Annotated in this window: 43 protein-coding genes, 3 tRNA genes and 3 pseudogenes (1 of these 49 running past the window's edge); 28 read left to right on the top strand and 21 right to left on the bottom strand. The window is 65.6% G+C overall.

Annotation, left to right across the window (positions count from 1 at the left end):
- From J7I92_RS07800 to J7I92_RS07785, 4 genes and pseudogenes are all read right to left on the bottom strand, one after another.
- A pseudogene (locus tag J7I92_RS07800) lies at positions 1-179 on the bottom strand (globin domain-containing protein); it reaches 983 nt to the left of the window's first position.
- A 341-nt stretch (positions 180-520) separates the two neighbouring features.
- Positions 521-982: an Rrf2 family transcriptional regulator gene (locus tag J7I92_RS07795; protein ID WP_214839179.1), complete on the bottom strand. Its 462-nt coding sequence runs from the start codon at positions 980-982 to the stop codon at positions 521-523.
- 20 nt (positions 983-1002) lie between these two features.
- Positions 1003-1473 (bottom strand): hypothetical protein, encoded by a 471-nt coding sequence (locus J7I92_RS07790; protein ID WP_214839177.1) that lies wholly within the window; start codon positions 1471-1473, stop codon positions 1003-1005.
- Positions 1474-1481: 8 nt separating this feature from the next.
- The gene (locus tag J7I92_RS07785; protein ID WP_214839175.1) at positions 1482-2900 is read right to left on the bottom strand and encodes a phosphomannomutase/phosphoglucomutase; all 1419 of its coding nucleotides are present in this window, start codon (positions 2898-2900) and stop codon (positions 1482-1484) included.
- A 159-nt stretch (positions 2901-3059) separates the two neighbouring features.
- Between J7I92_RS07785 and J7I92_RS07780 the strand changes: the two genes are divergently transcribed.
- The gene (locus tag J7I92_RS07780; protein ID WP_214839173.1) at positions 3060-5249 is read left to right on the top strand and encodes an ATP-dependent DNA helicase RecQ; all 2190 of its coding nucleotides are present in this window, start codon (positions 3060-3062) and stop codon (positions 5247-5249) included.
- Positions 5250-5331: 82 nt separating this feature from the next.
- Entirely contained in the window at positions 5332-6777 is a 1446-nt protein-coding gene (locus tag J7I92_RS07775) for an MFS transporter (RefSeq protein ID WP_214839171.1), read from the top strand.
- 125 nt (positions 6778-6902) lie between these two features.
- On the opposite strand, the gene J7I92_RS07770 is transcribed toward J7I92_RS07775, so the two are convergent.
- A tRNA-Ser gene (locus J7I92_RS07770) sits at positions 6903-6990 on the bottom strand.
- A gap of 103 nt (positions 6991-7093) precedes the next feature.
- Entirely contained in the window at positions 7094-9358 is a 2265-nt protein-coding gene (locus J7I92_RS07765) for a prolyl oligopeptidase family protein (RefSeq protein ID WP_214839169.1), read from the bottom strand.
- A 60-nt stretch (positions 9359-9418) separates the two neighbouring features.
- On the opposite strand from J7I92_RS07765, the gene J7I92_RS07760 reads away from it, so the two are divergent.
- A complete protein-coding gene (locus J7I92_RS07760; protein WP_214839168.1) occupies positions 9419-11446 on the top strand; it encodes an FAD/NAD(P)-binding domain-containing protein in 2028 nt (675 codons plus the stop codon).
- Between the two features lie 68 nt (positions 11447-11514).
- Here J7I92_RS07760 and J7I92_RS07755 read toward each other — a convergent pair whose 3' ends face one another.
- The 4 genes and pseudogenes from J7I92_RS07755 to J7I92_RS07740 form a co-directional block, all read right to left on the bottom strand.
- Positions 11515-11895, bottom strand: a complete 381-nt coding sequence (locus J7I92_RS07755; RefSeq protein WP_214839166.1) for an STAS/SEC14 domain-containing protein — start codon at positions 11893-11895, stop codon at positions 11515-11517.
- Positions 11896-12028: 133 nt separating this feature from the next.
- Positions 12029-16636, bottom strand: a pseudogene (locus tag J7I92_RS07750) (ExeM/NucH family extracellular endonuclease).
- Between the two features lie 298 nt (positions 16637-16934).
- Entirely contained in the window at positions 16935-17756 is an 822-nt protein-coding gene (locus J7I92_RS07745) for a VOC family protein (RefSeq protein ID WP_214839164.1), read from the bottom strand.
- A 170-nt stretch (positions 17757-17926) separates the two neighbouring features.
- A tRNA-Ser gene (locus J7I92_RS07740) sits at positions 17927-18014 on the bottom strand.
- 122 nt (positions 18015-18136) lie between these two features.
- Here J7I92_RS07740 and J7I92_RS07735 point away from each other — a divergent pair.
- The 7 genes from J7I92_RS07735 to J7I92_RS07705 all read left to right on the top strand — a co-directional run bounded on the left by J7I92_RS07735 (position 18137) and on the right by J7I92_RS07705 (position 24646).
- On the top strand, positions 18137-19120 hold the full coding sequence (locus tag J7I92_RS07735; protein WP_214839162.1) for an NAD(P)H-quinone oxidoreductase: 984 nt from the start codon (positions 18137-18139) through the stop codon (positions 19118-19120).
- Between the two features lie 132 nt (positions 19121-19252).
- The gene (locus J7I92_RS07730) at positions 19253-19789 is read left to right on the top strand and encodes a PadR family transcriptional regulator (RefSeq protein WP_214839160.1); all 537 of its coding nucleotides are present in this window, start codon (positions 19253-19255) and stop codon (positions 19787-19789) included.
- A gap of 134 nt (positions 19790-19923) precedes the next feature.
- The gene (locus J7I92_RS07725) at positions 19924-22224 is read left to right on the top strand and encodes a carbon starvation CstA family protein (RefSeq protein ID WP_214839157.1); all 2301 of its coding nucleotides are present in this window, start codon (positions 19924-19926) and stop codon (positions 22222-22224) included.
- Positions 22225-22236: 12 nt separating this feature from the next.
- Entirely contained in the window at positions 22237-22428 is a 192-nt protein-coding gene (locus J7I92_RS07720) for a YbdD/YjiX family protein (RefSeq protein ID WP_214839155.1), read from the top strand.
- Between the two features lie 171 nt (positions 22429-22599).
- The gene (locus tag J7I92_RS07715) at positions 22600-23226 is read left to right on the top strand and encodes a bacterial proteasome activator family protein (protein ID WP_214839153.1); all 627 of its coding nucleotides are present in this window, start codon (positions 22600-22602) and stop codon (positions 23224-23226) included.
- Between the two features lie 8 nt (positions 23227-23234).
- Positions 23235-23687 (top strand): hypothetical protein, encoded by a 453-nt coding sequence (locus J7I92_RS07710; protein ID WP_214839151.1) that lies wholly within the window; start codon positions 23235-23237, stop codon positions 23685-23687.
- A gap of 113 nt (positions 23688-23800) precedes the next feature.
- Positions 23801-24646 (top strand): aldo/keto reductase, encoded by an 846-nt coding sequence (locus J7I92_RS07705; protein WP_214839149.1) that lies wholly within the window; start codon positions 23801-23803, stop codon positions 24644-24646.
- 83 nt (positions 24647-24729) lie between these two features.
- On the opposite strand, the gene J7I92_RS07700 is transcribed toward J7I92_RS07705, so the two are convergent.
- On the bottom strand, positions 24730-24966 hold the full coding sequence (locus J7I92_RS07700; RefSeq protein ID WP_214839147.1) for a hypothetical protein: 237 nt from the start codon (positions 24964-24966) through the stop codon (positions 24730-24732).
- A gap of 39 nt (positions 24967-25005) precedes the next feature.
- Positions 25006-26127, bottom strand: coding sequence for a hypothetical protein (locus tag J7I92_RS07695; RefSeq protein ID WP_214839145.1), 1122 nt, complete (start codon positions 26125-26127; stop codon positions 25006-25008).
- Positions 26128-26245: 118 nt separating this feature from the next.
- Between J7I92_RS07695 and J7I92_RS07690 the strand changes: the two genes are divergently transcribed.
- Positions 26246-26677 (top strand): hypothetical protein, encoded by a 432-nt coding sequence (locus J7I92_RS07690; RefSeq protein ID WP_214839143.1) that lies wholly within the window; start codon positions 26246-26248, stop codon positions 26675-26677.
- A 109-nt stretch (positions 26678-26786) separates the two neighbouring features.
- Here J7I92_RS07690 and J7I92_RS07685 read toward each other — a convergent pair.
- Positions 26787-26859: transfer RNA gene (locus tag J7I92_RS07685), tRNA-Thr, on the bottom strand.
- A 237-nt stretch (positions 26860-27096) separates the two neighbouring features.
- Between J7I92_RS07685 and J7I92_RS07680 the strand changes: the two genes are divergently transcribed.
- Complete coding sequence (locus J7I92_RS07680; RefSeq protein WP_214839141.1) at positions 27097-27852, top strand: HAD family hydrolase; 756 nt, start codon at positions 27097-27099, stop codon at positions 27850-27852.
- Between the two features lie 41 nt (positions 27853-27893).
- Here J7I92_RS07680 and J7I92_RS07675 read toward each other — a convergent pair whose 3' ends face one another.
- From J7I92_RS07675 to tmk, 3 genes are all read right to left on the bottom strand, one after another.
- Positions 27894-29462 (bottom strand): alpha/beta hydrolase, encoded by a 1569-nt coding sequence (locus J7I92_RS07675; RefSeq protein WP_214839133.1) that lies wholly within the window; start codon positions 29460-29462, stop codon positions 27894-27896.
- Between the two features lie 76 nt (positions 29463-29538).
- Positions 29539-30681 carry a DNA polymerase III subunit delta' gene (locus tag J7I92_RS07670; RefSeq protein ID WP_214839131.1) on the bottom strand — a complete coding sequence of 381 codons (1143 nt, stop codon included), beginning with the start codon at positions 30679-30681 and terminating at the stop codon, positions 29539-29541.
- The gene (gene tmk / locus J7I92_RS07665; protein ID WP_214839129.1) at positions 30678-31358 is read right to left on the bottom strand and encodes a dTMP kinase; all 681 of its coding nucleotides are present in this window, start codon (positions 31356-31358) and stop codon (positions 30678-30680) included. Before tmk ends, J7I92_RS07670 begins: the two co-directional genes overlap by 4 nt.
- 89 nt (positions 31359-31447) lie before the next feature.
- Between tmk and J7I92_RS07660 the strand changes: the two genes are divergently transcribed.
- Positions 31448-32632, top strand: a complete 1185-nt coding sequence (locus J7I92_RS07660; RefSeq protein WP_214839127.1) for a PLP-dependent aspartate aminotransferase family protein — start codon at positions 31448-31450, stop codon at positions 32630-32632.
- Between the two features lie 9 nt (positions 32633-32641).
- Positions 32642-32998 carry a DUF2516 family protein gene (locus J7I92_RS07655; protein WP_214839125.1) on the top strand — a complete coding sequence of 119 codons (357 nt, stop codon included), beginning with the start codon at positions 32642-32644 and terminating at the stop codon, positions 32996-32998.
- A 13-nt stretch (positions 32999-33011) separates the two neighbouring features.
- Here the strand turns inward: J7I92_RS07655 and J7I92_RS07650 are convergent, their stop codons facing one another.
- Positions 33012-33827, bottom strand: coding sequence for a class I SAM-dependent methyltransferase (locus tag J7I92_RS07650; RefSeq protein WP_214839123.1), 816 nt, complete (start codon positions 33825-33827; stop codon positions 33012-33014).
- Positions 33828-33932: 105 nt separating this feature from the next.
- Here J7I92_RS07650 and J7I92_RS07645 point away from each other — a divergent pair, with 105 nt between their 5' ends.
- Entirely contained in the window at positions 33933-34679 is a 747-nt protein-coding gene (locus tag J7I92_RS07645; RefSeq protein WP_214839121.1) for a phosphoglyceromutase, read from the top strand.
- Between the two features lie 132 nt (positions 34680-34811).
- Here the strand turns inward: J7I92_RS07645 and phoU are convergent, their stop codons facing one another.
- Entirely contained in the window at positions 34812-35474 is a 663-nt protein-coding gene (phoU, locus tag J7I92_RS07640) for a phosphate signaling complex protein PhoU (RefSeq protein WP_214839119.1), read from the bottom strand.
- 204 nt (positions 35475-35678) lie between these two features.
- Between phoU and J7I92_RS07635 the strand changes: the two genes are divergently transcribed.
- Positions 35679-36926, top strand: a complete 1248-nt coding sequence (locus J7I92_RS07635) for a cell wall metabolism sensor histidine kinase WalK (RefSeq protein ID WP_214839288.1) — start codon at positions 35679-35681, stop codon at positions 36924-36926.
- Entirely contained in the window at positions 36923-37603 is a 681-nt protein-coding gene (locus J7I92_RS07630; protein WP_214839116.1) for a response regulator transcription factor, read from the top strand. The genes J7I92_RS07635 and J7I92_RS07630 overlap by 4 nt, the downstream gene beginning before the upstream one ends.
- 106 nt (positions 37604-37709) lie before the next feature.
- Here the strand turns inward: J7I92_RS07630 and J7I92_RS07625 are convergent, their stop codons facing one another.
- The gene (locus J7I92_RS07625; RefSeq protein WP_396020363.1) at positions 37710-38279 is read right to left on the bottom strand and encodes a hypothetical protein; all 570 of its coding nucleotides are present in this window, start codon (positions 38277-38279) and stop codon (positions 37710-37712) included.
- Between the two features lie 326 nt (positions 38280-38605).
- On the opposite strand from J7I92_RS07625, the gene J7I92_RS07620 reads away from it, so the two are divergent.
- From J7I92_RS07620 to rlmB, 6 genes are all read left to right on the top strand, one after another.
- Positions 38606-39088, top strand: a complete 483-nt coding sequence (locus J7I92_RS07620) for a CarD family transcriptional regulator (protein ID WP_011690592.1) — start codon at positions 38606-38608, stop codon at positions 39086-39088.
- Positions 39089-39200: 112 nt separating this feature from the next.
- Positions 39201-40022, top strand: coding sequence for a 2-C-methyl-D-erythritol 4-phosphate cytidylyltransferase (gene ispD, locus J7I92_RS07615; protein WP_214839115.1), 822 nt, complete (start codon positions 39201-39203; stop codon positions 40020-40022).
- A gap of 2 nt (positions 40023-40024) precedes the next feature.
- A complete protein-coding gene (ispF, locus tag J7I92_RS07610; protein ID WP_214839114.1) occupies positions 40025-40516 on the top strand; it encodes a 2-C-methyl-D-erythritol 2,4-cyclodiphosphate synthase in 492 nt (163 codons plus the stop codon).
- Positions 40517-40583: 67 nt separating this feature from the next.
- A complete protein-coding gene (locus J7I92_RS07605) occupies positions 40584-40910 on the top strand; it encodes a hypothetical protein (RefSeq protein ID WP_214839113.1) in 327 nt (108 codons plus the stop codon).
- 43 nt (positions 40911-40953) lie between these two features.
- A complete protein-coding gene (gene cysS / locus J7I92_RS07600) occupies positions 40954-42417 on the top strand; it encodes a cysteine--tRNA ligase (RefSeq protein ID WP_214839110.1) in 1464 nt (487 codons plus the stop codon).
- Between the two features lie 112 nt (positions 42418-42529).
- Positions 42530-43516, top strand: a complete 987-nt coding sequence (rlmB, locus tag J7I92_RS07595; protein ID WP_214839108.1) for a 23S rRNA (guanosine(2251)-2'-O)-methyltransferase RlmB — start codon at positions 42530-42532, stop codon at positions 43514-43516.
- 42 nt (positions 43517-43558) lie between these two features.
- Here the strand turns inward: rlmB and J7I92_RS07590 are convergent, their stop codons facing one another.
- The gene (locus tag J7I92_RS07590; protein ID WP_214839106.1) at positions 43559-44374 is read right to left on the bottom strand and encodes a carbon-nitrogen hydrolase family protein; all 816 of its coding nucleotides are present in this window, start codon (positions 44372-44374) and stop codon (positions 43559-43561) included.
- 116 nt (positions 44375-44490) lie between these two features.
- Here J7I92_RS07590 and glgX point away from each other — a divergent pair, with 116 nt between their 5' ends.
- Together glgX and J7I92_RS24535 are read left to right on the top strand one after the other, a co-directional pair.
- Positions 44491-46605, top strand: a complete 2115-nt coding sequence (gene glgX, locus J7I92_RS07585; protein ID WP_214839105.1) for a glycogen debranching protein GlgX — start codon at positions 44491-44493, stop codon at positions 46603-46605.
- 15 nt (positions 46606-46620) lie between these two features.
- A pseudogene (locus tag J7I92_RS24535) lies at positions 46621-46810 on the top strand (barstar family protein); the annotation flags it as partial.
- Positions 46811-46955: 145 nt separating this feature from the next.
- Here J7I92_RS24535 and glgP read toward each other — a convergent pair.
- Positions 46956-49574: an alpha-glucan family phosphorylase gene (glgP, locus tag J7I92_RS07575; protein ID WP_214839104.1), complete on the bottom strand. Its 2619-nt coding sequence runs from the start codon at positions 49572-49574 to the stop codon at positions 46956-46958.
- Between the two features lie 131 nt (positions 49575-49705).
- On the opposite strand from glgP, the gene J7I92_RS07570 reads away from it, so the two are divergent.
- The 3 genes from J7I92_RS07570 to J7I92_RS07560 are packed head-to-tail and all read left to right on the top strand — an operon-like array spanning position 49706 to position 57292.
- Positions 49706-51787 (top strand): alpha-1,4-glucan--maltose-1-phosphate maltosyltransferase, encoded by a 2082-nt coding sequence (locus J7I92_RS07570; protein WP_311380193.1) that lies wholly within the window; start codon positions 49706-49708, stop codon positions 51785-51787.
- Complete coding sequence (treS, locus tag J7I92_RS07565) at positions 51784-53580, top strand: maltose alpha-D-glucosyltransferase (RefSeq protein ID WP_214839103.1); 1797 nt, start codon at positions 51784-51786, stop codon at positions 53578-53580. Before J7I92_RS07570 ends, treS begins: the two co-directional genes overlap by 4 nt.
- 1 nt (position 53581) lies before the next feature.
- Positions 53582-57292 (top strand): 1,4-alpha-glucan branching enzyme, encoded by a 3711-nt coding sequence (locus tag J7I92_RS07560; RefSeq protein WP_214839102.1) that lies wholly within the window; start codon positions 53582-53584, stop codon positions 57290-57292.
- The last annotated feature ends 379 nt before the right edge of the window (positions 57293-57671 follow it).

Genomic DNA, 57671 nt, shown 5'->3' with positions numbered 1-57671 from the left:
CGGCCAGCGCCTGCTGCTGGGTGCCCGACTTCTGGTTGGAGCGGCTGAACAGCCCGTCCAGCAGTTCCGGGTGGGCACCAAAGAGGCGTGCGTAGAACTTTGGGGGTGATGTCGCCAATCCGGGATCCGACCAGCGGCAGGGTGGCCTCAATGACAGGGCGGGATTTGTCCGAGAGCATGTGTACTCCTGAGGTAAGGGCCCGGGGCCTTCGTCCGGACCGCGATACTGGTATCAGAAATACGAGTATTTGTACCTAAGTTCTACACCTCGTAGAAAACATTTCCAAATCGGAGCGGGAGGACACGGGGACTCCCCAAACGGGCAGGCCAAGCTAACCCCGTCCGTAGGAGTTTTTGTCCAGATAAAGGGCCCAAATGGCCCCGGAAGTCCCTCCATCTGGACAAAAACTCGAAGAGCGGGAGGGGACGGGCTCCGGGAACGGGCGCCGAAGAAGGGGCGCCGAAGAAGGGGCGCCGAAGAAGGGGGGGCGGGGGCGGGTTCTTAGGGGAACGGCCGGGCTTAGAGTCCGACCTGGAGGCCGGGGCGGAGGCCGATCGCCTGGAAGACCGGCGCCATCTGGCGGGAGCCCGGAAGCGTGGAGATCACGATGTCGTCCAGCTCGCGGTAAAAGGCCTCCCGTGCACGGGAGAGGGCGCCGCGCAGCCGGCACTCGTTGATCAGCGGGCATTCGCCGTTGAGGGAATGACAGTCGGCCGGATCAGTCCGCGTGTTCAGCAGCCGCAGCAGCTGGCCCACGGTTGCCCTGCGGCCTGCGTCGTTGATCCTTGATCCGCCGTTCCGGCCGCGTTCGACGTCGATCACGCCAAGTTCACGGAGTTTGGCCATGGCCTTGCTGACATGGTTGTACGGAGTGCCCACGGCATCGGCAATGCTCTGCGTAGTCAGCAGGATGCCGTCCGGTGCCGCCGCCAGCACCATCATGGCGCGCAGGCTCACATCCGCGAAGGCATTGATTTTCATGTCATCAACCTAGTGGAGGCCTAGTCCACCCAGATGGCGGGCTCGCTGGAATCCGCTGCAAGCTGCCCGAACTCCCATTCCCGTGATTCGTTGTTAGGTTCGTAGGGCATGACGGCGGCGAAAACTGAGCCGTCGCGGTGCTCGGCCGCGACGTGGATGGCGTCCGTGTTCTCTTCCAGCAGCGTGATGTCGCAGACGACGGCGGCGGCGCGGAAGTCGTCCCGGTTCTGCCGGAGAAGCTCTGTGAGGTCGCTGATCATCGCGTCGGCATCGAACTCGTCTTCGGAGCCGTCCTCGGCGTCCGCAGGCGTGACGGCGACGAGGCGCACCTCGCCGTCGTTCTCCACCACCAGCGCGAACGGCAGGAAACCGCCGTTGCGCCCCAGCTGCTCCTGCGCCGCGCCGACCCCGGTGCCCAGCAGGTTTTCCAGGTCGGTGGCCGTGGCTTCGGGCACGGAGTCCCGCCAGGATGTTCCGGGAAGTTCAGTCATACGGCGGCCTAACCGTTGACCAGGGCCAGCACACGGTCACGGATGCGCTCCATCGTGGCGCGGTCCGCCGCTTCGGCGTTGAGGCGCAGGAACGGTTCGGTGTTGGACGGACGCAGGTTGAACCACCAGCTGCCGTCCCGCGCGGTGAAGGTGCTGCCGTCCAGCATGTCGATGTCGACGTCCTCGCCCGCGAAATCCACGCGGACGCGCTCCACGGCCCCGGCTTTGTCTTCGATTTCGGAGTTGATTTCTCCGGAGGAGACGTAGGGCTCGTACTCGCGGCCGAGTTCAGAGAGCGGACGGTGCTGTTCGCCGAGCGCGGCCAGGACGTGCATGGCGGCCAGCATGCCCGTGTCCGCATTCCAGAAGTCGCGGAAGTAGAAGTGCGCTGAGTGCTCGCCGCCGAAAACAGCGCCTTCCTCGGCCATGACGGCCTTGATGAACGAGTGGCCCACGCGTGTGCGCACGGCGCGCCCGCCGTCGTGCTCCACGAGTTCGGCGACGGCCTTGGATGTCAGCAGGTTGTGGATGATGGTCGGGTTTTCCTCGCCCTGTGCCCTGGCGCGTGCGATCTCGCGGCGGGCCACCATTCCAGTGATGGCCGACGGCGACACGGGGTCGCCTTTCTCATCGATGACAAAGCAGCGGTCGGCATCGCCGTCGAAAGCCAGTCCGATGTCCGCACCGTGTTCGACGACGGCAGCCTGCAGGTCCAGCAGGTTTTCCGGATCGAGCGGGTTGGCCGGGTGGTTCGGGAAAGAACCGTCCAGCTCGAAGTAGAGGGGAATGATCTCGAACGGCAGCTTGGGCAGGAGGGCGTCGCCCAGCACCGCAGGCGTGGTCAGGCCTGCCATGCCGTTGCCGGCGTCCACTACCACCTTCAGCGGGCGGGACCCCGAGAGGTCAACGAGCTGGCGGAGGTATCGGGAGTAGTCCTCGAGGACATCGTGGACTCCGATGAGGCCGCGGGTTTCCGCCGCCGGGATGGATCCGGCGTGCAGGTAGTCCTCGGCACGGGCCTGGATTTCCTTCAGTCCGGATTCCGAGGAGATCGGCTGGGCGCCGGCCTTGGACATCTTGATGCCGTTGTATTCGGCGGGGTTGTGGCTGGCGGTGAAGGTAGCGCCGGCTGCGTTGAGCGCGCCGCAGGCGTAGTAGAGCTCGTCGGTGGAAATGAGATCCAGCAGCTGGACATTGGCCCCGCGGGTGGCGGCACCGTTGGCGAAGGCCTTGCTGAACTCGGGGGAGGAGGGGCGCATGTCGCCGCCCACCAGGACTGTCTGGCCCTCGAGTTCCAGGACGTCCACAAATGCGGCGCCTACGGCTTCGACGATTTCGGCGGTAATGGATTCGCCCACAATGCCGCGGACATCGTAGGCCTTGAACGATGCCGAAAGGTCAAAAGTCTTTGTCTGGTCGCTAGTCACGGCTCCCATCTTACGTGGAAGCGCCAAGCGGCTGTGGAGGAGTACTTGCGTTACGCCGGCGTGCCTCCGGGAGGTGCCGCGGCAGGCCTGAAGCGCGGCTGTCCACATGGCCGGCCGCCGGACTTTCCGGCTGTCAGAGGAGGCTGGGATACTGAATCAATGGCCAATAACCAGAATGCTGCTGTCCTTTCCTCGTCCGCCGACCTCCCCGCGGGTGAAACCGGTACCCGGGACCAGGCGCTGGAAGTCCTCCGCGGCCTGGTAGGGCACCCGGACGCCAGCTTCCATGACGGCCAGTTTGAGGCCATCCAGGCCCTGGTCGACGGCGGACGCCGCGCCCTGGTGGTCCAGCGCACCGGCTGGGGAAAATCGGCTGTCTATTTCGTTGCTTCGCTACTGCTCCGGCGCCGCGGTGCTGGCCCCACGCTCATCGTTTCGCCGCTGCTGGCGCTGATGCGGGACCAGGTGGCGGCGGCAGCCAGGGCAGGCGTCCGCGCCGTCGCCATCAACTCCGCAAACCAGCTCGAATGGGACACCGTCCGCGAGCAGCTGGCGGCGGACGAGGTGGACGTGCTGCTTGTTTCCCCCGAGCGCCTGACGAATCCTTCCTTCCGGGAGAACCAGCTCCCGGAGCTGATCCGCCGCACCGGGCTCCTGGTGGTTGACGAGGCACACTGCATCTCGGACTGGGGCCACGATTTCCGCCCCGACTACCGGCGCATCGCGGACCTCATCACTCAGCTCCCGGACACGGTGCCGGTGCTGGCCACCACAGCCACCGCCAACTCCCGCGTGGTCCATGACATCGAAGAGCAGCTCGGCGATGGCGTGCTGACCATCCGCGGCGCCCTGGGCCGCGAATCGCTCCGGCTCGGCGTCCTGAACCTGCCCAACTCCCGGGACCGGCTGGGCTGGCTGCTGACCCATCTGGCCGACCTGCCCGGCAGCGGCATCATCTACACACTCACGGTGTCCGCGGCCGAGGACACCGCGCGCCTGCTCGCCGAAGCCGGCCATGAGGTGCTTGCCTACACCGGCCGGACGGACCCCGCGGACCGTGAACGGGCCGAACAGCTCCTCAAGGACAACCAGGTCAAGGCGCTGGTGGCTACTTCCGCCCTCGGGATGGGCTTCGACAAGCCGGACCTGGGGTTCGTCGTGCACCTCGGCGCGCCCTCGTCGCCGGTGGCCTACTACCAGCAGGTCGGCCGTGCAGGTCGAGGCGCGGCGAATGCGGACGTCCTGCTGCTGCCCGGCTCCGAGGACCGCGACATCTGGCAGTATTTTGCCACCGCGTCCATGCCGTCGGCGGAAAAGGCCGCTGCGGTCCTGACTGCCCTGGCCGAGGCCGGCACTGCCGTCTCCACGGTTGCCCTGGAAGCCCGCGTGGACCTGCGGCGCACTCCGCTGGAACTGCTGCTCAAAGTCCTCTCCGTGGACGGGGCAGTGGAGCGGGTGGGCGGCGGCTGGCGCTCCACCGGCCAGCCCTGGACATACGACGCCGAACGCTACACCCGCATCGCCGAGGCCCGCGTGGATGAGCAGGATTCCATGGTGATCTACCAGGACACCGCCGGCTGCCGGATGGAGTACATCACCTCGGTGCTTGACGATGAGACAGCCCGCGCCTGCGGCCGCTGCGACAACTGCGCCGGGCGCTGGTTTCCTGCTGACATCGCATCATCGGCCACTGAAGCAGCCGGCCAGACCCTCAGCCGGGCCGGCGTTGCCCTGGAACCGCGCCTGCAGTGGCCCACGGGCATGGACCGTCTTGGCGTGACCGTCAAGGGCAAGATCAAGCCGGAGGAAAGCCTCGCTGAAGGCCGTGTGCTTGCCCGCCTGACCGACCTCGGCTGGGGCGGTGCCCTGCGGGAAATCTTCGCGTCCGGAGCCACGGACCGTGAAGTGGACCCCGCCATGCTGCAGGCCTGCGTCCAGGTCCTCCGCGAGTGGGGCGCCGGGACCGGCCGCGATCCCGGCTGGAGCGGCGCGGCGCGTCCCGCAGCCATCGTCAGCGTCCCTTCGCGCAGCAAGCCCGCCCTGGTGGAGTCACTGTCACGCGGCATTTCCGGAATTGGCCGCATACCCTACCTCGGGCAGCTGCAGCTCGAACACGGCGGCCCCACCGGCGGACGCGGGGGAAACAGCGCCTACCGGCTGGCCGGAGTCTGGGACCGGCTCGTCGTGGGCCCGGAACTGGAAGCGGCCCTGGCCGGCTTCCAGGGGCAGTCCGTCATGCTGGTGGACGACCTCACGGACAGCCGCTGGACGGTGACCGTTGCCGGCCGGGCGTTGCGGCGTGCCGGGGCAGGGGCCGTGCTTCCCCTGGTGCTGGGGCAGGCCGGATAGCCCGTCAGCCGGAAGGCGGACTTATTCTGGCGCCGCACCTGGCACGCCTATAGGATCGGCCAATGAGTCCAGGCCAGGAGCCATGAGCGAATCCCAGAGCAACGCCGCTTCGGCTGTCAGCCAGAAATGGCAGCCCCGGCTGGCCCTGCTGGTTGCCGCAACATTCTTTATGGAGTTCCTGGACGGCACCGTACTGACCACCGCCATCCCCAGCATCGCCGGAGATTTCGCCGTGGCCCCGGCTGATGTGAACATCACCATGACGGCCTACCTGATGACGGTGGCCATGGGCATTCCGGTCAGCGGGTGGCTGGCCGAACGGGTGGGCGCACGCAAGGTCTTTTGTGCCGCCATTGCCGTCTTCACCGTTGCCTCGCTGCTGTGCGCCCTGAGCCAGGACCTCACCATGCTCACCGCCGCCCGCGTCCTGCAGGGCGTCGGCGGCGCGATGATGGTGCCGGTGGGCACGCTCGTCGTTCTACGCCGGACCCCCAAGGAGGACCTCCTGCGGGCCACGGCCTATCTGGTGTGGCCGGGGCTGCTGGCGCCGGTCCTTGCGCCCCTTGTGGGCGGAGCGCTGACCACGTTCCTTTCCTGGCACTGGATCTTCCTGATCAACATTCCGCTGGGCCTCGCCGCGTTCATCGCCGCCATCCGGCTGGTTCCCCAGGGAGCGGGCGACCAGTCCCGCCGGCTTGACTGGGTGGGCCTGCTGCTGACGACGGCCGGGGTGGGCGCGCTCGTGGTGGGGCTTGAACTTGCCACGGCCCACCCCTCGGAGCCGTTCGGAGCGGCCAGCGTGGCCGCCGGCCTCGTCTCGGTCGTAGCAGCCGTCCTGTGGCTGAGGCGCACCAGCAATCCGCTCTTCCAGCTGAACGTGTTCGGCACAAGGACGTTCCGGGCAACATCCACCGGAGGGTTCATCTACCGCCTGACCATCAGCGCAGTTCCGTTCCTGCTGCCGCTGATGTTCCAGAACGGTTTTGGCTGGGACCCCCTGCACGCCGGCGTCATGGTGGCCGCGGTCTTTGTGGGCAATATCGGCATCAAACCGGCAACGACGCCGCTCATCCGCAGGTTCGGCTTCAAGCCGGTCCTGGTATTCGCCTCGCTCGCCTCGGCCGTCACCTTTGCCCTGTGCGCGCTGCTGGACTCCCGAACTCCGGAACCGCTGATCTTCGCCCTGCTGGTCTGCAGCGGTGCCTTCCGTTCCATCGGCTTCTCGGCCTACGCCTCCATCCAATACGCAGACATCGTCCCGGGCCAGCTGCCTTCCGCCAACGCTATTTCCGCCACCTTGGTCCAGCTGGCAGCCGGGGCCGGCATCGCCGTCGGCGCCCTGTTCCTCCGGCTCTTCACCGCCCCTGGCACGTTCGAAGCAGACCCGGTGGCACCCTACCGGGGCGCCTTCCTGGCCATCGCGGTCCTGATGCTGCTCAGCACCGCCGACAGCCTGGCGCTGCACCGGCAGGCCGGCGCCGACGTCAGCCGCGCGCGTTCCGGAGCGCCGAAGGCTGCGAACCCCTAAACCTGTGTCATCCGGGGCTGCAGCGGGTCGCAGGTGAGTCCGGGCACTGGCCTCCCAGCCGGAAGGCGGGACCCGAACCGACCACGGAACGCAAAAGGCCCCGGTCCGAGGACCGGGGCCAAACGCGGAGACGGGGGGATTTGAACCCCCGGTGGAGTTGTGCCCCACACTTCATTAGCAGTGAAGCCCATTCGGCCGCTCTGGCACGTCTCCAATTGCTATTCCTAGCCCACCAAGGATACGCAGAACGGGCCACGCAGTGCAAAACGGCACGGCACTTGCCATCTGGCACGCGCCTTGGAAGCCGCCAGTGACGCTACCCCTCCGACCGGCCCGCCAGGGAACGCCACAGGAAGTGCTGGCTCCGGCTCTGCAGCGCGGCCGCCTGGCGGTTGTCGGAGGCACCGGCGTGTCCGCCTTCCAGCGCCTCGTGGAACCAGACGTTGGGGATGCCCATGGCCTGCATCCGTGCGGCCATTTTGCGGGCCTGCACGGGACCCACCCGGTCATCCGAAGTGGCCGTCCAGATAAAGGTCTCCGGATACTCCACCCCGTCGCGCAGCAGGTGGTACGGCGAGAAGGTCCTGATGAACTCCCACTCCTCGGCCACATCCGGGTCCCCGTATTCGGCAATCCAGGAATAGCCGGCGGACAGCTTGGTGTAACGGCGCATGTCCAGCAGCGGCACTCCGCAGGACACGGCGCCGAACAGCTCCGGGTACCGGGTCAGCATGTTGCCCACCAACAGGCCGCCGTTGGAGCCGCCCACGCAGCCGAGACGTTCCCGCGAGGTGACCCCGCGTGAGACCAGGTCCCTGGCCACGGCTGCGAAGTCCTCGTACGCGCGGTGGCGCTTTTCCTGCAGCGCGGCACGGTGCCAGGACGGTCCATACTCGCCGCCGCCGCGGATGTTCGCCACCACGTACACGCCCCCGCGGGTGTGGGCGTCCGTTTCGTCGGTGGCCGCGTCCGTCCGGCGTTCCAGCCAGGCCCGGCCGATTGCGCCGCTGTACGACGGCGTCCGGGAGACTTCGAACCCGCCGTATCCGGACAGCTGGGTGGGGTTCTGGCCGTCGAGCACCAGGTCCTTGGAAGCCACCTGGAAGTACGGAACCCGGGTTCCGTCGTCGGACACGGCGAAGTGCTGCTGGACCTCATAGGCGGAGTCGTCAAAGTACGACGGCGACGTGCGGATCACCTCGTGCTCGCTCACCACGCCCTCGCCGCTGCGCCGCAGCGTCCCGCGGGTGAGGGTGCTGGGAGTCGTGAAGCCGGTGGCCACGAGCCAGAAGTCGTTCCCCGCGCCGGGGGCTTCGCCTTCCGGTACGGGCACGATCCCGCCGGTGCCGTCGTCCTCCGAGTCGCCGGCGTCGTCCTCGTCGTCGACCGCGTAGGCGTTGACGTCATGCAGCGGCGGGCAGGCGTCCAGCAGCGTGAAGGCCCAGGCCGAATCAGTCCCTGGCCGTTCCGGATCCAGCACGCGGATTTCCGAGGACACATCCTGCAGCAGGTTCAGCAGGAGGAAGTTCCGGGTCCAGCTCCAGGACTGCAGCGAGGTGCGGGCGTCCGGGGTGAACAGGACCGCGAGTTCGCTGCTGCCGGCCAGGTAGTCGTCGAACTTGGCCGCGAGCAGCGACCCGGCACCGTACGTGGTTCCGTTCACGTGCCAGTCGCCCTGGGGCCGGAACAGCAGCCACTCGCGGTGCACGCTGAGGTTCACGTCTGTCGGCGCATCGATGACAACCCAGGACCCGTCCTGCAGCACCGACGTGTTCTTGTTGAAGAAGCTGATCCAGTCCATGGCGAAGGTCCGTTCGTACCCCGGCGTGGAGTCGTGGGCAACCAGGGCCATCATGTGGTCCTCGGGAATCTCAAAGATCCGTTCGGCCTTGGACAGCGACCCGCCGCGGGGCAGCCGAACGGCGGTCCGCGCATAGGAGGAGGACGTCATGGGCAATTCTTCGGCGGTGGTGGCCACCAGCAGGGTGTCCCGGTCGAGCCAGGAGGCGTTTCCTTTGGCCGTCGGAAGGTCAAACCCTCCCGACGCGGGGTCCGCGAAGGTCCGGGTCTCGACGTCGAACTCCCTGTAGCGGTTGGCGTCGCCGCCGTCGGGGGAGAGGGCCAGCAACGCCAGCCGGTGGGCTTCACCGGGGGCGGGCCGGAGGAAGTTGGCGCCGTGGAACACCCACTCCTCACCTTCGGCGGCCGCGAGCGCATCCACGTCCAGCAGGACATCCCATTCGGGCGACCCGCTCCGATAGCTCTCCCAGGTGGTCCGGCGCCACAGCCCCTTCGGGTTCTTCCCGTCCCGCCAGAAGTTGTAGTACCAGTCGCCGTGCTTGCCCACCATCGCGATCTTGTCCGTGGAGTCCAGCACTTCCAGGATCCGGCTTTCCAGGGCGGCGTAGTCCGCGTCTTCGAGCAGGTCCTCGGTGCGGGCGTTCTGTTCGCGGACCCAGGCGAGCTGTTCTTCGCCGTAGATCTCCTCAAGCCAGATATTCTCGTCGGTCGGTTCGGGCGCCTTTCCGGAGGGGAAAGCGGCGCCGGACGCGGGCGGGTGAGCAGCTGCTGTGGTGGTCATGGCCCAACCAAACAACATCGGCGCGCAGCTAGCAAGTCACATGCGGATACTCTGGATGGTGTGGGCACATCGCAAAGCATCCGGACGGCAATCATAGGGGCCGGACCCCGCGGCACCAGTGTCCTGGAACGGCTCCTGGCCAACTGGCGGCTGATGCAACCCTCCGCCTCCGGGCCCGATACGGGAGCCCGTCTCCACGTCGACGTCGTTGATCCCTACCCCGCCGGTCCGGGCCATGTGTGGCAGCCCGGCCAGTCGCGGCTGTACCTGATGAACACGCAATCGTTCTATCCCACGGTCATCCCTCAAGACCCGGAACTGGCCCCGCCTGTCGCCGGCACCACGTTCGAGCAATGGCGGGCCGCGCAGCAGGACACTCCGCACCCTGCACTGACCGAGGACGAACGGGCCGAGCTCTCCGGCCTCGGACCGCAGGATTTCCCCAGCCGCGCCATTTACGGCCGCTACCTGCGCTCCACCCTGGACGAGCTGCTGGCCCACCTTCCGGAGGGCGTCACCGTGCAGTTCCACCGCACCACCGCCACCGCCGTTCGGTCCACAGGGGACGGACTGTTCGACGTCGAACTCGAGGGCGGCGCTCCGCTCACCGTCGGTTCGGTGGTGCTGGCCCTGGGCCACCTGGAATCCCGGCTCAACGCCGAACAGCGCGAACTCCAGGCCGGCGCCGGGCAGCTGGGCCTGCTATACCTGCCGCCGGCGGCCCCGGCCGACGTGGACTGGTCCGTTGTGCCGGCCGGGGAACCCGTGCTGGTCCGCGGCATGGGGCTGAACTTCTTCGACGTGATGGGCCAGCTCACCGAGGGCCGGGGCGGGAAGTTCGTCGAGGTTCGCTCCCGGGCCGCCACGACCCAGGGCCACGGCGCCGAACCCTCCGATGGCGCCGAGCAGTCCACCGAACTGGATAGCAGCACCGGACTGGAGTACATCCCGTCCGGTGACGAGCCGCTGATTATTGCCGCATCCCGGCGCGGAACCCCCTACCGGGCCAAAGCAAACCTCGCGGGCTATTACCCGTCCGGTGTAACGCTGCGGTACTGCACCGAGGCAGCGGCCGGGCGGTTCGCGGCGGCGGGAATCGTCCCCGGCTTCGATCACGACCTCTGGCCGCTCCTGCAGCGCGACGCGCTCTGGGCCTACTACTCCACGTTGGTCAGGACCCGTCCGGACGCGGTCACCGAGCCCGAAGCGTTCCTGGCCCTGCTCCAGGAAACGATGCGGCCGCACGCCCATAGCGTTTCCCGCTGGGAAGCCGAAGTCGACGCCCTGGTGGCCGGCCACGTGGCAGCGGACCAGCGCCTGAACCTCCCCGGCCTGGCAGCCCCCCTGGCCGGCCGGACCTTCACTTCCCAGGCGGAGCTGGACGCTGCCGTCGTCGAATATCTGGACGACGATGCGCGGCGCTCCGCGCTGGGGGAGGACGACCCCGTGAAGATGACCATCGGGGCGCTGCACCACGGCCGGGCGGTGCTGAAGTCCGTGGTGGCCGACGGCGGCATCACCGACGAGTCGTGGGTCGCGGGCCTGCGGGGCTGGTTTGAGTCGTTCGTCGAAGGCCTGGCCAGCGGTCCGCCGGCAGTCCGGGCCGAGCAGCTTGCGGCGCTCGCCCGGGCCGGAGTGGTGAGCTTTGTCGGCCCGGGCCCCAAGTTTTCGCTTGACCGCACGGCCGGCACTTTCAAGGCCGTCTCGCCGTGGGTCGGGAACCTGGCCGTCCGGGCCCGCACCATGATCGAGGCCCTCGCTCCCGCCAACAGGGTGGCGCTTAACGTGTCCCCGGTGATGGAGCAGCTCCTTGCCGACGGCCTGGTGCGGCCCCGCCTGATGATGACTGTGGAGGGGACGCCGGTGGAGACCTCAGGACTGGACGTCAGCCCGCACCCGTACCGGCCGGTCGGCGCCAACGGATCCGTCACCGAAGGGCTGTACGTCCTGGGCCTGCAGCTCTCCGCCGCGCAGTGGGGCACCGCCATCGCGGCAGAGTCCCTGCCGCAGAGCGGGCCCGTGTACCGCAGCGGCCAGCGCACCCTCCGGGACGCCGACGAAATCGCCCGCCACATCCTCGCCCGCTGACCCCCGCCCCACCGCACTAACCCGGATCAACAGGATGCCCTCCCGCCGGACTCGGAAGAGGTCCGGGGTCATTCCTCCCGCGCGGAACCGGGGTGCCGCGTCAGCCATTCCAGGGCTGATTCTGTGGAAGTAAAGTACACCTGGTCATAATTCCGATTCCGTTGAAGCGCTGATGCGACCACCCGGTCCACGGCGGTGCCACCAACAAGTGCCACCGCAACGACATTTCGGGTCCGTAGCAGGATTTGACGTGCCCCCGGCGTCACACTGATGTCCACCATTTCGACCATCAGGGGGCGCACTTCATTGCCGCTCAACCGGCGCACAGCGCAGGCTGCCTCCTCCGCGTCAACAGCTTCGAGGATTGAACCGGGTCTCCACTTCAGTTGAAGTATCCCGCTGGAATCCAGTGCAATCGTCGCTTTTCCGCCCGCTAGTTCAATTTTCATCAATCTGCCCCCCGAAGGAGCATACCCGACGCGGAAAACGTGCCCCGCCTCCGAGGCCGGGATCCTGGCGGGACTCCCGACCCCGGGACGGGGCACATTCAGTGATTTTCGAACCAAAGACCTGGCGGGCAATCTATCCGTTCAGGCACCTCTGGTACTGGAGCCAAGCCAGGGCGTACTTAATCCAGCCGGCCACGTCGTACCACTTGGTGGGCGGCACCGGGGCCGTGCAGACCGGCGTCACCGGGCCGCTGGCAGCGACCAGGACGTCAACCTTGACCACGGTTCCTGATTCAGCCGCGGTGAGCACCAGGGTCCCGGTGCCCGAGGCCGCACCGGCCGGAACCTTCACGTCCACCGTCGCCGCTCCGGCCGACACCGGGATGCTGCCCAGCTGGGTGGCCGTGCCGGCGGCATCCGTGAAGGCCGCCGTGAGCGAGGTGTTCACCGGGCTGCCCAGGGACGTGAGGTCCAGCTTTGACACCGCCAGCGAAACGGCGTCGCCGCCCTTGATTTCCGCGGCCGTGGTGTTCACAACAGCCACGGTGCGGCGGGCAAAGTCCGGCGACACCGGGTTGTGCTCCTGCAGGTACTTGATCCAGGCATCGCGGTCCACGAGGCCTGAGTCGTCGGTGCCGGCGCCCTCCTTGAAGACCCGGAAGTTGTCGCCGCCGGTTGCCAGGAAGCTGAACGTGCCAATGCGGTAGGCCTTCGCCGGATCGATGAGGGAGCCGTTGACCCGGATGGAGGTGATGCGGTCTCCGGCGGCGCGGCCGGCGTCGTACGTGTAATTGACGTTCTTGGACAGTCCCAGCTGCTGGTAGGCGCGGCTGGGGACCGTCCCGTCCGGGTTGGTCTGCCACTGTTGTTCCAGGAGCGTCTTGAACTGTGCACCGGTCAAGGACGTGGTCCAGAGGTTGTTCACGAACGGAAGCACGGCGTTCGCTTCCGCGTACGTGATGGTTCCGTCGGGCGCGAAGTACAGTTCGTTTCGCAGGCCGCCCGGGTTTACGACGCCGATTTCGGCGGCGCCGAGGTCCGGCGCCTTGAGCGCGTCCACAAGGGAGTCCGCCACCAGGTTGCCCAGCGTCGATTCGTTCGCCCGGTCGTCACGTGATGCCGGGCTGGTTGCCGTGGCGGGCGTGAAGGCCGTGGTGATATCAGCGGTCACCTTGCCGACTGGCTGGTTGCCGATCACCGCGGCGTCCGCCAGTGCCTTGTCCACGATCGCCTTGACTGCTGCCACTCGCGGGTACTTGGCCACCAGGTCCGCCGCGGTCTCAGTCTCGGTGGGCACGGTCCGCTTGACGTTGCCTGCTTTGTAGCCGGTCACCTGCATCGTCGTGGTGTCGACAGTCAGCTGGATCTGGCCGATGAACTCGCCGTAGCTGCCGGTCTGGACGACAGGACGCGTCCTGCCTGTCGGCTGGCCGTTCATGTCCAGTACCGGTGCATCCCAGGAGTACTGCTTGTGCGTGTGGCCGGTGAAGATGGCGTCAACCTCGGGAGAGGTTTTGGTGACCAGCTTTGCGAACGGACCCCCGGCTGCGACTTCCTGCTCCAAGGTAGAGCCGTCAGGGGTGCCCGATCCGGCACCGTCGTGGTTTTCCACCACGATGACGTCCGCGAGCTTTTCGCCGGTGATCTTCGCAGCCACTCGGTTGATCGCGTCAACGGGGTCGCCGAACTCAAGTTCGGTGACGCCGGCGGGCGTGACCAAGGACGGTACTTCCTGGGTGACTGTGCCGATCACCGCCACTTTCACGCCGTTCATCTCCAGCACCGTGTATTCCGGCAGCACCGGTTCCGTGGTGCCCTTTTGGTAAACGTTGGCGCCGAGGTAGGGGAACTTGGCGTTGGTTCCGCCGGCGGCGACGCGGTCGCGCAGGTCCGTCCAGCCGCCGTCGAACTCGTGGTTGCCGACGGCGGACGCGCGCAGCTCGAGGGCGTTGAGCACATCGATCGTGGGCTGGTCCTTGGCGACCGCCGAGGCGAACAGCGAGGCTCCGATGTTGTCTCCCGCGGACAGGAAGGCCGTGGCGCCCGGAGCCGCGGACTCGCGCAGCTTCTCCACGGTGGCGGCAAAGAGGAAGGTGTTGGCGTCGATGCGTCCGTGGAAGTCGTTGATGCCCAGGAGGTTCAGGTCCACGCTCGCCGGCGTGACCGGGGCGGCCGGCAAGTCCAGGCCCACCACCACGGGGTCGTGGTCGCTTGCCCTGAACTGGTCCGGCGCATAGTAGTTGGTCACATTGTTGTTATACCGGCTGTACTCCAGCGCCACGGACTCCACCGAGTTGATGTTCCAAATGTCGGCGCCGGTGACCACCGAGTTGGCGCCGGGCGAGGCAAGGACATGGTCCAGGGAACCCACCAGTCCGCCGAAAAGGTAGGAGTGCTTGGCGGACCCGTCCACGTTCCGTGCCTTCTCGCCCTGGTTGACGAACCCGGCAGCGGTGAGGACGTTCATCGGATCTTCCTTGGCATAGGCGTTGAAGTCGCCCATCAGGAAGACCTTGTCCGTGCCCTTCGAGGCCTGCAGATCATTGGAGAATGCGAGGAGCGATTTAGCCTGTTCCGTGCGGGCAAGGTTCGAGGCACCCTGTCCCTTGTCGGTGTCCTCCGGAGTGGCTGCGGAGCCTTTCGATTTGAAGTGGTTGGCGATGGCGATGAACTTCTTGTCATCGGACGCCCCCACGGGTTTGAACACCTGCGCCAGCGGCTTGCGGGCGCTCGCAAACGCCACGGTGTCGTTGTGGATGATGGACTCGCCCACCGGCTCCGCAGCGGCCTTCTTGTAGATAAACGCGGTGCGGATCATGTCTTCGTCAGCCAGCGGGGGAGCATTCGCCGGCGTCCGGACGTAATTCCAGATTCCCGGCGTGGCCACGTTCAGGGCCTCCACCAGCTTGGCGAGGGCGTCGTCGCGGTCCTTGCCGAACTGGGCCGAATTCTCAACTTCCATCAGGGACACGACGTTGGCGCCGGACTTGGAAATGGCCGCCACGATTTTGTCCTGCTAGCGTTTGAGGTTCTCGGCGTTGGCGGCACCACGGGCGTGGCAGCCGCTCCGGACCGTGATGGGGTTGCCGTCGCGGTCCGTGTAGAAAGTGCAGCCGGCGAGGGTGTCCCCGGTGGTGGTGAAGTAGTTCAGCACGTTGAAGGAGGCGAGTTTCAGATTGCCTCCGACTGCGGCAGGAGCCTCGGCGCGCGTGGCGCCGAACGTCGCCGGCTGGATGATGCCGGCGTTTTCCGGCGTCAAGTGGGTCAGCGGCTGGAACTTCCAGGCGTTGTTGGCGTAGCTGAGCACCACGTTGGTCTGGAACGTCACGGGCGACCCGACACGGACGGGGTCAGCCGTCGTCAGGTACGGCAGGACCTGGGCCTTCGTTGCGGCGTCCTTGAGGAAGTTGGTGGTGGCGCCGTCGTCGAGCTTGATTCCGCGCGCGGCGTTCGCAGCCACGGTTGCCGCGTAGTCCGCCGATCCGTACGGGGCCACGGCGGTGGGCTGTTCCAGCGGAGTGGTCCCGCCCGCCAGGCCGAGTTCGCCGTACTGGTTCAGGGAGTAGTTGTCGGTGACCGAAACGGGGCCCTGCGGCGTCAGCAGCATGCCTTCGAGGGATTCCCGGACGGCTTCGTCCGCGGGGAGGGTGAAGCCGGTGGACTTTACTTCCGGGGCGGCATCGTCAAGCTTTTGTAGTCCGGCGGAGTCGGGGACACTGACCTGCGTCATGCCGTAAAACTCGCTGACTGTGCCGGTGATTTCGACGTAGTCACCGGTCGTTACCGAGCCCACCGTTGCGGGGGAGTACACGAAGATAGCGTCTGACGCCGTGTGGTTGGCGGGGGTCAGGTCGCCGCCGGTTCCCGGAGTCTGGAGGTAGAAGCCGGCGAAGCCGCCGGTGGGGAACGCCGCGGTCACCTTGCCCCGGGTGGTCACGGAGGCGCCGATGAACGGGCTGTCCGGGCCGGAGCCTTGGATTTCCGCGATGCTTTTGGTGCCGGCGGCCGGCGGCGGATCGACCGGGTCGGGGTCGACGGGACCCGGATCTGCGGAGCCGCCGGCAGCGGTCGGCGTGATGCTGGCGCTTAAGGCGAAGTCGGCGGCGTTGTTGTTGCTGTCGGCACCGTTGGAGCGGTTGAGGCTCTTGACGTCGGTGTTCCCGGCAGGGGCGGTGGCGGCCTGGGTCTCGAACGTGTTGGAGGTGCCGTAACCCAGCAGGTCCGCAACGTTGGCCGGCTCGATGACGGAGCCGGTGGCAAGCGGGTTGAGCGCCGTGGTCTGCTTGGCCAGTACCAGCGTTCCTGTGGTTCCGGACGGGTTCAATCCGGTGGCCACAAGGTCGGGGGCGGGCAGCGCCGGAGCCGTTGAGGCGGCGCTGTTGGTCCCGCCCTGGACCAGGTAGTGCCCCTTTGCGGGGATGCTCCTGCTGAGCGGCGCAACTGCAGTGGGTGCAGCTGTCCCTGTGCCGGAGCGGTATTGGAGTGACCAGCCGTCCAGCGTGACAGGCGCATCAGAGGAGTTGTAGAGCTCTACGAATTTGCTCTTGTAGGCTGCTCCGGGGCTGCCGCCGCTGAGGTAGGCCTCACTAATGACGACGGGCGACGCGCCGGCAGCGGGGGGTGCGACCTCCACTGCAAACGCCGGAACCACTGCAAACGCCGGAACGGCGGCCAGCGGAGCTGCGATAAGCCCCGCTGCCAACGCCGTTCCCCGCGCAATTCTCCAAGGTGTGTTTTTCATCCGCTCTAACTCTCATTAGGGTGCCCCGGGTAAGGGGCCCAGTGGAATGTGTCCGGGTTTGTGGCGACGGACAAAGGGTCCGGACTTTACTCCTGGTCAAGTAGTTTCCGGCACAGCAAACAGGGTCAAACGAACCTGTGGTTGATTCAATGTGCATTCTGCGAGACGTCCCCCAGCGAAACGTTCACCGGCCCACCCAGGCGCCGGACATGGCAAAAGAATACCGGCCGGTAGCTCCGCTGGAAGCCCCCGGCCGGGATTTCTTATATCAATTTACTTAAGTGAAACGGCGAGCCCTTCAGGCCCCGGCGGTTGCGCCTTTGCCTGCCTGTTCAGCCGTCTCCTGCCGGTTGTCCGCCACGATCTTGAACATGGCGCCGGTCGGGTCCGCCAGGGTTGCCAGCCGGCCGAAGGGGGTGTCGTCCGGCCCGTCGATGACCCGCGCACCGAGACTGACCGCCTTGTCGATCGAGGCGTCGGCGTCCTCCACGGCGAAGTAGATCTGCCAGTTGGACGGAACCTCGGGCGGAAGGTACGCGGAGGCATCCATGATGCCGGCCTTCGCGGCATACCCGGCCCCCAGCGTGGTGTATCGGAATTCGGGAGTGTCGCTCATGACGTCCGTGTCCCAGCCAAAGACGTCCTCGTAGAACTCGACGGCGGCGGGGTAGTCCTTGGCGTGAAGTTCGTGCCAGGCCGCCGCGCCCGGCTCGGCCACAAGCTGGTAGCCGGTCATTTCGCGGGGCTGCCAGATGCCGATGGCTGCCCCGGCAGGGTCGGCGAAAATTGCCATGACGCCCTGCTCCGGGACGTCCATGGGCGGCATGAATACCTGGCCGCCGTGCTCGGTGACGGCGGCCGCGGTGGCTGCTGCGTCGTCGGAGCGCAAATACGTCGACCACACATCCGGCATTCCGGCCTGGCTCTCGTCCTTCTGCATCATGCCAGCGACGGATTTTCCGTTCTTCGTGGCAGTGATGTATCCGCCGTATTTTTCCTGGTCCCCTGTCTGGAAGTCCCAGCCGAAGAGTTGGCCGTAGAACTGCGTGGCTTTGTCGGTATCCGATGTCATGAGGTCGATCCAGCAGGGTGCGCCGGGGGTAATGTCAGGGCTGGGCATAGTGGCTCCTGTCGGTTTCCGCGGCAGAACACCCGCGAAGGAGGGGTGGTCAGTGAAGACAGACCAGACACTATTCCCCAGTACCGACACTTTCAATGGTCCCGGCCCGAACTTCGCCTTAACGGAAAGTGCCCCGGAACCTGATGGAACAGGACCCGGGGCACCGATCGCGGAAGGTAAGAGATTCGAACTCTTGGTACGGGGTTACCGCACACTGGTTTTCAAGACCAGCTCCTTCGGCCGCTCGGACAACCTTCCTTACCGAGTAGTGTTTCATAGGCAGTTGGCTGCGACAAAAAACGTCCGGAGTGTTTGCGGGCGGCGCGGCCGCTGCACACTATTTTTTGTGGCAGGAAGCAGCTAGGAATCGGGAGTTCTCCATGAAGGCCGTCTATGTGAGCGGGGCCGGCGGGCCCGAGGTGCTCGAAGTGCGCGAGGTCCCGGCTCCGGTTCCGGGCCCCGGCGAGGTGCTCATCGACGTCGTCGCCGCAGGGTTGAACCGTGCCGACGTCCAGCAGCGCAGGGGCTTCTACCCGCCGCCGCCCGGCGCCTCGGAGATCCTTGGCCTGGAAGTGTCGGGACGGATTGCGGGCTTTGGGCCCGACGTGTCCAAGCCGTTTTCCGTGGGGGAGAAGGTTGTGGCACTGCTTGCGGGCGGCGGGTACGCCCAGCAGGTCGCGGTCCCTGCGGAGCAGGTCCTGAGGATTCCGGACGGCGTGGACCTGGTCACCGCCGCATCCCTGCCCGAAGTTGCGGCCACCGTCTACTCGAACCTGATCATGACGGCGCAGCTCCACCCGGGCGAGACCGTGCTGATCCATGGTGCGACCGGGGGCATTGGCACGATGGCCATCCAGCTGGCCAAGGCTTTTGGCGCCAAGGTTGCCACGACGGCCGGGACCGCGGAGAAGGTGGGTACGGCCAAGGCCTTCCTGGGCGCGGACATCGCCATCAATTACACCGAAGAGGATTTCCCCGAGTCCCTGCGGGCCCAAAACGGCGGCAAGGGAGCCGACGTGATCCTGGACGTCGTGGGCGCCAAGTACCTCAAGCAGAACGTGGACGCACTGGCGGACTACGGCCGGCTAATCGTGATCGGGCTCCAGGGCGGCACCAAAGCGGAACTGGACCTCGGGCAGCTGCTCAGAAAACGTGCCGCGATCATCGGCACGGCGCTTCGGCCGCGTCCCGTGGCTGAGAAAGGGGTAATCATGAATGCCGTGCGCGACGCCGTATGGCCGCTACTGGCCGACGGACGCATCCGGCCGCTGGTGGCCAAGACGTTTCCCCTGGACCAGGTGCGCGCCGCCCACGAGTACTTCGACTCCGGCGACCACGTGGGCAAGGTCCTGCTGGCGATGTAAGTGTGCGGCCTGTCGAAATGAATACCCAGTATTGCCCCGGCAGGGAAACCACGCTACTGTAATTCCATACGCGGTATGCACGCGTCTTGGGGGCGCGTGTATGCCGTCGTCTTTGCGACATCAGGGGGCAGTATGTCCATTCGTCATAGTCTCCTCGCCCTGCTTCAGGACAAACCGCGCTACGGGTACCAGTTGAGGGTGGAGTTCGAAGACCGCACCGGCTCGGCCTGGCCGCTGAACATCGGGCAGGTTTACACCACCCTTGACCGCCTGGAGCGGGACGGGCTCGTGAGGAACGACGGCGGAGACGGCGAAGGTCACGTTATTTACAGCATCACCGACGGCGGCCGCACCGAAGTCGCCGGCTGGTTCGAGGCGCCGGTGGGCCGCGGCAATCCTCCCCGCAACGAACTCGCCATCAAGCTGGCCCTTGCCGTGACCATACCCGGAGTGGATGTGGGCGCCGTCATCCAGGCCCAGCGGGGCGAGTCCGTGAAGGCGCTGCAGGACTACACGAAGTCCCGCCGCGATGCATCCGCCAACCACCGCAAGGCGGACACTGCATGGCTGCTGGTTCTTGATTCGCTGATTTTCCAGACCGAAGCCGAGGTCCGGTGGCTGGACCTCTGCGAAGCCCGGATGGCACAGCACAACAACGGCACTTCCTAGCCGTTCGGCGCTGCCCTCCAACCGTTCGGCGAGGCGTGCGGCAGCCCGCTCGGAAACCTATATCCCTGGGTGCGCGGCATTGGTATGGTGCCATGGGCAGATCACTGTTCAGTTGGGGTTCTCGAGGAGGAGACATGGGCAAAATGCCAGACGGCAAGGCGCGGACATCACTGACGGAGGACGCGCTGAGGCCGGATCCGAACCTGCCGCCGACGGCGGTTGACGAGGCGGTCCTGGAAGCCGAGGAACGCAAATGGACTCCCGCGAAGATCGCCGTCTGGGCCGCGGTTGCGCTGCTTGGCGGCGTCGCGTGGTTCATGGTGGCCATCATCCGCGGTGAAACGGTCAACGCGGTCTGGTTCGTCTTCGCTTCGGTGTGCACCTACCTGATCGGCTACCGCTTCTACTCTAAGATAATCGAGCGCTACATCACCCGGCCGAACGACCGGCGCGCCACTCCTGCCGAGTACAAGGCGGACGGCAAGGACTACGTCCGCACTGACCGGAACGTCCTCTTCGGCCACCACTTTGCCGCCATCGCCGGCGCCGGCCCGCTGGTGGGCCCGGTCATTGCGGCCCAGATGGGTTACCTGCCCGGCACTATCTGGATCATCGTCGGCGTCGTTCTTGCCGGCGCCGTGCAGGACTACCTTGTCCTGTTCTTCTCCATGCGCCGCGGCGGCCGGTCACTGGGCCAGATGGCCCGCGAGGAACTCGGCGTCATCGGCGGCACGGCCGCCCTCATCGCGACCCTGCTGATCATGGTGATCATCGTGGCCATCCTGGCCCTCGTCGTCGTGAACGCCCTGGGCGAAAGCCCCTGGGGCGTCTTCTCCGTGGGCATGACCATCCCCATCGCGCTCTTCATGGGCGTGTACCTGCGCTTCCTGAGGCCCGGCAAGGTGATGGAAGTGTCGCTGATCGGCTTTGTCCTGCTCATGGCGGCCATCATCGGCGGCGGGATCGTGGCGGACACCGAGTGGGGCGCCGCGGTCTTCCACCTGGACAAGGTCACCATCGCCTGGGGCCTCATCGGTTACGGCTTCATCGCCGCCATCCTTCCGGTCTGGCTGCTGCTGGCGCCGCGTGACTACCTCTCCACGTTCATGAAGATCGGCGTGATCGTGATGCTGGCGCTGGCCATCATTGTGGTCCGCCCCGAAATCACCGTTCCCGCGTTCAGCGAGTTCGCCAGCCGGGAGAACGGGCCGGTGTTCCCCGGAGCCCTCTTCCCGTTCCTGTTTGTCACCATTGCGTGCGGGGCGCTGTCCGGCTTCCACGCGCTGATCTCCTCCGGAACCACCCCGAAGCTGATCGAGAAGGAACGCCAGGCCCGCCTGATCGGCTACGGCGGCATGCTGATGGAATCCTTCGTGGCCATCATGGCGCTGGTGGCGGCCATCTCCATCGACCGGGGGCTGTACTTCGCCATGAACTCACCCGCTGCCCTGACCGGCGGCACCGTGCAGACTGCCGCGACCTGGGTCAACAGCCTGGGCCTTGCCGGGGTGAACCTGACCCCGGACCTTCTGGCAGAGACAGCGAGGATTGTCGGCGAGGAAAGCATTGTGTCCCGTACCGGCGGTGCGCCTACGCTGGCCGTGGGCCTGGCCCACATCATGCAGCAGTTCATCGGCGGCACGGCCATGATGGCGTTCTGGTACCACTTCGCCATCATGTTCGAGGCGCTATTCATCCTGACAGCCGTTGATGCCGGCACCCGCGTGGCCCGGTTCATGCTGCAGGACTCCATCGGCAACTTCGTGCCCAAGTTCAAGGAGCATTCATGGCGGCCGGGAGCCTGGCTCTGCACCGCCGTCATGGTCGGAGCCTGGGGCGCGGTGCTGCTGATGGGCGTTACCGACCCGCTGGGCGGCATCAACACCCTGTTCCCGCTGTTCGGCATCGCCAACCAGCTGCTTGCTGCGATCGCCCTGTCGGTCTGCCTGGCCATCGCGGCCAAACGGGGCACGATCAAGTACCTCTGGATTGTGGCTCTTCCGCTCGCTTTCGCGGCAGTGGTGACCATCACCGCCAGCTTCCACAAGATCTTCTCGCCCGTCCCGGCAGTGGGTTACTTCGCCAACAACGCCGCCTTCTCCAGGGCCTTGGCAGACGGCAAGACGGAATTCGGGACGGCCAAGAGCGTCGCGGCCATGGAGGCAGTGGTCCGAAACACCATGATCCAGGGGTGGCTGTCCGTGATCTTTGTGGTGCTGAGCATCATCGTCATCATCACCGCGTTCGTTGCCACAGTGAGGGCGTTCCGCAACGACGCAGCCGGTGCCGCCCACACCGACCACGAGGACCCGGCCGTGCCGTCCCGGAGCTACGCGCCGGCGGGATTGATTCCCACCCCGGCCGAGCGGGAGATCATGGCCGAGTGGAACAAACTTCCTCCTGATCTGCGGCTCGAAAAGTCCGCGCACCACTGATCGGGGCCAGCGATGAACGCGATACTGGAAGGCTTCCGTGGCTTTGCCCGGTACTTCGGCGGAGTGCTGGGGGCGGACGCCTATGCAAAATACCTGGAGCACCACGCCGCCTCAGGGCATGCGGAGAAACCGATGACCGAGCGCGAGTTCTGGCGGGACCGCACCGACCGCCAGGACAGCAACCCGCAGGGCCGCTGCTGCTGAGCGGCTCCTGCTGAGCCGTGCTGCCGCAGCAGCGCCGCCAACGGAGGGCGCCGTCGGACAAAAAAGGCCCGACGGCGCCCTTCCGCCGTTTCATGACCCTGGCTGTTCCGATCAGGTCAACTTGGTTCATTGACTGGCGCCGCCGCTGGCGGCTCGTGAGAGTATGAAGCCATGAGCGATCCGAACGACACTCAACCTGAAGAGGACGCCCCTGTTGAGGGCACAGCACTCGACGCCGAAGCAGTTCCGGGCCCGGCGTCCAATCCTGGGAACGGCCGGTCGAGGAGGAGCAGCCTCCAAGACCTGGTGGACGAGCCTGCCAAGGTGATGCGGATCGGCACCATGATCAAGCAATTGCTGGATGAAGTGAAATCGGCCCCGCTGGATGAGGCTGCCCGGGGGCGTCTGGCCGCAATCCACGAACGGTCCATCAAGGAACTCGAGGAGGGGCTTGCCCCGGAACTCGTTGAAGAGCTGGACCGGATCAGCCTTCCCTTTCCGGAAGACACCACGCCGTCAGAGCCGGAACTGCGTATTGCGCAGGCGCAGTTGGTTGGCTGGCTCGAAGGCCTGTTCCATGGCATCCAGACGGCCATCGCTGCACAGCATGCCGCGCGTGAGCATGCCGCGGCGCAAATGCAGTTACGGCAGCTGCCGCCCGGGACGATGATCGCACCGGGCGTAGTGATAGGTGAGAATGGCGAGCCGCAGCGTGCCAAGGTGCCGCAGGCCCGCGCCGATTCCCAGAAAGCCGGAACACCGGATGATCCGGACCACGGTCCCGGCCAGTACCTTTAAGGCAGTTCGTGGCATTCTTTGCAGCCGCCCGTCAAGGGCGGAAAGACGACGCTGAGCTGGGCAGGGGGCTGTGGCGGCGGGCCCACGACCGCTTCCACCGCGGCCTTGACCGCTACCATCAGGTCCTGGAAGGCGTCGAGGATGATCAGCTGTACGCCGAACTTGTGGAGATTGCGAACGACCTTGCGGCCCTCTCCGAGAGGGTCCGGAACATCTGCGTGGAAGCGCAGCGGCGGTCGCCCAGCGACGGCCTGGACATACCCGGAGCGCTGGCCGGCGTCCATCGCTCACTCTCCAAAGCCGGCAACTCGCTGGCCACCACGGCGGAGGCAGCCGCCATGCTGCGGCTCGCGGTAGGTCCCATCCCCGTCGGCGCAGCATCCGTCCGCCGCCGCGCGGAGTCGGTGTTCGAACAGATTGCCGATGCCGAACGGCGGCTTGCCGAGCCCGGCAATTCCTGACCGGGCTGGAACACTTAGTCAGAGCCGCGCGGGGCGGGTATTCCCGGTTACGCGGCTAGCTTAGCGGGCCCGTTTTGCTGGCCGGGCACTGCCGTCCTTGGCAGGATGAACGAATGACTCTTTCTCCTGAACTGACTTTCAATGACGGCAACACCATTCCCCAGCTGGGCTACGGAGTGTGGCAGGTTGAGGACGACGTCGCGGAAAAGGTTGTGGTCCAGGCCTTTGAGGCAGGCTTCCGCCACATCGACACCGCCAAGATCTACGGCAACGAAGCTGGCGTGGGCCGGGCCATCGAGCGCTCGGCCCTGAAGCCGGAAGACATCTTCATCACCACCAAGCTGTGGAACGCCGACCAAGGCTACGAGTCCACCCTTGCTGCCTTCGAGGCTTCTATGGAGCGCCTGGGCCTTGAAACCCTGGACCTGTACCTGATCCACTGGCAGCAGCCGCAGCAGGACAAGTACGTGGACACCTGGAAGGCGCTGATCGAGCTGCAGAAGCGCGGCCGGGTAAAGTCCATCGGTGTCTCCAACTTCACTCCTGAGGGACTGCAGCGGATCATCGATGAGACCGGCGTTGTTCCTGCCATCAACCAGGTGGAGCTGCACCCGTTCTTCAATCAGGCGGACCTGCGCGAATTCAACGCGTCCAAGGGCATCCTCACCCAGGCATGGTCGCCACTGGGCCAGGGCGGCGAGCTCCTGGAGCACCCTGCCATTGCCGGGATCGCGGCCAAGCACAACGCCACGCAGGCACAGGTGGTCATTGCCTGGCACCTCGCCCTGGGCAACGTGGTGATCCCGAAGTCCGTCACAGATTCCCGGATCCGCGAAAACTACGCCGCCTTGGATGTCACGTTGGATGCCGCAGACATCGAGGCCATCAACGGCCTGGACCGCACTGTGGAGGGTACCGGACGGATCGGCCCTGACCCGGCTGTCTCCGACTTCGCCTAGCCGCAGGCCCCCGTGCCTTAGCTCCGGGAACCGTTACGGCGGGGAGGCTCCGCACTCATGCAGTGCGGGGCCTCCTGCTTTTCCTAGGCGGCCAGCTGGCTTGCCTCAGCGGGCACGGCGTCGATGACGGCCCAGCCCTGCTCGTCGGAAACATTCCGGCTGGCAAATCGTTCGGCCTCCGGCAGGGTGTCGAACGTTTCCGTGCGAATCAGGCCGCAGTCGGAATCAAAGTAGGTGACATGGAATTCCTGGTTCGCAGTGTCGGAGCCGCCGAGGGATCCCCGCGTGGTTGCTTGGCTGTTGCTGAGGTTCGTATCCATGAATCAAGTGTGCAACCGGCCTCTGACAGTAAAGGCCACTCAGTCCGGCGTGTTGCGAAGCCGGAGCACTCTCTCCCTGGCCAGCATTTCGGCCCGCTGGACTTTTTCCGCGGCCCTGCTGGCCAGCTGCATCTGCGCGGCAGCGGATTCACGTCGTTTCCTGGCCTGCTCGAATTCCTCATCGACCTTCTTGAGGCGTTCGCGCAGGCTGCGGGCTTCTTCCCCCAGCCGGGTCAGGGTGGACGCTGCTTCTTCAAATTCCTCGATCCGCTCGCGGGCTTCCTCTGCCGCTGCCTGTGAGGCTGCCTCGGCTTCGGCAAGGCGTGCAGCGGCCCGCTCGAGAACCGACGGCGACGGCGCCGCCCGCTCAGTCCTGACGGCCTTCAGGCGGGGTTTTTCAGCGGAGGCAGCCGCCGGCGCAGTATCGTTTTCCACGACGGCCGGCCTGCGGCCTGGACCCGCCTTCGCTGCTCCTGCTTTCGGCGTTCCGCCTGACACAATGCCGCCGGCAGTCTTACGCTTGGCAGTTCCGTCTTTCACGGTCCCGGCTTTCCCCGTCCCGCCTTTGGCGGTGCCGCCCTTGGAAGGCGGAGGGCCCGACGGCGCCTGCCGGACCTCCGGTTCCGGACCCGCCGGGAGGGTCAGCACCGAGGGGACCGCCACAGCGTCCCCGACGTCCACGCGGTCCACGCCATCGGCCGAGAGCACCCGGAGCAGGCGGCCGCTCCGCACAGCGGCGGCCGCACCCTCATCCACGGTTACGGCCCGCAACGTCTGCTCCACCTCGGTGGCCACTGCGCTGCTTAGCTTGCGGCCCTGCTGTTCCGTCACGTCACGGGCAGCTTCCATAACCTGGTTGAGCAGCTGCCGCCGCTCCTGGGAAAGCGTGCGGAGGGCACCGGCGTCGAGGTCGTCCTGGGCGCTGCGCATCGCCGCTCCCAGATCCGCCAGCTCACCGAGCGAGTCCGGACGATGCACGGCCAGCATGTTAACTGCCCAGGCCGCCGCAGAGGGCTTGGGGAGGGCACGCACAGCGTCAGCCAGGGCACGCCCGCTGTCCTCCGCCGCAGCCTTGGCTGCTGCTGTCCGGGCGGCCACGAATCCTTCAAGCGGCTGCGTGTAGAGAGCGGCGGCGATGCCCGCGAGTTGTTGCTCGTCCATGCGAGCATCTTATGGTCCGTTGCCGCCCCCGTGCCGGTGTCCGTTCCTTCCGGATGGTGTCAGCAGCCTTAGGAGCAAGCCCGGTCCCTTCCGGCGGCCAGCGGCTAAGATCGGCAGAGTGACGAACTCACCGAGTGACGAACGCTACGTTGTGCGCCGGTGGTGGAGGGGGAGGTCGCTGCCTTGGGCAGGGCTGGTCGGCGTATCCATCATCCTGACCGTTGTTGCTTTGGAACGGACACTGTTCTTCGTCTATGAGCCTGTGCCGGACTTTGTGGAACGATTGCGCATCGGCCGGCTGTGCATGCTGCTGGGCTCGGCGGCGTCAATTGCGGCGGCCGTCTGGTCCCAGATCCGGCGTTATCCGCTGTGGGTAACCATCTGCGTTGCGGCGCCTGTCGCCTTGGTGGGCTTGTCCACGATGATCACAACCCCGCCAACGCTGATCCCGCAGATCTTCGGGTTGTTCGCCATTCCGGCTGCGTTGGCAGGGCTTATCGGCGGAGTCCTTTTCCGCGCAAGCCGGAGATGGTCCGCTGACCGGCCTTGATGCCGCCCCGCTTCGGCGGAACGGGCCATCGCCGGAGGCGGCCTTCCGCTTAACCAGTAAAAAACCCCGCGTCACCACCGGAACCGGCGACAACACGGGGTTCTTCCCGAGCTTCCTATCAGAATCGAACTGATGACCTTTTCATTACGAGTGAAACGCTCTACCGACTGAGCTAAGGAAGCACCGCATGACATTTCCCGGAAGAACCGGGCGGATCATGCAAGAGACAACTGTAATAGAGACCTTTGCCCGGGTCAAAATGAGCGGGCCGGGCACCGCCAGGATTGATGTGTCGGACGTTGTCCGGATGTTCACCCCGCGGCCGGGGCGGGTTCAGCAAGCGGTCCCGGAGAGCTTCCACTGTGGAACGATCATCCACGGCCGCGTCGGCGGCCACTTGTCAGCGAAGGGGCTTGGCTATGACTCCGGACACAGCAGACGCATCCGCACGGGCAACGGCAACCACACTGCATGGCACCCGCCCGGGTTCCGCCCATGACGTCCGGCTGGCCGTCCTGGCGATGGTGGGAACAACAGTGTTCGACGGCGGCCTGCTGGAGCACGCCATGACGCGCACCTTGGCAGACCAGGGAATAGAGGAAGGCTCGCCCCGGTTCGAACGCATGCTCCGCTACGCCAAGGAAACGGCGGGAACATCAAAACTCGCGGTCTTCAGCCACTTGTTCGAGGGCCGCGCCCGCGCCGCCGCAGCCAACACCTTCTTCGAGCGAAGCTGCGATGAACTGATAGCAGACGGCGTCATCCAGGCTGTTCCCGGCGCCGAAGACGCCATCGGCTGGCTGCGGGACGCCGGAGTCATGGTGTGCCTTGCCACGGGCTTTGGACGCCACACCCAGAACATGGTGCTGGAGAGCCTTGGCTGGATGGGTTTGGCGGACCTGAGCCTGTGCCCGGCCGACGCTGGACGCGGCAGGCCCTATCCGGACATGATCCTGACGGCCGTCCTCGCGCTGGACCTTGACGATGTCCGTAAAGTCGCCGTCGTGGGGGACTCCTGCGCGGACATCCAGTCCGGCCTGCGGGCCGGGGCCAGTACGGTGGCCGGAGTCCTCACCGGGGCGCACGGGGAGCCGGCGCTTCGCGCGGCCGGCGCCACCGCCGTCGTGCAGTCCATCCGGGACCTTCCGGTATTGCTCGAGCCCCGGTCCGAATAGCCTGCCGGTCAGACGGCCGCCGGCCGATTCAGCACTGCTGCCTAGCACTGCGTGTTGTCCGCGGGTGCCTCTCCGGTCAGGAAGTAGTCGTCGACGGCCTTGGTGACGCAGCTGTTGGAGCGGCCGTAGGCGGTGTGGCCCTCACCCTTCCAGGTCACCAGGGAGGCGTTGCCCAGCTGCTTGCGGAGGGCGCCTGCCCACTCGACGGGGGTCGCGGGATCGCCGGTGGTGCCCACCACCACGATGGGCGCGGAACCGGAGTACTCCACGGGCGCCGGGGTGCGGAGGCTCTTGTAGGGCCAGTCCTGGCAGTTGGTGCCGCCGTAGGCGAAGAAGTAGCCGAGGGTGGGTGATTCCTGGCGCAGCCGCTGCTCTTCGGCCCGCATCGCGGCGGGGTCCGACACCATCGGGTAGTCCAGGCAGTTGACGGCGTTGAAGGCGAAGGCGCTGTTGGAGGTGTACTTGCCGCTCGGGTCCCGGTCGGCGCCGAAGTCGGACAGCCGGAGCATCGGTGAGGGGTCGCCCTTGAGCGCGGCGTCCAGTGCCTGGGTCAGCAGGGGCCAGTTGTCGTCGTTGTACAGGGGGAGAATGAGACCGCTGACGAAGGCCGAGCCGGTCACCAGCCTGCCGTCCTGGGCGCGCTGGGGGTTGGCGTCCACTGCTGCCACCACGTCGCGGATCTGCTGGACACCGCTGTCCACGGTTCCGCTCAGCGGGCAGCCACCGTCACCGAGGCACTTCTCCACATAGGCACGGATGGCCTTCTCAAATGCACGGGCCTGGCCCATGGTGAGCTCCTCATTGCTGAGGGAGGGGTCCAGTGCACCGTCGAGCACCATCCGGCCCACGTTGTCCGGGAACAGCGAGGCGTAGGTGGAGCCGAGGAACGTCCCGTAGGAGTACCCCAGGTAGTTCAACTTGGCGTCATTGACCACGGCGCGAAGGATGTCCAGGTCCTTGGCCGCGCTGACCGTGTCCACGTGACCCAGCACAGGACCGGTTTTTTCGGCGCATTTGGCGGCCGTTGCCTTGTTGTCGGCGACGGCGGCTGCTAGTCCTGCGTCCGTGCTCAGGTCGTAGCTCTTCCCCCGGGATTCGTCCCGTTCCTGGTCGGTAAGGCACGTGACGGGGGAAGACCGCTTGACGCCGCGGGGGTCGAAGCCCACCAGGTCGTAGCGGGCCCGGACTTCGCTGGAAATGTTCGTCGCCCCGGCGTCCTTGACGAAGTCGTAGCCGGAACCGCCCGGTCCGCCTGGGTTGACCAGGAGGCTGCCGGTCTTGTCGCCCGTCGCCGGCATCTTGAGGGCCGCGATCTCGATGCTGTCGCCGTCGGGCTTGCTGTAATCGAGGGGCACCTTGATTTTGGCGCACTGCAGCTTGTCCTCGCAGGCGGTCCAGGAAACTTCCTGGGAATAGAAGCCCCGCAGCTCTTCCGGAGCCGCCTCGGCGATCGACGGATCCGCCTTGCCGGTGCTTGCGCCGTTCGATCCGCCGTTGGAGGACCCGGACAGGGTGCAGCCAGTCAGCGCGAGCAACACGGCCATGGAGCCAGCAGCTGCCTTGACCGCGGCCGCTCCGGACCGTAGGGGCAGACGTCGGGCAGGCTTCATGCAGGGCTCCTTGGGGGACTTGGCGCGGGCTCGGGCGGTTAACATACGGCGGCGGGACGGGCTGTAGGGGACTGCACTAGATCAGGCTCGCGGCCATGGATTCGACGGCCAGGAGCGGTGCCACGTTGGTGGTGGTAATTCGCTGACGGGCTTTGTTGATCGCATCCATCCGTGCGAGTGTGGCGTCCGGACCGGATCGGGCGGCAAATTCCGTCAGCTCATTCCTGAGTTCAACGTTTACCAGTTCCACGGCGTTCCCCATCTGGATGATCAGGACGTCCCGGTAGAACGACAGCAGGTCCGTGAGGGTCCGGTCAAGGGAGTCCGTGATGGAACGCTTCGCGCGCCGCTTCTGGTCATCTTCGAGCTGCTTGACCTGGCTCCGCATGGCAGGCGGCAAGGTACCGCTTTCGGGGGCACCGAGTGTGGCCAGCAGCGCTGCCTTCTCTTCGGCGTCGCGCACTTCGTTGGAGCTGTTGGCTTCCTCAGTGGCGATCTTAACCAGCTTTTCAGCCATCAGGACGGCCGCAGTGATGCCCCGCAGGCCCAGCGGAAAGCGAACGGTCTCCAGGCGGCGCTCGCGGGCGTCAGCATCGCGGGCGAGTCGTCGCGCAATCCCGACGTGGCTTTGTGCTGCGCGGGCCGCGCGCTCGGCAAGGGCCGGATCCACGCCGTCGCGCCTTACCAGCAGCGCCGCGACGTCGGCAGCGGGCGGCAGCCGCAGGGCCACCGGACGGCAGCGGGACCGGATGGTAACCAGCACGTCCGCCGGAGAAGGCGCACACAGCATCCACACTGTGCGGGGAGTGGGCTCCTCGATGGCCTTCAGCAGCACGTTCGTGGTCCGCTCCGCCATGCGGTCCGCGTCCTCCACCACGATGATCCGCCACCGTCCGGACGACGGCCGGTTTCCCGCGGTTGCCACCAGGTCCCGGGCTTCATCAATGGTGATGGTGACTTTTTCGGTGCGGACGAACACCACGTCCGAATGCGTTTCCCCCAAGATGGTCCGGCAGGCGGGACACTCGCCGCAGCCGCGCCTGGTGACGTCTTCCTGGTCGCAGTTGAGCGCGGCGGCGAAGGCCTTCGCAGCGTTGGAGCGGCCCGAACCCGGCGGGCCGGTGAAGAGCCAGGCATGGGTCAGGCCGTCGCCCTGGGCGGCCTGGCGGAGCTGGGCGACGACGGCGGGCTGGCCCTGCAGGTCGTCCCAGACGGTCACGTGGCCGCGCCTTCCCGGGAAGCTTGCCTGGCAACCTGCCGGGAAAGGATCAGCGCGTCCACCCGTGCCAGGATAAGGCCGGCCAGTTCCGCGACCGGCAGATGGGCCGGCAGCACCAGGTAGAGCTCCGGCCGGTCCGCTGCCAGGTCCAGGAAAGCGGTGCGGATCTTCGCGTGGAACTCGTCCGCTTCGGATTCCATCCGGTCTTCGGCGGCGTCACCGGCAGTGCGGCGGAGGCGCCCGACGGCGGGATCGACGTCGAGCAGCACGGTCAGGTCCGGTCGCAGGCCGGACGTGGCCCATTCATTCAGCTGGCGCACGGCGGCTGTTCCGAGTTCCCGTCCTGCGCCCTGGTACGCCACCGAGGAATCGATGTAGCGGTCCGTCAGGACGATCTCGCCGCGCTCCAAAGCGGGCAGGATGACCTGCTCAGCGTGCGCCGCGCGGGACGCGGCAAAGATAAGGGCTTCCGTGCGCGCGTCAATGTGGCCGTGGCCGTGGTCGAGCACCAGGGACCGCAGCTTTTCGCCGATCGGAGTGCCACCCGGCTCCCGGGTGCGCAGCACCTTAAACCCGCGCGAATCAAGGGCCGCGGCCAGTGTTGCGGCCTGCGTGGACTTGCCTGCGCCGTCGCCGCCTTCAAAGGCGATGAACAGTCCGGGGTTCTGGGTAGTCACAAGACCAGCCTACCGACAATCACCGACGGCTTAGGCGCCCGGGCGTCACGGCTTTCATGCACTGCGGGCCTGCAACGTACGCTTTGACCATGAGTCTTTCCGAACAGCAAGCCGCCCAGCTGTCGGCTGAAACGGTGGTTGTCGCCGCCGGCCGTCCGCCGCGGGAACGCGATGAGCCGGTGAACCAGCCCATCGTCCTGTCCTCCACCTACTTCGGAACAGGGCCCCTCGCCGACGGCGACCGCGGCTACGGCCGGTACTCCAACCCCACCTGGGACCCGTTCGAGGAGGCCCTGGGGCAGCTGGAAGGCGCCTCCCTTCCCGGCCTCCTGTACGCGTCCGGCCTCGCCGCCGTCAGTTCCGCGCTGTCGCTCATTCCGGCCGGGGGAGTGCTGGTGATGCCCTCGCACAGCTACGCCGGTTCCCTGGTGATGGCCACCGAACTCGCCGAGAAGGGGATGTTCGAACTCCGGACCGTGGACATCGCAGATACCGACGCCGTGAAGGAACTGCTGGCTCCGGCCGACGGCAAGGCGGCAAGCATGCTGTGGCTGGAAAGCCCCACCAATCCGATGCTGGGGATAGCGGACATCCGCGCCCTGACCGCCGCCGCCCACGAGGCGGGCGCGATTGTCGTCACGGACAACACCTTCTCCACCCCGCTGGTCCAGCAGCCGCTGAGCCTGGGGTCCGACGTCGTTCTGCACTCCGTCACCAAATACCTCTCCGGGCACTCCGACGTCGTCCTGGGTGCCCTCGTGACGTCCGACGAAAAAATCCGCGCCACCCTGCTGCACCACCGCATCATCCACGGCGGCATCGCTGGTCCTTTCGAAGCCTGGCTCGCCCTCCGCGGACTCCGCACGCTCGCCCTGCGCATCGAGCGCTCCCAGGCATCGGCAGCCGTCCTCGCGGAACGGCTCAGCAGCGACTCCCGCATCGAGAGCATCCGGTTCCCGGGGCTACCAACGGACCCTGGCCACGAACGTGCCAAGTCGCAGATGAAGAGCTTCGGCTCCGTGCTGAACATCCAGCTCGCCCCGGCCGGCGGACTCAGCGGCGCTGACGCCGCGGACAAGCTGGTCCGCGCGCTGCAGTTGTGGCTTCCTGCCACGTCTTTGGGCGGGGTTGAGTCGCTGATTGAACGACGACGCCGCCACGCGGCCGAGCCGGTCAGTGTTCCGGACAACCTGGTCCGGCTGAGTGTCGGGATCGAAAACGTCGATGACCTCTGGGCCGATTTGAAGCAGGCACTGGACGCGCTGGACGGCTAGGCTGGGAACGTGGACGGAAAACTGCTGATTTTATACGTCGAGACCGCGGTCTACTTCATCCTTGCGCTCGTCGCCTTCGGCATCGAGGTGTGGGCATTCTTTGATTGCCTGCGCCACAAAGCGAACGCCTTTGAAGCCGTGTCCAAACGGACCAAGACGTTCTGGCTGGCGTTGACCGGCGGGGCGCTGGCCGTTGGTGCGCTGTCAGTCTTTGGCGGGGGCGGCGGCGGACTGCTCGGTCCGCTCGGCCTGTTCGGCCTCGCTGCGGTCACAGCGGCATCCGTGTACCTCGCCGACGTCCGGCCCGCCGTGAAGGACGCCGGCCGCGGCGGCAGCCGCAACATGGGGCCCTACGGCCCCTGGTGACCGGGAGCGTCCGCTAAGCCGAGGGCGCAACAGCATCCCAGCGGACCGTTAGCTCGCCCAGCCGCCACCGGGAGGGCCCGTCCTGAACGGGCCAGCCGGCGTCGAGCATTGACCGGCACATTGCCGTCCACCGTTGCCTGTTCCCGAACGTTGCCAGCGGCGCTGCGTCCAACCACGCCTTGTCCAGCGCCTGCAGGAAGCCGTGGATTCTCTCCCCGGGAACGTTCCGGTGGATCAGGGCCTTCGGCAGCCGTTCGGCAATCTCCGAGGGCAGTGCGAAGCCGCCGAAACGCATGGAGAGGCTCAGGCTGAGCGGCCCGCCGGCGTCGAGCGCCACCCACGTCACCCGCCGTCCGATCTCGTCGCAGGTGCCGTCGATGAAGAGCCCGTCCGGAGCGAGCCGGGCCCGGACGAGGGCCCAGATGGCTTCGACGTCCGCTTCCTCGTACTGCCGCAGCACGTTGAACGCCCGGACAATGACCGGCCGGCCGGGAACGGGAAGCTCGAATCCGCCCACATGGAAGCTCAGCCCGGCCCGCTCCAAGGCCTTGGCTGCCCGGACCCGGTCCGGTTCAATTTCTATTCCGGCCACGCGGACATCGGCGCGGACTGCGGACAACCGGTCGAACAGTTCGACGGCGGTCGCAGGGGAGGCGCCGTAGCCCAGATCAATGACCAGCGGGTCGGCTGCCAGGCGCAGCCGCCACGCCTGTGTCCCCGTCAGCCACCGGTCCATGCGCCGCATCCGGTTGGGGTTGGTGGTGCCGCGCGTAACGTTGCCCACCGGCTTGCCGCTTTTGCCTGCCACCCGTTCAGCTTTCTGCACCACCGGATAAGCCTAACGGTCCGCCCTTGAGCCGCGGGACCGCAGCCTGCACACGCATCCGATGTAACGCTCGGCACCGCCGCCGCCTGCTCGGCTAGGATGAAAACCATGACTTACAAGCTGATTCTGCTGCGCCACGGCCACAGCGAATGGAACGCCAAGAACCTGTTCACCGGCTGGGTGGATGTTGACCTTAACGACCAGGGCCGCGAGGAAGCAGCTCGCGGCGGTGAGCTTCTGGTTGAGAAAGGTGTTCTGCCGGATGTGCTCTACACCTCGCTCCTGAAGCGCGCCATCAACACGGCCAACATCTCCCTGGACAAGGCCGACCGCGGCTGGATCCCGGTCAAGCGCGACTGGCGCCTTAACGAACGCCACTACGGCGCGCTGCAGGGCAAGGACAAGGCCCAGACCCTGGCCGAATACGGCGAAGAGCAGTTCATGGAATGGCGCCGCTCCTACGACACTCCGCCGCCGCCCCTGGACGACAACAGCGAGTTCTCCCAGGCCAAGGATCCCCGCTACGCGGAGCTGGGCGATGCCCTTCCCCGGACGGAATGCCTGAAGGACGTCCTGGTCCGTCTGATGCCGTACTGGGAATCGGACATCAAGGAAGACCTCAAGGCCGGCAAGACCGTGCTGGTCACCGCCCACGGCAACTCCCTGCGGGCCCTCGTCAAGCACCTGGACGGCATCAGCGACGAGGACATCGCCGGCCTGAACATCCCCACCGGCATCCCGCTGGTCTACGACCTGGACGACGACTTCACCCCGATCAACCCGGGTGGCACCTACCTCGACCCGGTGGCTGCTGCCGAATCCATCAAGGCAGTCGCCAACCAAGGCAAGAAGTAAGCGGACGACGGCGGGCCGGTCACCCAGGTGACCGGCCCGCCGTCGTACGCCCTCCCTCTGGGAGTTTTTGTCCAGATAATCGCCCCAAATCCCTCGGGAAGGGCCATTAAGTGGACAAAAACTCGAGATGGATTAGCTGATTTCGGCGCTGTTCGGCTGCCAGGCACCGGTCACCAGGTACGTGACCTTCTGGGCGACGGAGACGCCATGGTCCGCGAACCGTTCGAAGTAGCGGCTGGCGAGGGCAACATCCACCGTGGTGGCCGGGGACTCGTTCCAGTCGCTGCGGGCGATTGCCTTGAAGACGCTCAGGTGGAGATCGTTGACGGCGGCATTTGCCTTGAGAATGTCACGGGCAACTTCCAGATCCCGGGTTTCCAGGAGCTCGGTCAGTTTGTTCGCAATCAGCTGGTCCTGTTCAGCGAAGCTTTTGAACGTGTCCGTGAGCTGCGCGGGAATCACGTTGGCCGGGAAACGCAGCCGGGCCAGCTGGGCGATGTGCCGCGCCAGGTCCCCCATGCGCTCAAGGGAGGCGCTCATCCGCAGCGAACCCACGATCATCCGAAGATCACTGGCCACGGGACCCTGAAGGGCCAGGATGTCGATGGCACGCTCGTCGAGGCTGTTCTGCAGGAAGTCGATCCGTGCATCCGCGGCGATGACGTCCTGGGCCAGGTCCACGTCCGCCCCTTCGAAGGCAGTCGTTGCCTTTTCAATGGCCTCGCTGACAAGCTTTGAGATCTCGACCAGCTGCTCGCCCACCTGCGTGAGCTCCTCCTGAAAAACCTTGCGCACTACGCGTCCTTTCCTTGGAAATCCTCTCCCCCCGCATGGGCGGCCGGATTTCATGTCACCGCTCTGCAGTCCAACTGGTAACTCTGACAGTGGCCGGTGAACTGTTACGCACCTATAGGTGAACGTTAGCTGAACCCCTCCGGGAATCGCATCAGATTCGTTTTTGGCACCCGGGGTTGAGCATAAGCTGGAGCCGTGGATCCAATGCTCATCGGTGTCATCGCAGGCCTGGTCGGTCTGTCGTTCGGCATCTTTGGCGTGCTTGCGTACAGGGTCAGCGAACAGCAGCGCCAGCTGGTGGACGTCGAGTTCGACGAACCTGCGCTGCCCGCCGGCGCCGCGGAGGTGCTCGCGGTCGTCGGCCGTGCTTTTGTGGTGGTCGATGCCATCGACGGGGTGGTGCGGGCCAGTCCGGCGGCCTATGCCTTCGGCCTGGTCCGCGGGCACACCGTTGTCCATGCGCAGCTCCTGGACATGACGGCAAGGGTGCGGCGGGACGGCGTCATCCTCGAGAAGCAGTTCGAACTGCCCCGCGGTCCGCTGGGGCAGGGGAGCATCATCGTCCAGGTCCGGGCAGCCATGCTCGGTGAGGAATACATCCTGCTGCTGGCTGATGACCGGACCGAGATCACCCGCACCGAGGAGATCCGCAACGACTTCGTGGCCAACGTTTCGCACGAACTCAAAACTCCCGTTGGTGCCATCTCCCTGCTGGCGGAGGCCCTCGAATCCTCCGCGGACGACGAAGAAGCCGTCCGACGTTTTGCCAGGCGCATGCAGAAGGAATCCACGCGGCTCGCGGCACTCGTCCAGGACATCATCGAGCTCTCCCGCCTGCAAGGCGCCAACGTTGCCCAGCAGGGACACCCCGTGGACATCAATTCGGTGATCACCGAGGCCGTGGACCGTTCGCAGCTGCCGGCCGAAAGCAAAAACATCTCCATCGTCGTCGGCGGCCGTGTAGAGGCCATGGTCTACGGCGACCAAGACCTGCTCGTCACTGCGCTGCGGAACCTGATCGACAACGCCATCCGCTACTCGCCGGAGAACACCCGGGTGGGGATCGGGGTGCGTGCCAAGGAAGGCCTGATCTCAATCTCCGTCACAGACCAGGGGGAGGGCCTGAGCCCGGAGGACCAGGAGCGGGTCTTTGAGCGCTTCTATCGGGTTGATGCCGCACGGTCACGGCACACCGGCGGAACCGGCCTGGGCCTGAGCATCGTCAAACACGTCATTTCCAACCACGGCGGAGAAGTGACGCTGTGGTCGCAGCCCGGCCAGGGCTCCACTTTCACCATCAGGCTTCCCGAGATGGAGGGCCAGGACGACGGCGATGCCGCCCTCGCGCCTTCAGCGGCGGCCCACAGCACCGACAGGCACCGCAAAGACCGTATCGACCTAGACCGCAACGACGACGCCACCGGCGTCCATGAGCAAGGAGCCAGCGCTTGAGCAGGATTCTCATAGTCGAGGATGAGGAGTCATTCAGCGACCCCCTGTCCTATCTTCTCGGCAAGGAAGGATTCGAGGTGGAGGTCGTGGACAACGGCCTGGACGCCATCACGGAGTTCGACCGGAACGGTGCCGACCTGGTGCTGCTGGACCTGCAGCTGCCCGGCCAATCCGGCACCGAGGTCTGCCGGCAACTGCGCCAGCGCTCCATGGTGCCGGTCATCATGCTGACCGCCAAGGACGCCGAAATCGACAAGGTGGTCGGGCTGGAACTCGGAGCCGACGACTACGTGACCAAACCGTATTCCTCCCGGGAGCTCGTTGCCCGTGTCAGGGCCGTCCTTCGCCGGCAGGCGGAACCGGAAGAGCTCATTGCCAACACCGTGCAGGCGGGCCCGGTGAGGATGGACGTTGAACGCCACGTGGTGAGTGTCGACGGCGAACACGTGTCCCTGCCGCTGAAGGAATTTGAGCTGCTGGAGATGCTGCTGCGCAATTCAGGCAGGGTGCTGACCCGCGGGCAGCTCATCGACCGGGTCTGGGGGTCCGACTACGTCGGGGACACCAAGACGCTGGACGTCCACGTCAAAAGGCTTCGCAGCAAGATCGAGCCCGACCCGTCGACTCCGCGGTACCTCGTGACGGTCCGCGGCCTGGGCTACAAGTTCGAGCCCTAGGAGACAGGCACCCGGATGCAGAAAGGAGGGCCCGGCCGGTGAATTCACCGGCCGGGCCCTCCTTTCTGCTGTGCGCGTTTTACTGTGCGCTGGTTTTTGTTGTGCGCTAGTGGCCTGCGCTGCTCGTCGGAGCCGCAGTGGACGTCTCCGGGACAGCGGGCGTCTCCGAGACGGTGGGCTCGCTACCTGCCGGCAGGTACTCCTTGTACTCCGGAAGCGTGGCGTCCAGGACGGGCACCTTCACCTGGGCGGTCTGGTTGGTGCCGTCCTCGGAGATGGTGACCTCGGACAGGGAGCCCGGGTTGGCACCGGTGCTGCTGAGGATCGCCGGGTCCGTGGATTCGTTGAGCAGGGTGTAGGACTTCTGCTTTACAGACACCTGCGTCTGAGCGCCGTCCGCACCCTTGATGGTCAGCTTGACGTCGCTGGAAGAGGAGTTGTAGACGGCGCCGACCACGCGGCCCGGCTTGTCCTCGCCAGTGGAAACGATCATGAAGTTGCGGATCTGGAGGGGACCCAGATCTTCCCTGGTGCCGTCCGACGCCGAGTACTGCTCAGAAGTTTGCTGCGGGTTGATGTAGCCGCAACCGGTCACGGACAGCAGGCCGATGGCAAGTGCTGCCGTTGCCATTGCCAGCTTGCCGCGCTGGCCCCGGTTCATCGCAGTGAAACGCACGTCACGCACTCCTTGAGAGTCTTGAAACATTATTCAGCCATAGCCTATCCTCAAACGGTCTCAAACAAGGATTCGGGCAGTCCACAGTGACGTCCCGAAAACATGACCCCTCCCAACCGCTGCAGCGCCCCGTTTCTGCCATGTGGACAGCGCCCGCGCGCCCTTGGCATGGGCCCCTTGATGCACTAATATCCGCATCCGTCAAGGGGCTGAAGGGGGTCGATTGGGCCCTTTTTCCTTGTATTTACGCGGTTCCCGGCCCTGATCCGTGCCAGTTGTATGCCTGAATCGTGATAAACTGGTCTGCGGGAAAGGGGAAAGTCCACATGGTTTTTGAGGTCGGCGAGACAGTAGTTTACCCTCACCACGGTGCAGCAAAAATTGAAGAAATCAAGATGCGCACCATCAAGGGCGAAGAGAAGATGTATCTCAAGCTCAAGGTGGCTCAGGGTGATCTGACCATTGAAGTTCCAGCAGAGAACGTTGACCTCGTTGGGGTACGCGACGTAGTGGGCAAAGAAGGTTTGGAGCATGTCTTTGACGTGCTGCGTGCCGAGTTCACTGAAGAGCCTACCAACTGGTCGCGTCGTTACAAGGCAAATCTGGAGAAGCTTGCTTCCGGGGACGTTATCAAGGTGGCCGAGGTCGTTCGTGACCTGTGGCGCCGGGATCACGACCGCGGCCTTTCCGCAGGTGAGAAGCGCATGCTGGCCAAGGCCCGCCAAATTCTGATTTCAGAACTGGCGCTGGCTGAAAAGACAGACGAAGAGAAGGCTGCAAGCGTTCTCGACGAAGTCTTGGCTTCCTAAGAATTGAACCCCGGTGGCTGACCAGCCGCCGGGGTTTCTTTTTGCCGTGTTTTAGAAGAAACCGCCGGATATGCCGGGCGCCGGAAGCAGGCAGCCACGTAGTGTTGTGCCCATGAGTGCAACAGAATTTTCGGCCGGTTCCGGATCGGGCGCCGGGGACCACCGCCCCCGTCCGGTCGTCGCCGTCGTGCTGGTCGCGGCCGGCTCGGGTCAGCGCCTTGGTTACGGCATGCCCAAAGCGAGAGTGCCCCTCGGCGGCGAACCCATCCTGATGCATGCCCTCCGCGGGGTAGTCGCGTCCGGGGTCGCCCAGCAGGTCTGCGTGGCCCTGCCGGCGGGGGACGGTTCGCTCCGGCAGATGTGCGATGACTTCAAGGACGAGCTTGTTGACGGCGGGCCCCTGCTGACGGTCGTTGAGGGCGGCGGGACGCGCGCCGAATCCGTGCGCTCGGCGTTGTCGGCCCTGGAGGAAGGCACCCAGGCCGTGCTAGTCCACGACGCCGCGCGTGCCCTGACACCGGAATCCGTCTTCCTCCGCGTAGTGGATTCCCTCGCAGCCGGTGCCCTGGCCGTGATTCCGGTGGTGCCGGTGGTGGACACAGTCAAGACGGTCGAAGCCACGCGCGACGACGACGCCCGGATTGCGCCGGAGATCGTGGTGGGCACGGCGCCCCGGGAGAAGCTCCGCGCCGTCCAGACCCCGCAGGGATTCGACCTCGACACGTTGCTGAAGGCGCACCGCGAGGTGGCGGGATTCTCCGAGGCCCAGGCTGCCGCGGTCACAGACGACGCCATGCTGGTGGAACGGCTGGGGATTCCGGTCCATGCCGTCCGGGGAGCCAGCCAGTCACTCAAGATCACCACTCCCTTGGACCTGATCATCGCCGAGGGACTCCTGGAAGGCCCATTGGGCGCACGCTGGGTGGAGGGCTAAGCATGGTTCTCATCATTCCCAGAACCGGAATCGGCATCGATGTCCATGCTTTTGCAGCCCCGGACAACCCGCGGCCGCTCTGGCTGGGCGGGCTCCTGTGGGAAGGCGAGCAGGGCCTGGCCGGCCACTCCGACGGCGATCCCGTGGCCCACGCGGCGGCGGATGCCCTCTTTTCGGCCTCAGGGATCGGAGACCTGGGAACCCACTTCGGCACGGACCGCCCGGAATTCGCAGGTGCCTCGGGCGTGACACTCCTTGCCGAGGCAGCCCGCATTGTCCGGGCGGAAGGCTTCGAGATCGGCAACATCGCGGTGCAGTTCGTGGGCAACAGGCCGAAATTCGGTCCGCGCCGGGAGGAATCCCAAGAGGTTCTCAGTGCAGCGGCGGGCGCTCCTGTCAGCGTCAGTGCGACCACCAGCGACCGCCTGGGTTTCACCGGCCGCGGGGAGGGCATTTCGGCCCTCGCCACCGCCCTCGTCTACCGGGCCGGCTGAGGCACAGCGGGCCTTTCGCCTAGGCTTAAGGGAGCCAAACCTCTGCCGAACACCCAGGAGACCCCTCGTGAAGAAGCCGCTCGCCGCCGTCGTACTCGTTGCCGGGATGCTGCTCACAGGCTGCGGCACGCCGAAAATGAGTGTTGAGGAAAGCTGCAGGTTCCTCAACGGCGACACCTTCGTGCCCAGCGGAAACCAGCAGCAGCAGGCTGACCAGATCGCCAAGCACTATCAGGAAGTGGCGGACAAGGTGGCGCCTGAGGTTGCCGAGCCCATCCAGAAAATGGCGGACATCATGAAGAAAGTTGCCGCCACGTCGCTGGGCACCAAGAGCGCCGAACAGACAGCGCAGCTAAGCGAACAGAACAACAAGATCGGCGAAGTCTGCAAATAGCGCTATTGGCCCCGGCGCTAGGGCCATCGGCTAATCTGGAGCGGTGACCCTGCGCTTTTACGACACAGCATCCGCCGAAGTCCGCGACTTCGTCCCTCTGACACCGGGGAAGGTGAGCCTGTACTACTGCGGCGCGACCGTGCAGGGCCTGCCGCACGTGGGGCACATACGGTCGGCCATCGCCTTTGACCAGCTCACCCGCTGGCTGGAGTACCGCGGCTTCCGTGTGACCGTGGTCCGCAACGTCACTGACATTGACGACAAGATCCTCGCCAAGTCCGCCCTGTCGTTCGAACCGGACTTCGAGGAAGGCCCGGACGATATCCGCGAAGAGGAGTGGTGGGCGCTGGCCTACCGCTATGAACAGGCGTTCCTCAACGCCTACGACACGCTTGGCGTTTCCCGCCCCACCTATGAGCCGCGCGCCACCGGGCACATTCCGGAGATGCACGCGCTGATCCAGCGCCTGATCGACCGCGGCCACGCCTACCCGGCCCCCGACGGTTCCGGCGACGTCTATTTCGACGTCCGCTCCTGGAACCGGTACGGGACCCTGACCCGGCAGAAGATCGACGACATGCAGGGCGCTACGGACGTCGAGGCCCAATTCAGCAACAGGAAGAAGGACCCGAGGGACTTTGCGCTGTGGAAAGGCCATAAGGAAGGGGAGCCGACGACGGCGAGCTGGGTTTCGCCCTGGGGCGCCGGCCGTCCGGGCTGGCACCTGGAGTGCTCGGCCATGGTGACCAAATACCTCGGCACGGAATTCGACATTCATGGCGGCGGGCTGGACCTCCGGTTCCCGCACCACGAGAACGAGATGGCGCAGTCGCAGGCGGCCGGCCATGCCTTCGCCAACTTCTGGATGCACAACGGCATGGTGACCTACCAGGGCGAAAAGATGTCCAAGTCCGTTGGCAACACTGTCAGCCCTGCCGAAATGCTTGAGCTCGCGTCGCCCCGGGTGGTGCGCTATTACCTTGGACAGGCCCAGTACCGTTCAGTGCTGGACTACCAGCCGACCTCGCTGCAGGAAGCTGCTGCCGCAGTGGAACGGATTGACGGATTTGTCGCCCGGGCCGTGCGGACCCTGTCCAACGACGGCACCCTCCTCTTCGGCAGCTATGGCGAGGTGCCGGAAGCCTTCGCCAATGCCATGGACGATGACCTGAACGTGCCGCAGGCGCTGGCAGTCCTGCACGATACGGTGCGGGCCGGAAACACCGCCCTCACCGGCGGAGACAACGCCGGTGCCCGCGCGGCGCTGCACTCCGTCACCGACATGCTGCGGGTCCTCGGCCTGAATGACGTCGCGGCCCCCGCCAGGGATACGCAGGCGGACACGGCCCTCGGCGTCCTCATCGAAGCCCAGCTTGGTGCCAGGGCAGCAGCCCGGGCCACCAAGGACTGGGCGGCGTCGGACGCCATCCGCGACACCCTGGCGGCCGCCGGCGTTGTGGTCGAAGACGGTCCGGACGGTGCCAGCTGGAGCCTCAAGCGCGGCTAGGGCCGGCTGGAAGAGGGCGGGGCAGGGCGCCGGGCACGGCGCCGGGCCGGCGATTTTACCTGAGTAAGTAGACTGGAGGTCAGACTTACTCAACAAAGCAAGGGTGAAACTCATGGCCAACAACGGTCGCCGCTCGGTCAAAGCGAAGAAGGGCCCCACCATCGGTACGGGTGGCCACGGCCGCAAGGCCCTCGAGGGCAAGGGCCCCACGCCTAAGGCGGAGGACCGCCCGTACCACAAGGCCCATAAGAACAAGCAGCTCGCCGAGCGGTCCGCCGCCAAGCGCCCGGGAGCATCGCGCGGTGCGGGTGCCCGTTCGGGCCCGAAGGGCCGTGCCACGGAAGAAGTGGTCACCGGACGCAACTCGGTGGTCGAAGCGCTGCGCGCCGGCATTCCCGCCAAGGCCCTGCACGTCGCCATCCGCATTGAAATGGATGACCGCGTCAAGGAGTCCCTGAAGCTTGCGGCCGAACGCGGCATTCCGCTGCTGGAAACCGGCAAGCCGGAACTGGACCGGATGACGGACGACGCCATCCACCAGGGGCTCGTGCTGCAGATCCCGCCGTACGAATACCAGGACGCGTACGAGCTGGCCGAAGAGACCGTGGATAAGTGGAAGAAGGGCCACGTCGCCAATGCGCCGCTCTTCGTTGCACTGGACGGCATCACCGACCCCCGCAACCTCGGCGCGATCATCCGGTCCGTGTCGGCCTTCAGCGGCCACGGGGTCGTCGTGCCGGAGCGCCGCTCCGTCGGCGTCACCGCCGCGGCGTGGAAGACCAGCGCGGGTGCAGCAGTCCGCGTTCCGGTGGCCCGCGCCGCCAACCTCAACAACACCCTCAAGGCGTTCAAGAACATGGGCATCTACGTGCTGGGCCTGGACGGCGACGGCGACGTTTCGCTGCCGGACCTCAGCCTGGCCAAGGAACCGGTCTGCATCGTGGTTGGTTCCGAGGGCAAGGGCCTCAGCCGGCTGGTGCGCGAAAACTGCGACCAGATCGTCTCCATCCCGATCGACTCGGCCATGGAATCCCTGAACGCCTCCATGGCCGTCGGCATCTCGCTGTACGAAGTCTCCCGGCAGCGCGCCGCGAAGTAGTCCACGGCGCAGGGCGCGTCCGCGGACCGTGCGACGGTGGGGTTAGAACTCGTGGCGGTTGGCCAGGACCGGCAGCTTCGTCCGGGCTTCCTTGACGACGGCGGGATCCAGGTCGGCGAACAGCAGTCCGGTCCCGCCGTCGAGCTCTTCGAGGACCTCACCGAAGGGGGAAACGACGGCGGAGTGCCCGACGCCGGTGGGCGCCGACCCCTTGGTCTCGATCCCTTCGGCGGCTGGATCGCCTTGGCCGCACGCCAACACGTACGTGGTGGTGTCCACGGCGCGGGCGCGGGCCAGAAGCCGCCACTGGTCGACCTTTCCGGGGCCGGCACCCCAGGAGGCGCAGACAATGTTCACTTCGGCGCCCAGATCGGCGTTGGCCGTGAACAGTGCCGGAAACCGGATGTCGTAGCAGGTGGCCAGGCCGAAGCTGATGCCGCCGAGCTCGAAGGTGACCGCCTTGGTGCCAGCATCCACCGTGTCCGACTCGGCGAAGCCAAAGGCGTCGAACAGGTGGACCTTGTCGTAACTCGCCTCCACGCCGGGACCGGCGACCAGGAGGGTATTGCGCACCTTCCGCCGGTTTTCAGAGCCGTCCGCGGACTGACCCGGCGTAAACATGCCCGCAATGACGGTGATGCCGAGTCCGTCGGCAATCTCCCGTACCTTGGTAGCCCACGGGCCTTCCAGCGGTTCGGCGATGTCCAGCAGCGAATTTCCGAAAGCACGCATGGTGGCTTCGGGGAAAACCACCAATTCCGCGCCGCCCTCTTTCGCTTCGCGGGCGAACTTTTCCACGAGGTCCAGGTTCGCGGAAATATCGCGGCCCGTCACTACTTGAGCAAGTGCAATTCGCACAATTACCTCCAACTAGGCGTGTTCTTCCAGTATGCAACGCTGAACAAGGCCGGCCCATTTCCCGACACATTGCGGCAAATATCGGTCATTTGTGTGGCACAGCTAATATTTAAGCAATGGTCATGCCACTCTTAGACACAGCCTCAACCGTGGACGCCTCCCGGCCGTTTCCACTGGGTATCAGCGTTCCGCGCACGGGGTCCCCGGCAACGGACGATCCTCGGAGTGCCTTGGCCAATGTCGCGGTCTATGCTCCCGGCGTCGCCACGCTCGAAATCGCTTACTGCCCGCCCGGCGGAACCTGGCAACTGAAGACGCTGCCGAACATCACCAACGACGTCCATCACGGCATCGTTGACGGTTTCCCCACCGGGTCCAAGTACGGTTTCCGTTCCTCGTCCGAGGAGGAGGCTCTGCCGGTTTCAGTGCCCACCGTAGCCTTTGACGACGACGGCGGGCAGCCGCTGCTGCTGGATCCCTACGGCCGGGCGGTGGATGAGAGCGAAGGCTTCCTCACCAACGTGCGCATGGCCAGCGGATTCGACTGGGGCGGGGACCGCAGTCCGCACATTCCGTGGCGCAACACCATCATTTACGAGGCGCACGTCCGCGGCCAGACCAAACTGCATCCGGACATCCCGGAAGAGCTCCGGGGAACATACGCCGGCATGGCGCATCCGGCAATGATTGAACATCTTACGGGCCTGGGAGTCACTGCCGTCCAGCTGCTGCCGGTCCATTTCCACTTGGACGAACCGCACCTGCAGAACCTCGGCATGACCAACTACTGGGGTTACAACACGGCTGCGTTCTTCGCTCCGCATCCGGCCTACGCCACCCGGGCCGCCCAGACGGCAGGGCCCCAGGCTGTGCAGGACGAATTCAAGGGCATGGTCAAGCTCCTGCACGCGGCAGGCCTGGAAGTGATCCTGGACGTTGTGTACAACCACACAGCCGAAGGCGGCCCCGACGGCCACACCATCAGCTTCCGCGGGCTGGGGGAGAACCAGTACTACCGGAACGACGGCAACGGCAGGTATGTGGACACCACGGGCTGTGGCAACAGCCTGAACTTCGGCCACCCCCGCGTTGTCCAGTTGGTCCTTGACTCCCTGAGGTACTGGGTGGACGAGTTCCACATCGACGGCTTCCGTTTCGATCTGGCGGTGACGCTGTGCCGGAACGCCGCCAACGATTTCGACCCACATCATCCATTCCTCGTCGCCGTGGCCGCGGATCCGGTGCTTTCCTCCGTCAAACTCATCGCCGAGCCGTGGGACATCGGTTATGGCGGCTGGCAGACCGGGCGCTTCCCGCCGGGCTGGGTGGACTGGAACGACCACTACCGCGACGCCCTGCGCTCGTTCTGGGTCGCGGACCGGGCCTCCATCGATGCCGGCGGCCAAGGCGGTTCGGTGGCTCGGCTGGCGGATTCCATAAGCGGCTCCGCAGGCCTTTTTGCGGAATCGGGACGCTCACGTCTTGCCTCCCTCAACTTCGTCACGGCGCATGACGGCTTCACGCTGGCCGACCTCGTGTCCTACGACCGCAAGCACAACGAGGCCAACGGTGAGCAGAACCGCGACGGCCACGGGGATAACCGCAGCTACAACCACGGCTTCGAGGGCCGGACCGAAGACGAGGGAATCCTTGCGCTCCGGGCGCAGACCCGCCGCAACCTGATGGCCACCCTGATGGTGTCCATGGGCATCCCCATGATGACCGCGGGCGACGAGATCGGCCGCACCCAGCAGGGAAACAACAACGCCTACTGCCAGGACAACGCCATCACCTGGATCGACTGGACCAGCACCCCGGAATCCCATGCCATGCTGCGGAGCACCAAGCGCGTCATCCGGCTCCGGAAGGAGTTCCTGGCAGTCCAGCCGCACGACTATCCTTCCCGGGACAAGCAGGCGTATCTTCACTGGTTCGATGAACACGGCAAGCCCATGTCCATGGACCGCTGGAATGATCCCCAGCACCGCGTGGTCCAGCTTCTGCTCGGCTCGGACGACGGTCAAGTGGACGGACTTGTGGTGGTGAACGGTAACGCCCACGACGTCAAGATCACGCTGCCCGACCTCAGCATTGACGAGGGAAGCACCAAGCGGCTCTTCGAACTCCGGTTGACCACGTCCGAGCTCCACGACAGCCGCCAGGGCGTCCAGGTCGCCGCCGCCGAGCGTGACGTGGTGCAGTCCAACACCATCAGCATCTACCGCACTTAGGGTCCGGGCAAGAAGATTTACTCCGCTGACACCTGGACCATCGATGAGCTGCGCGAACAGGCGTCCGACGCCGGCCGTCAGGTCCTGGTGATCCTCGCCGTAGATACAAAAAGGCAGTGCTGCAGACGTTCGGGAAGTGTTGGACTTCCCGGAGCACTACGGCGTGAACCTCGATGCACTCAACGATTCGCTGCACGATGTCGCCACGGTATTCCTCTAGCCCTCCCCGGACGCTCTCTCACCTTTCGCAGGAAAACAGCAAACGCTCCTTCACCGCGTGAAGGAGCGTTTGCCGTTTTTGCGCATCAAGTGAGAGAGCGTTCGTGCCTGCAGGTCAGGAAACCCGCTGTTCAGGCGTTGACGATCAGCCCCAGCTCCGCCCTGGAGGCGAGGGCCGAATGCGTGGGCAGCACTCGCACCGTGTAGCCGAAAGAACCGGAACGGTCGATCAGCAGGGAGCCGCTGAAGAGATAGCGTCCCTTGCCAAGGTCCTCCTTCGGCACGAGATCCGCCAGCGTCACATCGGCCAGTTCGTCGCTTTCCTGGGCGCGGCCGAACGCAACTTCCACCGCGACGTCGTCCGGGTCCAGGTTGTGCAGCGCAATGTAGGCATTCACCTGGAGCGTGTCACCGATCTGCGGGTCCTCGGAAACCCCTACCGAGTCGACGTGCTCCACCTGGATGTGCGGCCATGCGGCCCGGATCCTCGACGTCCAGGCTGCCAGCGACTTGGACTGGGCAAAGTGGTCCGCCACGGCGCGCCGCCCGGCGATTGCGGCGGGACGGTACAGGACGTTCACGTAGTCCTGCAGCATACGGTCCGCGGAAACCGCCGGCCCCAGGTGCGCCATGGTGTGCTTGATCATCGACACCCAGTGCGTGGGAACCCGCTGCAACCCGGACTCGGACGGTCCGGCGGCACCGGCACCGGCGGACACGGTGAGCCCGTAAAAACGGGGGGCCACCTGTGTCTCCAGCAGTTCGTACAGCGCTGCGGCTTCGATGTCGTCCCGCTCCTCGGGCGAGGCGTTGTTGTCGGCCGTGGGGATGGCCCAGCCGTTTTCGCCGTCGTACATTTCGTCCCACCAGCCGTCCAGCACGGAAAGGTTCAGCGAACCGTTGATGGCCGCCTTCATTCCGGAGGTACCGCAGGCTTCGAGCGGGCGCAGGGGATTGTTCAGCCATACGTCGCAGCCGGGGAAGAGCGTGCGTGCCATCGCGATGTCGTAGTTGGGGAGGAACGCGATCCGGTGCCGCACTTCGGGATCGTCGGTGAAGCGGACCAGGTCCTGGATCATCTTCTTGCCGGCGTCATCCGCGGGGTGGGACTTACCCGCGATGACAAGCTGAATGGGATGTTCCTTGTGCAGGAGCAGGGCCTTGAGCCGCTCCGGCTCGCGCAGCATCAGGGTCAGGCGCTTGTAGGTCGGGACGCGGCGGGCGAAGCCGATGGTCAGCACATCCGGATCCAGGACGTTTTCGGTCCAGCCGAGCTCGGCATCGGCCGCGCCGCGCTTCTTCCACGCCGCACGCAGGCGCTTGCGGACGTCCTCCACGAGCGACAGGCGCATCTCGCGGCGGAGGGCCCAGACTTCCTCGTCACTGACGTTGTAGGCAAGATCCCAGCGGCCCATGGCTTCGGCTTCGGCTCCGAACTTTTCCCGGGCCAGTTTGGAGACGCGGCTGTCCACCCACGTGGGTACGTGCACGCCGTTGGTCACGGAGGTGATGGGCACCTCTGAGTGGTCGAAGCCCGGCCAGAGCGCGGAGAACATGCCGCGGGACACCACGCCGTGGAGCTTGGCCACACCGTTCGCACGCTGGGCAAGCCGGAGCCCCATGACCGCCATATTGAAGACGGACGGGTTGCCGTCAGCGAAATTCTCCCGCCCCAGGTCGAGGATCTTGCCGACCGGCACGTCAGGGGCCAGGCCGCCCTCGAAGAAGTGCTGGATCTGCGAGACTTCAAAGCGGTCGATGCCTGCCGGTACCGGCGTGTGCGTCGTGAAGACCGTGGATGCACGTCCGGCGGCCAGTGCCTCGTCCCAGCTCAGCGGCTGGTCCGCTGACATGAGCTCCTGGATGCGTTCAATTCCCAGGAACCCTGCGTGGCCCTCGTTCGTGTGGAACACCTCCGGCGCCGCGCAGCCGGTGAGGCGCTGGTAGACACGCAGCGCCCTGACGCCGCCCATGCCCAGCAGCAACTCCTGCTGCAGGCGGTGGTCACCGCCGCCGCCGTAGAGCCGGTCCGTGATGCCGCGGGCGGCGTCGTCGTTGCCGGGAACATTTGAGTCCAGCAGCAGCAGCGGGACACGCCCGACGTCGGCACGCCAGATGTGCGCCAGCAGCCGGCGCCCGTGGGGGAGCGGCAGGGAGATCTGGATGGGTTTGCCATTGCCGTCCGGGGACTCCTCGCGGAGGAGCGTGAGCGGAAGTCCGTCCGGGTCAAGGACAGGGTACGTTTCCTGCTGCCAGGCGTCCCGGGAGAGGGACTGCTTGAAATAGCCGGCCTGATAAAGCAGCCCGACGCCGATGAGCGGCACACCGAGGTCCGATGCCGCCTTTAGGTGGTCGCCCGCGAGAATTCCCAGGCCGCCCGAATACTGCGGCAACACCTCCGTGATTCCGAATTCCGGTGAGAAGTAGGCGATGCACGACGGCGCGTCCTCGCCCAGGCCCTGGTACCAGCGCGGTTGTTCGAGGTAACGGTCCAAGTCTTCGGCGGCGGCATGAACGCGGCGGACGACGTCCTGGTCAGCGGCCAGGCGCTGCAGCTCTTCCCGGCTCACCATGCCGAGGAAACTGACGGGATCGTGGGCGCTCTCGTCCCAAATTGCGGGGTTCAGCCCCTGAAAAAGCTCCCTGGTGGGCCGGTGCCATGACCACCGCAGGTTGGTGGCCAAACGGGCCAGCGGCCGGATTGATTCCGGGAGTACGGTTCGGACAGTAAATCTGCGGATAGCCTTCACCTGCGTCACACTAACCGACAAGGTGGGCCGCCGGAACAGGTTTTGGTTTCTTTTAGGTAAATGACGGATTGCTCCGAGAAAATCCCAAGTCCCCTTAGCAAAACGGATGATTTCTCGATAACGTCGAGTCCGTGACGACTAATACGCTAACCAGTGCCGGATCCAGCAAAAAGCCGAAGACCCTGATCACGGAAGGCCTGCGTTTTGGCCGCTTCCCCATCACCGCCGTGCAGCCAGTGGTGGAGGGAGGTAAGTTTCCCGCGAAGGCGCTGCCTGGCGAAGGGCTTGTCGTCGGCGCCACGGCATTCCGCGAGGGACACGACCAGCTCGGAGTCAGCGCGGTGCTGTTTGATCCCAAGGGCAAGGAACGCCAGCGTGTCCGGCTGGCGCCGCCCCGCGGTGACCGTGGAAAAGGCACCGACCGGTGGGAAGGCGTCATCACCCCTAGCGGTACCGGAAACTGGTCGTTCGCCATCGAGGCCTGGCATGACCAGTACGGGACCTGGCATCACAACGCCGAGGTCAAGGTCGAGGCGGGCATGGACGTCGAACTAATGCTGGCAGAGGGCGCGGCACTGCTGTCGCAGGCGTCCGAAGACCCGGCCCGTCCCTCCGCCGACCGTCGGACGCTCCGGACCGCCGTCGTGGTCCTCTCCGACACGTCGCTGGCCCCGGAGGAGCGGCTGGCCGCCGGGTTCAGCCCCGAGGTGACCGACGTCGTCGGCCGCCAGCCCATCCGCGAACTCGTCACCGTCTCCGAGCGCTTCCCGCTGCTCGTTGAGCGTGACCTGGCCGGCCGCGGCGCCTGGTACGAATTCTTCCCCCGCTCGGAAGGTGCCGTCCGCAACCACGTCACCGGTGAGTGGACGTCCGGAACGTTCCGCACCGCCGCCAAGCGGCTCGACGCCGTCGCCGAAATGGGCTTCGACGTCATTTACATGCCGCCCATCCACCCGATCGGCGTCCAGCACCGCAAGGGGCCGAATAACACGCTGATTGCGGGACCCAACGATCCCGGTTCGCCCTGGGCCATCGGCGGCAAGGAAGGCGGGCATGACGCCATCCATCCGGATCTGGGCACTTTCGAGGACTTCGACGCCTTCGTGGCGCGCGCCCAGGACCTGGGCCTCGAAGTGGCGCTGGACCTTGCCCTGCAGGCGGCTCCCGACCATCCCTGGGTCGAATCCCATCCGGAATGGTTCACCACCAGGGTTGACGGCAGCATCGCCTACGCCGAAAACCCGCCGAAGAAATACCAGGACATTTTCCCCCTGAACTTCGACAACGATCCCGAGGGACTGTCCAAGGAGATCCTCCGGATCGTGCTGCTCTGGGTGAGCCACGGCGTCAAGATCTTCCGCGTGGACAACCCGCACACCAAGCCCGTGTGGTTCTGGGAATGGCTGATCGCCAAGGTCAACAAGAAGAACCCGGACGTCGTCTTCCTCGCGGAGGCCTTCACCCGGCCGGCGATGATGCACGCACTGGGACGGGCAGGATTCCAGCAGTCCTACACCTACTTCACGTGGCGGAACACCAAGACGGAGCTCGAGGAGTACTTCACCGAGGTCAGCCAGAAGTCGCCGGCCTATTTCCGGCCGAACTTCTTCGTGAACACCCCTGACATCCTCACCGAGTACCTGCAGTTTGGCGGTCCCGCAGCCTTCAAGATCCGTGCAGCGCTCGCAGCGACAGCCAGCCCGCTCTGGGGCGTCTACGCCGGCTACGAACTCTACGAGCATGTGGCCAGGCCCGGCGCCGAGGAATACATCGACAACGAGAAGTTTGAGTACAAGGCACGGGACTGGGATGCCGCGGCGGAATCCGGACGCACGCTCGCTCCCTACCTGACCAGGCTCAACGAAATCCGACACACGCACCCGGCACTGGGGGACCTGCAAAACCTGACCCTGCACCACAGCACGGACGACGCCACCATTGTCTACTCGAAGCACAAGACGCTTCCGGACGGGACAAAGGACACCCTGATCATCGTGGTCAACGTCGATCCGCACGGCACGAGGGAGAGCACCGTTTCGGTGAACCTTCCCGCCCTTGAGCTCGACGCGGCTGACCTCACTCACAACGGCCGCTTTATGGTGGAGGATTTGCTGACCGGCGAAAGTTGGGAATGGGGCGAGTACAACTACGTGCGGCTAGACGCACACGTGGAGCCCGCACACATCCTGAACATCCGGAGGTCGCATTCGTGAGTTTCAGTCCGCAGAATCCCAGCCAGCATTTCACTCCCAAGGGCACATTCGAGCTGAACGCCCCAGGCCTGCAACACGATCCCCTCTGGTACCGCAAAGCAGTGTTTTACGAAGTCCTGGTCCGCGGCTTTGCTGACGGAAACGGTGACGGCTCCGGCGACTTCCACGGGCTCATCGAAAAGCTGGACTACCTGCAGTGGCTCGGCGTCGACTGCCTCTGGCTGCCGCCGTTCTTTCAGTCGCCGCTTCGTGACGGCGGCTACGACATCTCGGACTACAACTCCGTCCTGGACGAGTTCGGCACCATCAGCGACTTTAAGCGCCTTGTGGCCGAGGCCCACGCCCGGGGCGTCCGCGTGATCATTGACCTGCCGCTCAACCACACCTCGGACCAGCACCCGTGGTTCCAGGAGTCCCGCAAGGACCCGGACGGACCGTTTGGCGACTTCTACGTCTGGAGCGACACGGACGAAAAGTACCAGGATGCCCGCATCATCTTCGTGGACACCGAAGAATCAAACTGGACGTTCGACCCCATCCGGCGGCAGTTTTTCTGGCACCGGTTCTTCAGCCACCAGCCTGACCTGAACTTCGAAAACCCCAAGGTCATCGAAGCTCTTTTCGACGTCGTCCGGTTCTGGCTGGACCAGGGGATTGACGGGTTCCGCGCCGATGCCATCCCGTATCTCTTCGAGGAAGAGGGCACCAACTGCGAGAACCTGCCTGCCACCCACGATTTCCTGCGCGAGCTGCGGAAAATGGTGGATGAGAACTACCCGGGCAGGGTCATCATCGCCGAGGCCAACCAGCCGCCCGTTGAGGTGGTGGAGTACTTCGGGACCGAAGAGGAACCCGAATGCCACATGGCCTTCCACTTCCCCATCATGCCCCGGCTCTATTACGCGCTGCGGGACCAGAAGGCGGCGCCCATCATCGAGACGATGAAGGACACCCCGGACATTCCCGAGGGCGCCCAGTGGGGGACGTTCCTGCGGAACCATGATGAACTCACCCTGGAAATGGTCACCGCCGACGAACGCGCGGCCATGCTCGGCTGGTACGCCCCGGACCCCCGCATGCGCGCCAACATCGGCATCCGCCGGCGCCTGGCGCCGCTGCTGGACAATTCCCGGTCCGAAATCGAGCTGATCAACGCCCTGCTGCTTTCGCTGCCCGGCAGCCCGTTCCTGTATTACGGGGACGAAATCGGCATGGGGGACAACATCTGGCTCGAGGACCGCGACGCCGTCCGTACGCCCATGCAGTGGAACCCGGACCGCAACGCCGGCTTCTCGCACGCAGATCCCGGCAAGCTGTACCTCCCCGTGATCCAGTCGCTGGTCTACAACTACGCCATGGCGAACGTGGAGGCTGAGGCCGCCCATTCCGGATCGCTGCTCCGCTGGACCCGCCAGATCCTCAGCGTCCGGAAGAACCACCCTGCCTTCGGCCTTGGCGCCTACAAGCACGTCGAGGCGGACCACGACGTCGTCCTTGCCTACCTGCGTGAACTGTCCCCGGACAACGCGGCCGGTGAAGACGCCGAATCAATCCTCTGCGCGTTCAATCTTTCCCAGCACCCGGTGGCCACCACCTTGCGGGTTCCGCAATACGCCGGCCGCGGCCTCCGGGACGTGTTCGGCGGCCAGACGTTCCCCGCAATCGGCGACGACGGCCTCCTCACGCTGACCCTCGGCAGCCACGATTTCTTCTGGCTGCGGATCCGCTCGGCGGCGTCCAACCCGGCCTCGCCGTTTACCCAGGCCCTCCCGGTCCTGTCAATCGAGGGGTGACATGACACAGTCCACACTCAGCCCGGCCCTCGCGGAACTGCTCCAGACCTGGCTTCCGCGCCAGCGATGGTTCCCCGTCAAGACAGGCGAATTCACATTGGCGCACGTCGGCAGTGTGCGCCTGGACGACAGCAGCGGCAAGGTGGGCCTCCAGGTGTTTCTCGCGGCAGTCACTTATCCCACGGCCGACGGCGGCAGCCGCACCGATGTGGTGCAGGTCCCGCTCAGCTACCGGGTTGAGCCTTTGCCCGGTAAGGAATCGGCCTTGGTCGGTGAAGGAGGAGACTCGGGCCAGAAGCGGCAATGGATCTACGATGCCGTCCACGACCCCGTGTTTGTCTCGGCCTGGCTAGAACTGATGCGCGGCGGCGGCACGTCCCCTGAAGGTCACGCCGTGGGCCACCTTGTCCCCTCCGATTACCCGCTGCCTACGGCGACCGGTACCGTGAAGGTCCTTTCCGGTGAGCAGTCCAACAGTTCGGTGATAGTGGACGACGGCGGTTCTGCGGCGATCGTCAAATTCTTCCGTGTGCTCTCCGAGGGACGGAACCCGGAAGTTGAAATCGGCGCCGCACTGACGCAGGCCAGGACGTCCGAAGTGCCGGCGACTCTCGGCTGGGTCACCGGGCAGTGGCAAGCCCCGCTTGACGGCGCCGAAAACGGGCTGCGGACGGCTGAGGGTGAACTCGCGGTTGCCCACGAGTTCCTCGCCGGCGGCCGCGACGCATGGCGGCTCGCAGTTGAGGCTGCCGGCTCCGGCAGGGACTTTACGTCCGAGGCCCATGCCCTGGGCGTGGCGACTGCAACAGTGCACCGGCGCCTGGCCGAGGCCTTGGGCCTGGCCGCGGAATCGGTCCCGGGAAAGGACATCGCGCCCGGAATAGCCCAGCGCGTCCGGCAGTCCTGGGCGCAAGCTGGTCCCGCCGTCGGGCCGTATGACGATGCGCTGGTGGGCCTCCTCAGTCAGCTTGAAGGAAGCAACGCCGGAGCGCTGCAGCGGATCCACGGCGACCTTCACCTCGGGCAGATCCTGCAGGTGCCGGGGCACCCGGGTGAGCCGGCACGCTGGGCAATTCTGGACTTCGAAGGCGAACCCTTGCGGCCGATCGCGGAACGGAACTTTCCGGACGTGCCGCTGCGCGACGTCGTCGGCATGCTGCGGTCCTTCGACTACGCTGCCGGTGCCGCCGAACGTGAGCGGGACGGCGTCCAGGTACCCGATTCCTGGGTGGACGACTGTGCCGAGGCGTTCCTGGCGGGATACGGCGAAATCACGGCCCGAACAATTGACCGCCGTTCGCCCTTGTTTGTGGCATTGTGGCTGGACAAGGCGTTGTATGAAGTTGTCTATGAGATGCGGAACAGGCCCGGATGGCTGGACATACCGGTAAATGCCTCACGACGTCTCCTCAGCAGTACAGGTTCCGGCGCTTCAGCCGCAACCGCATCGGAAGGTAGCAAAATGACAGGCTCAGCACGTACAGACCGGCCAGGTGTGCCGCTTCAGGTCGACCCGGACACGCTTGCCAGGGTGGCGTCAGGCGAATACCACGCCCCGCACTCCGTCCTGGGTGCCCACCTTGATGACCACGGTCATGTCACCATCCGCACCGTCAAGCACCTTGCATCTGGTGTGTCCGTGGTGACCGCTGCCGGTTCGATCCCCATGACGCATGAGGCCCATGGTGTCTGGACAGCCGTGCTGGAACCCCTTCAGCCGGGCCACGTCCCCGACTACCGGCTGGAAGTCACCTACGAGGGCGTGGCCCCGCAGACCATGGACGACCCCTACCACTACCTGCCGACCGTCGGCGAAGTGGACTTGCACCTGATCGGCGAAGGCCGCCACGAGAAGCTGTGGGAGGTCCTGGGTGCGCATGTCCAGCACTACAAGTCCTCGCTCGGCGACGTGGACGGTGTCTCGTTTGCCGTGTGGGCGCCCAATGCGCAGGCAGTCCGGGTCAAGGGCGACTTCAATGCCTGGGACGGCCGGGAGAACTCGATGCGGTCGCTGGGCTCGTCCGGAGTCTGGGAACTGTTCATTCCGGGTGTTTTAGCAGGGGCGTGCTACAAGTTCGAAATCAAGAGCAAGCACGGTCACTGGGTGGAGAAAGCCGATCCCCTGGCGTTCGGAACCGAAGTCCCGCCGCTGACGGCATCACGGGTCGTCGAATCCGCGTACGCCTTCAAGGATGACGAGTGGATGGCCGCCCGCGCGGAGCGGGATCCGCACAACTCGCCGATGAGTGTGTATGAGGTGCACCTCGGGTCGTGGCGCCTTGGGCTGGGGTACCGCGAACTGGCCAAGGAACTGGTGGAGTACGTCAAATGGCTCGGCTTCACGCATGTGGAGTTCATGCCCGTGGCGGAGCACCCGTTCGGCGGTTCCTGGGGCTACCAGGTGACGTCCTATTTCGCGCCGACCTCCCGGTTCGGCCACCCGGATGAGTTCAGGTTCCTCGTCGACGCGCTGCATCAGGAGGGCATCGGCGTCCTGCTTGACTGGGTGCCGGCGCACTTCCCGAAGGATGCGTGGGCGCTGGCGCAGTTCGACGGCGAGCCGCTGTACGAGCACGCCGACCCGAACCTTGGCGAGCACCCGGACTGGGGAACGCTGATCTTCGACTTCGGCCGGACGGAAGTGCGCAACTTCCTCGTGTCCAACGCACTGTACTGGCTGGACGAGTTCCACATCGACGGGCTCCGGGTGGATGCCGTCGCTTCGATGCTGTACCTCGACTATTCACGTGAGCACGGCCAGTGGCAGCCCAACCGGTACGGCGGCCGCGAGAACCTGGAGGCCATCTCGTTCCTGCAGGAAGCCAACGCCACCGTGTACAAGACGCACCCAGGTGCGGTGATGATCGCCGAGGAGTCAACGGCCTTCCCCGGGGTGACAGCTCCCACCAGCGTCGGCGGCCTGGGCTTCGGCCTGAAATGGAACATGGGCTGGATGCATGACTCGCTCAAGTACGCGTCCGAGGACCCGGTAAACCGCAAGTGGCACCACGGAACGGTGACGTTCTCGATGGTTTACGCCTTCACGGAGAACTTCCTCCTGCCCATCAGCCACGATGAAGTTGTGCACGGCAAGGGCTCCATGCTCCGGAAGATGCCCGGTGACCGCTGGCAGCAGCTGGCCAACCTCCGCTCCTTCCTGGCATACCAGTGGGCGCACCCGGGCAAGCAGCTGATCTTTATGGGGACCGAGTTCGGCCAGGAGGCCGAATGGTCCGAACAGCATGGCTTGGACTGGTACCTGGCGGAGATACCCGCGCACCATGGCGTCCAGTTGCTCACCAAGGAGCTGAACGAGCTCTACGCTTCGACGCCCGCCCTCTACGAGCGGGACAACGAACCGGGCGGATTCCAGTGGATCAACGGGGGAGACGCTGACCGCAACGTCCTGTCATTCATCCGCTGGGACAAGGACGGCAACCCATTGGTGTGCGCGATCAACTTCTCCGGCGGACCGCACAAGGGCTACACGCTCGGAGTCCCCACCGCCGGCGCCTGGCAGGAGGTCCTCAACACGGACGACGCCGAATACGGCGGTTCCGGTGTCCTGAACAAGGGCCCGCTCACCGCAACGACAGAAGGACAAGACGGCCAGCCGGCAACACTGAGCGTTACCCTGCCGCCGCTGGGTGCCGCGTTCTTCAAGCCGGCAGCTGGCCAGTCGGCGCTGAGAAGTGAGAGGTCAGCCAGCTAACCCTTCCCAGCTGGTGACGTGTGCTTTGCGAAAGCCCGGGATCCTTGTGATCCCGGGCTTTTTGGTCCTTGGCGGAGGCGGCTTTGTGCCATCGCCAAAGTAGTGGTAGAGTTTATTTCCGCGCTGCTCCCCGGAGTTGGCCAGACAAGACATCACGGATCGCCAAAGGCAATGTGAGTCGGGATGGCCGATTTGACTCGGGTGAAGCAAGCGGGTAAGTTTGGAAAGTTGCTCCGGAGCGAGCTGCGGCTGATTGTTTGGTTGTGGTGGTGCCGGGTGTGTCTGTTGTTTGAGAACTCAATAGTGTGCCAAGTTTGTTGATACCAATTTATTGTAATGGATTGGTTGAATTGACTGGATTATGCCACCCCGTGGAGGG

The organism is Arthrobacter sp. ISL-72, assembly GCF_018613755.1.
In the GTDB taxonomy this organism is placed as follows: Bacteria; Actinomycetota; Actinomycetes; order Actinomycetales; family Micrococcaceae; genus Arthrobacter.
This window is presented reverse-complemented; position numbering and strand designations above follow the sequence as displayed.

Bases quoted from the DNA above. Each gene is read 5' to 3' on its own strand.
- ispF (WP_214839114.1), top strand. From the start codon at position 40,025: ATGGTTCTCATCATTCCCAGAACCGGAATCGGCATCGATGTCCATGCT.
- J7I92_RS07735 (WP_214839162.1), top strand. From the start codon at position 18,137: ATGAAGGCCGTCTATGTGAGCGGGGCCGGCGGGCCCGAGGTGCTCGAA.
- J7I92_RS07790 (WP_214839177.1), bottom strand. From the start codon at position 1,473: ATGACTGAACTTCCCGGAACATCCTGGCGGGACTCCGTGCCCGAAGCC.
- ispD (WP_214839115.1), top strand. From the start codon at position 39,201: ATGAGTGCAACAGAATTTTCGGCCGGTTCCGGATCGGGCGCCGGGGAC.
- J7I92_RS07720 (WP_214839155.1), top strand. From the start codon at position 22,237: ATGAACGCGATACTGGAAGGCTTCCGTGGCTTTGCCCGGTACTTCGGC.
- J7I92_RS07635 (WP_214839288.1), top strand. From the start codon at position 35,679: ATGCTCATCGGTGTCATCGCAGGCCTGGTCGGTCTGTCGTTCGGCATC.
- J7I92_RS07695 (WP_214839145.1), bottom strand. From the start codon at position 26,127: ATGGACGAGCAACAACTCGCGGGCATCGCCGCCGCTCTCTACACGCAG.
- J7I92_RS07715 (WP_214839153.1), top strand. From the start codon at position 22,600: ATGAGCGATCCGAACGACACTCAACCTGAAGAGGACGCCCCTGTTGAG.
- glgX (WP_214839105.1), top strand. From the start codon at position 44,491: ATGGTCATGCCACTCTTAGACACAGCCTCAACCGTGGACGCCTCCCGG.
- J7I92_RS07675 (WP_214839133.1), bottom strand. From the start codon at position 29,462: ATGAAGCCTGCCCGACGTCTGCCCCTACGGTCCGGAGCGGCCGCGGTC.
- J7I92_RS07775 (WP_214839171.1), top strand. From the start codon at position 5,332: ATGAGCGAATCCCAGAGCAACGCCGCTTCGGCTGTCAGCCAGAAATGG.
- J7I92_RS07725 (WP_214839157.1), top strand. From the start codon at position 19,924: ATGGGCAAAATGCCAGACGGCAAGGCGCGGACATCACTGACGGAGGAC.
- J7I92_RS07730 (WP_214839160.1), top strand. From the start codon at position 19,253: ATGTCCATTCGTCATAGTCTCCTCGCCCTGCTTCAGGACAAACCGCGC.
- J7I92_RS07745 (WP_214839164.1), bottom strand. From the start codon at position 17,756: ATGCCCAGCCCTGACATTACCCCCGGCGCACCCTGCTGGATCGACCTC.
- J7I92_RS07795 (WP_214839179.1), bottom strand. From the start codon at position 982: ATGAAAATCAATGCCTTCGCGGATGTGAGCCTGCGCGCCATGATGGTG.
- rlmB (WP_214839108.1), top strand. From the start codon at position 42,530: ATGGCCAACAACGGTCGCCGCTCGGTCAAAGCGAAGAAGGGCCCCACC.
- J7I92_RS07780 (WP_214839173.1), top strand. From the start codon at position 3,060: ATGGCCAATAACCAGAATGCTGCTGTCCTTTCCTCGTCCGCCGACCTC.
- J7I92_RS07705 (WP_214839149.1), top strand. From the start codon at position 23,801: ATGACTCTTTCTCCTGAACTGACTTTCAATGACGGCAACACCATTCCC.
- J7I92_RS07645 (WP_214839121.1), top strand. From the start codon at position 33,933: ATGACTTACAAGCTGATTCTGCTGCGCCACGGCCACAGCGAATGGAAC.
- J7I92_RS07680 (WP_214839141.1), top strand. From the start codon at position 27,097: ATGACTCCGGACACAGCAGACGCATCCGCACGGGCAACGGCAACCACA.
- J7I92_RS07660 (WP_214839127.1), top strand. From the start codon at position 31,448: ATGAGTCTTTCCGAACAGCAAGCCGCCCAGCTGTCGGCTGAAACGGTG.
- J7I92_RS07755 (WP_214839166.1), bottom strand. From the start codon at position 11,895: ATGAAAATTGAACTAGCGGGCGGAAAAGCGACGATTGCACTGGATTCC.
- J7I92_RS07765 (WP_214839169.1), bottom strand. From the start codon at position 9,358: ATGACCACCACAGCAGCTGCTCACCCGCCCGCGTCCGGCGCCGCTTTC.
- J7I92_RS07700 (WP_214839147.1), bottom strand. From the start codon at position 24,966: ATGGATACGAACCTCAGCAACAGCCAAGCAACCACGCGGGGATCCCTC.
- J7I92_RS07620 (WP_011690592.1), top strand. From the start codon at position 38,606: ATGGTTTTTGAGGTCGGCGAGACAGTAGTTTACCCTCACCACGGTGCA.
- J7I92_RS07560 (WP_214839102.1), top strand. From the start codon at position 53,582: ATGACACAGTCCACACTCAGCCCGGCCCTCGCGGAACTGCTCCAGACC.